Source organism: Candidatus Pelagibacter sp. HIMB1506 (assembly GCF_052047935.1).
Taxonomy (GTDB): Bacteria; Pseudomonadota; Alphaproteobacteria; order Pelagibacterales; family Pelagibacteraceae; genus Pelagibacter.
In genome coordinates this window covers 1,382,157-1,439,827 of record NZ_JBNAIS010000001.1, presented here as the reverse complement: position 1 = coordinate 1,439,827, position 57,671 = coordinate 1,382,157, and the positions used below count along the sequence as shown (strand labels likewise).

65 protein-coding genes and 2 tRNA genes (1 of these 67 only partly in view) are annotated in these 57,671 nt (G+C 28.3%); 20 read left to right on the top strand and 47 right to left on the bottom strand.

The features are described 5' to 3' along the window. Positions 1–129: 129 nt before the first annotated feature. From ACTTA8_RS07720 to dndB, 10 genes are all read right to left on the bottom strand, one after another. Positions 130–804, bottom strand: coding sequence for a hypothetical protein (locus ACTTA8_RS07720; protein WP_440655306.1), 675 nt, complete (start codon positions 802–804; stop codon positions 130–132). Between the two features lie 33 nt (positions 805–837). Next, on the bottom strand, positions 838–1,353 hold the full coding sequence (locus tag ACTTA8_RS07715) for a hypothetical protein (protein WP_440655304.1): 516 nt from the start codon (positions 1,351–1,353) through the stop codon (positions 838–840). Next, positions 1,337–1,885, bottom strand: coding sequence for a hypothetical protein (locus ACTTA8_RS07710; protein WP_440655302.1), 549 nt, complete (start codon positions 1,883–1,885; stop codon positions 1,337–1,339). Before ACTTA8_RS07710 ends, ACTTA8_RS07715 begins: the two co-directional genes overlap by 17 nt. 225 nt (positions 1,886–2,110) lie before the next feature. Continuing rightward, positions 2,111–2,986 carry a hypothetical protein gene (locus ACTTA8_RS07705; RefSeq protein ID WP_440655301.1) on the bottom strand — a complete coding sequence of 292 codons (876 nt, stop codon included), beginning with the start codon at positions 2,984–2,986 and terminating at the stop codon, positions 2,111–2,113. A gap of 18 nt (positions 2,987–3,004) precedes the next feature. Next, complete coding sequence (locus ACTTA8_RS07700; protein WP_440655300.1) at positions 3,005–4,774, bottom strand: DNA sulfur modification protein DndB; 1,770 nt, start codon at positions 4,772–4,774, stop codon at positions 3,005–3,007. Further along, the gene (locus ACTTA8_RS07695; RefSeq protein ID WP_440655299.1) at positions 4,771–5,160 is read right to left on the bottom strand and encodes a GIY-YIG nuclease family protein; all 390 of its coding nucleotides are present in this window, start codon (positions 5,158–5,160) and stop codon (positions 4,771–4,773) included. Before ACTTA8_RS07695 ends, ACTTA8_RS07700 begins: the two co-directional genes overlap by 4 nt. A gap of 334 nt (positions 5,161–5,494) precedes the next feature. Continuing rightward, positions 5,495–5,875, bottom strand: coding sequence for a DNA sulfur modification protein DndE (gene dndE, locus ACTTA8_RS07690; protein ID WP_440655297.1), 381 nt, complete (start codon positions 5,873–5,875; stop codon positions 5,495–5,497). After that, positions 5,875–7,842 carry a DNA sulfur modification protein DndD gene (gene dndD, locus ACTTA8_RS07685; protein WP_440655295.1) on the bottom strand — a complete coding sequence of 656 codons (1,968 nt, stop codon included), beginning with the start codon at positions 7,840–7,842 and terminating at the stop codon, positions 5,875–5,877. The genes dndE and dndD overlap by 1 nt, the downstream gene beginning before the upstream one ends. Next, a complete protein-coding gene (gene dndC, locus ACTTA8_RS07680; protein WP_440655294.1) occupies positions 7,842–9,329 on the bottom strand; it encodes a DNA phosphorothioation system sulfurtransferase DndC in 1,488 nt (495 codons plus the stop codon). The genes dndD and dndC overlap by 1 nt, the downstream gene beginning before the upstream one ends. Beyond that, complete coding sequence (gene dndB / locus ACTTA8_RS07675) at positions 9,319–10,404, bottom strand: DNA sulfur modification protein DndB (protein ID WP_440655293.1); 1,086 nt, start codon at positions 10,402–10,404, stop codon at positions 9,319–9,321. The genes dndC and dndB overlap by 11 nt, the downstream gene beginning before the upstream one ends. Before the next feature lie 81 nt (positions 10,405–10,485). Here dndB and dndA point away from each other — a divergent pair, with 81 nt between their 5' ends. The 4 genes from dndA to ACTTA8_RS07655 are packed head-to-tail and all read left to right on the top strand — an operon-like array spanning position 10,486 to position 13,516. Continuing rightward, on the top strand, positions 10,486–11,619 hold the full coding sequence (dndA, locus tag ACTTA8_RS07670) for a cysteine desulfurase DndA (RefSeq protein ID WP_440655291.1): 1,134 nt from the start codon (positions 10,486–10,488) through the stop codon (positions 11,617–11,619). Then, positions 11,619–12,206 carry a DarT ssDNA thymidine ADP-ribosyltransferase family protein gene (locus tag ACTTA8_RS07665; RefSeq protein WP_440655290.1) on the top strand — a complete coding sequence of 196 codons (588 nt, stop codon included), beginning with the start codon at positions 11,619–11,621 and terminating at the stop codon, positions 12,204–12,206. Before dndA ends, ACTTA8_RS07665 begins: the two co-directional genes overlap by 1 nt. Beyond that, on the top strand, positions 12,199–12,870 hold the full coding sequence (locus ACTTA8_RS07660; RefSeq protein ID WP_440655288.1) for a DarT1-associated NADAR antitoxin family protein: 672 nt from the start codon (positions 12,199–12,201) through the stop codon (positions 12,868–12,870). The genes ACTTA8_RS07665 and ACTTA8_RS07660 overlap by 8 nt, the downstream gene beginning before the upstream one ends. A gap of 40 nt (positions 12,871–12,910) precedes the next feature. Continuing rightward, entirely contained in the window at positions 12,911–13,516 is a 606-nt protein-coding gene (locus ACTTA8_RS07655) for a hypothetical protein (RefSeq protein WP_440655287.1), read from the top strand. A 1-nt stretch (position 13,517) separates the two neighbouring features. Here ACTTA8_RS07655 and ACTTA8_RS07650 read toward each other — a convergent pair whose 3' ends face one another. Further along, entirely contained in the window at positions 13,518–13,700 is a 183-nt protein-coding gene (locus tag ACTTA8_RS07650) for a hypothetical protein (RefSeq protein ID WP_440655286.1), read from the bottom strand. A 39-nt stretch (positions 13,701–13,739) separates the two neighbouring features. Here ACTTA8_RS07650 and ACTTA8_RS07645 point away from each other — a divergent pair, with 39 nt between their 5' ends. Beyond that, on the top strand, positions 13,740–14,192 hold the full coding sequence (locus ACTTA8_RS07645) for a hypothetical protein (protein ID WP_440655285.1): 453 nt from the start codon (positions 13,740–13,742) through the stop codon (positions 14,190–14,192). On the opposite strand, the gene ACTTA8_RS07640 is transcribed toward ACTTA8_RS07645, so the two are convergent. The 21 genes from ACTTA8_RS07640 to ACTTA8_RS07540 all read right to left on the bottom strand — a co-directional run bounded on the left by ACTTA8_RS07640 (position 14,189) and on the right by ACTTA8_RS07540 (position 30,094). Beyond that, positions 14,189–14,566, bottom strand: coding sequence for a hypothetical protein (locus ACTTA8_RS07640; RefSeq protein ID WP_440655283.1), 378 nt, complete (start codon positions 14,564–14,566; stop codon positions 14,189–14,191). The two genes, ACTTA8_RS07645 and ACTTA8_RS07640, sit on opposite strands and share 4 nt — an antisense overlap. Positions 14,567–14,571: 5 nt before the next feature. Beyond that, a complete protein-coding gene (locus tag ACTTA8_RS07635) occupies positions 14,572–14,946 on the bottom strand; it encodes a hypothetical protein (RefSeq protein ID WP_440655282.1) in 375 nt (124 codons plus the stop codon). Between the two features lies 1 nt (position 14,947). Then, the gene (locus tag ACTTA8_RS07630) at positions 14,948–15,481 is read right to left on the bottom strand and encodes a hypothetical protein (RefSeq protein ID WP_440655280.1); all 534 of its coding nucleotides are present in this window, start codon (positions 15,479–15,481) and stop codon (positions 14,948–14,950) included. A 475-nt stretch (positions 15,482–15,956) separates the two neighbouring features. Continuing rightward, entirely contained in the window at positions 15,957–16,124 is a 168-nt protein-coding gene (locus tag ACTTA8_RS07625; RefSeq protein ID WP_440655278.1) for a hypothetical protein, read from the bottom strand. 32 nt (positions 16,125–16,156) lie between these two features. Beyond that, entirely contained in the window at positions 16,157–17,290 is a 1,134-nt protein-coding gene (locus ACTTA8_RS07620; protein WP_440655277.1) for a hypothetical protein, read from the bottom strand. A 5-nt stretch (positions 17,291–17,295) separates the two neighbouring features. Further along, on the bottom strand, positions 17,296–17,817 hold the full coding sequence (locus tag ACTTA8_RS07615) for a hypothetical protein (protein ID WP_440655276.1): 522 nt from the start codon (positions 17,815–17,817) through the stop codon (positions 17,296–17,298). 66 nt (positions 17,818–17,883) lie between these two features. Continuing rightward, positions 17,884–18,138, bottom strand: a complete 255-nt coding sequence (locus ACTTA8_RS07610; RefSeq protein ID WP_440655275.1) for a hypothetical protein — start codon at positions 18,136–18,138, stop codon at positions 17,884–17,886. Positions 18,139–18,218: 80 nt separating this feature from the next. Continuing rightward, entirely contained in the window at positions 18,219–20,990 is a 2,772-nt protein-coding gene (locus tag ACTTA8_RS07605) for a M16 family metallopeptidase (protein WP_440655274.1), read from the bottom strand. Next, on the bottom strand, positions 20,987–21,154 hold the full coding sequence (locus ACTTA8_RS07600; RefSeq protein ID WP_440655272.1) for a hypothetical protein: 168 nt from the start codon (positions 21,152–21,154) through the stop codon (positions 20,987–20,989). Before ACTTA8_RS07600 ends, ACTTA8_RS07605 begins: the two co-directional genes overlap by 4 nt. A gap of 197 nt (positions 21,155–21,351) precedes the next feature. Next, positions 21,352–22,035 (bottom strand): ATP phosphoribosyltransferase, encoded by a 684-nt coding sequence (gene hisG, locus ACTTA8_RS07595; RefSeq protein ID WP_440655270.1) that lies wholly within the window; start codon positions 22,033–22,035, stop codon positions 21,352–21,354. After that, a complete protein-coding gene (locus tag ACTTA8_RS07590) occupies positions 22,032–23,078 on the bottom strand; it encodes an ATP phosphoribosyltransferase regulatory subunit (protein ID WP_440655269.1) in 1,047 nt (348 codons plus the stop codon). Before ACTTA8_RS07590 ends, hisG begins: the two co-directional genes overlap by 4 nt. After that, positions 23,056–24,450: a histidine--tRNA ligase gene (hisS, locus tag ACTTA8_RS07585; protein ID WP_440655268.1), complete on the bottom strand. Its 1,395-nt coding sequence runs from the start codon at positions 24,448–24,450 to the stop codon at positions 23,056–23,058. The genes ACTTA8_RS07590 and hisS overlap by 23 nt, the downstream gene beginning before the upstream one ends. A gap of 318 nt (positions 24,451–24,768) precedes the next feature. Further along, positions 24,769–24,981 carry a cold-shock protein gene (locus ACTTA8_RS07580; protein WP_075505957.1) on the bottom strand — a complete coding sequence of 71 codons (213 nt, stop codon included), beginning with the start codon at positions 24,979–24,981 and terminating at the stop codon, positions 24,769–24,771. A 116-nt stretch (positions 24,982–25,097) separates the two neighbouring features. Further along, positions 25,098–25,172 (bottom strand) — tRNA-Phe (locus tag ACTTA8_RS07575). Positions 25,173–25,177: 5 nt separating this feature from the next. Then, the gene (infA, locus tag ACTTA8_RS07570) at positions 25,178–25,393 is read right to left on the bottom strand and encodes a translation initiation factor IF-1 (protein WP_440647295.1); all 216 of its coding nucleotides are present in this window, start codon (positions 25,391–25,393) and stop codon (positions 25,178–25,180) included. A 2-nt stretch (positions 25,394–25,395) separates the two neighbouring features. Next, positions 25,396–26,682: a histidinol dehydrogenase gene (hisD, locus tag ACTTA8_RS07565; protein ID WP_440655267.1), complete on the bottom strand. Its 1,287-nt coding sequence runs from the start codon at positions 26,680–26,682 to the stop codon at positions 25,396–25,398. 2 nt (positions 26,683–26,684) lie between these two features. Next, positions 26,685–27,077, bottom strand: coding sequence for a DUF2948 family protein (locus ACTTA8_RS07560; RefSeq protein ID WP_440613489.1), 393 nt, complete (start codon positions 27,075–27,077; stop codon positions 26,685–26,687). Continuing rightward, a complete protein-coding gene (murA, locus tag ACTTA8_RS07555; RefSeq protein ID WP_440655265.1) occupies positions 27,074–28,336 on the bottom strand; it encodes a UDP-N-acetylglucosamine 1-carboxyvinyltransferase in 1,263 nt (420 codons plus the stop codon). The genes ACTTA8_RS07560 and murA overlap by 4 nt, the downstream gene beginning before the upstream one ends. 3 nt (positions 28,337–28,339) lie before the next feature. Further along, positions 28,340–28,900 carry a dCTP deaminase gene (gene dcd, locus ACTTA8_RS07550; RefSeq protein WP_075505953.1) on the bottom strand — a complete coding sequence of 187 codons (561 nt, stop codon included), beginning with the start codon at positions 28,898–28,900 and terminating at the stop codon, positions 28,340–28,342. Positions 28,901–28,997: 97 nt separating this feature from the next. Continuing rightward, positions 28,998–29,198, bottom strand: a complete 201-nt coding sequence (locus ACTTA8_RS07545; protein WP_075505952.1) for a hypothetical protein — start codon at positions 29,196–29,198, stop codon at positions 28,998–29,000. 173 nt (positions 29,199–29,371) lie between these two features. Then, complete coding sequence (locus ACTTA8_RS07540) at positions 29,372–30,094, bottom strand: TVP38/TMEM64 family protein (protein ID WP_440655263.1); 723 nt, start codon at positions 30,092–30,094, stop codon at positions 29,372–29,374. 94 nt (positions 30,095–30,188) lie between these two features. Between ACTTA8_RS07540 and rpmH the strand changes: the two genes are divergently transcribed. Genes rpmH through ACTTA8_RS07490 form a run of 10 tightly spaced genes read left to right on the top strand, consistent with a single transcriptional unit; the run spans position 30,189 to position 37,575 of the window. Then, the gene (rpmH, locus tag ACTTA8_RS07535) at positions 30,189–30,329 is read left to right on the top strand and encodes a 50S ribosomal protein L34 (protein WP_023854404.1); all 141 of its coding nucleotides are present in this window, start codon (positions 30,189–30,191) and stop codon (positions 30,327–30,329) included. Positions 30,330–30,333: 4 nt separating this feature from the next. Next, positions 30,334–30,675 (top strand): ribonuclease P protein component, encoded by a 342-nt coding sequence (gene rnpA / locus ACTTA8_RS07530; protein ID WP_440655262.1) that lies wholly within the window; start codon positions 30,334–30,336, stop codon positions 30,673–30,675. After that, on the top strand, positions 30,675–30,923 hold the full coding sequence (yidD, locus tag ACTTA8_RS07525) for a membrane protein insertion efficiency factor YidD (protein ID WP_075505949.1): 249 nt from the start codon (positions 30,675–30,677) through the stop codon (positions 30,921–30,923). The genes rnpA and yidD overlap by 1 nt, the downstream gene beginning before the upstream one ends. A 1-nt stretch (position 30,924) precedes the next feature. After that, the gene (gene yidC, locus ACTTA8_RS07520) at positions 30,925–32,601 is read left to right on the top strand and encodes a membrane protein insertase YidC (RefSeq protein ID WP_075505948.1); all 1,677 of its coding nucleotides are present in this window, start codon (positions 30,925–30,927) and stop codon (positions 32,599–32,601) included. Continuing rightward, positions 32,601–33,467, top strand: coding sequence for an acetylglutamate kinase (gene argB, locus ACTTA8_RS07515; RefSeq protein ID WP_440655260.1), 867 nt, complete (start codon positions 32,601–32,603; stop codon positions 33,465–33,467). The genes yidC and argB overlap by 1 nt, the downstream gene beginning before the upstream one ends. Beyond that, positions 33,464–34,135 carry a pyrimidine 5'-nucleotidase gene (locus ACTTA8_RS07510; protein ID WP_440655259.1) on the top strand — a complete coding sequence of 224 codons (672 nt, stop codon included), beginning with the start codon at positions 33,464–33,466 and terminating at the stop codon, positions 34,133–34,135. The genes argB and ACTTA8_RS07510 overlap by 4 nt, the downstream gene beginning before the upstream one ends. A 4-nt stretch (positions 34,136–34,139) precedes the next feature. After that, positions 34,140–34,967 (top strand): 2,3,4,5-tetrahydropyridine-2,6-dicarboxylate N-succinyltransferase, encoded by an 828-nt coding sequence (dapD, locus tag ACTTA8_RS07505; protein WP_440655258.1) that lies wholly within the window; start codon positions 34,140–34,142, stop codon positions 34,965–34,967. A 1-nt stretch (position 34,968) separates the two neighbouring features. Then, positions 34,969–36,126 carry a succinyl-diaminopimelate desuccinylase gene (dapE, locus tag ACTTA8_RS07500; RefSeq protein ID WP_440655257.1) on the top strand — a complete coding sequence of 386 codons (1,158 nt, stop codon included), beginning with the start codon at positions 34,969–34,971 and terminating at the stop codon, positions 36,124–36,126. Continuing rightward, the gene (locus ACTTA8_RS07495; protein ID WP_440655255.1) at positions 36,123–37,052 is read left to right on the top strand and encodes a histone deacetylase family protein; all 930 of its coding nucleotides are present in this window, start codon (positions 36,123–36,125) and stop codon (positions 37,050–37,052) included. Before dapE ends, ACTTA8_RS07495 begins: the two co-directional genes overlap by 4 nt. 31 nt (positions 37,053–37,083) lie before the next feature. Then, positions 37,084–37,575: an SET domain-containing protein gene (locus ACTTA8_RS07490; protein WP_440655254.1), complete on the top strand. Its 492-nt coding sequence runs from the start codon at positions 37,084–37,086 to the stop codon at positions 37,573–37,575. Here ACTTA8_RS07490 and truA read toward each other — a convergent pair. Genes truA through ACTTA8_RS07465 form a run of 5 tightly spaced genes read right to left on the bottom strand, consistent with a single transcriptional unit; the run spans position 37,555 to position 41,677 of the window. After that, entirely contained in the window at positions 37,555–38,295 is a 741-nt protein-coding gene (truA, locus tag ACTTA8_RS07485; protein WP_440655253.1) for a tRNA pseudouridine(38-40) synthase TruA, read from the bottom strand. The genes ACTTA8_RS07490 and truA overlap by 21 nt on opposite strands. Continuing rightward, positions 38,296–39,216, bottom strand: coding sequence for a methionyl-tRNA formyltransferase (gene fmt, locus ACTTA8_RS07480; RefSeq protein WP_440655251.1), 921 nt, complete (start codon positions 39,214–39,216; stop codon positions 38,296–38,298). Positions 39,217–39,219: 3 nt separating this feature from the next. Continuing rightward, positions 39,220–39,738: a peptide deformylase gene (def, locus tag ACTTA8_RS07475; protein ID WP_440655250.1), complete on the bottom strand. Its 519-nt coding sequence runs from the start codon at positions 39,736–39,738 to the stop codon at positions 39,220–39,222. Between the two features lie 24 nt (positions 39,739–39,762). Next, entirely contained in the window at positions 39,763–41,520 is a 1,758-nt protein-coding gene (locus tag ACTTA8_RS07470; RefSeq protein ID WP_440655249.1) for a hypothetical protein, read from the bottom strand. Beyond that, complete coding sequence (locus tag ACTTA8_RS07465) at positions 41,495–41,677, bottom strand: hypothetical protein (protein WP_075505937.1); 183 nt, start codon at positions 41,675–41,677, stop codon at positions 41,495–41,497. Before ACTTA8_RS07465 ends, ACTTA8_RS07470 begins: the two co-directional genes overlap by 26 nt. 57 nt (positions 41,678–41,734) lie before the next feature. Here ACTTA8_RS07465 and ACTTA8_RS07460 point away from each other — a divergent pair, with 57 nt between their 5' ends. Then, entirely contained in the window at positions 41,735–42,247 is a 513-nt protein-coding gene (locus ACTTA8_RS07460; protein WP_440655247.1) for a shikimate kinase, read from the top strand. Further along, positions 42,234–43,352, top strand: coding sequence for a 3-dehydroquinate synthase (aroB, locus tag ACTTA8_RS07455; protein ID WP_440655246.1), 1,119 nt, complete (start codon positions 42,234–42,236; stop codon positions 43,350–43,352). Before ACTTA8_RS07460 ends, aroB begins: the two co-directional genes overlap by 14 nt. Here aroB and ACTTA8_RS07450 read toward each other — a convergent pair. Then, the gene (locus tag ACTTA8_RS07450) at positions 43,329–43,589 is read right to left on the bottom strand and encodes a BolA family protein (RefSeq protein WP_440655244.1); all 261 of its coding nucleotides are present in this window, start codon (positions 43,587–43,589) and stop codon (positions 43,329–43,331) included. The genes aroB and ACTTA8_RS07450 overlap by 24 nt on opposite strands. Before the next feature lie 17 nt (positions 43,590–43,606). Between ACTTA8_RS07450 and ACTTA8_RS07445 the strand changes: the two genes are divergently transcribed. From ACTTA8_RS07445 to ACTTA8_RS07435, 3 genes are read left to right on the top strand one after another with little or no spacing between them, the layout of a single operon-like run. After that, entirely contained in the window at positions 43,607–44,140 is a 534-nt protein-coding gene (locus tag ACTTA8_RS07445; protein ID WP_428079254.1) for a J domain-containing protein, read from the top strand. Beyond that, positions 44,124–45,098 (top strand): cobaltochelatase subunit CobS, encoded by a 975-nt coding sequence (cobS, locus tag ACTTA8_RS07440; protein ID WP_440655242.1) that lies wholly within the window; start codon positions 44,124–44,126, stop codon positions 45,096–45,098. Before ACTTA8_RS07445 ends, cobS begins: the two co-directional genes overlap by 17 nt. Beyond that, positions 45,099–46,898 (top strand): cobaltochelatase CobT-related protein, encoded by a 1,800-nt coding sequence (locus ACTTA8_RS07435; RefSeq protein WP_440655240.1) that lies wholly within the window; start codon positions 45,099–45,101, stop codon positions 46,896–46,898. It begins immediately after the preceding gene. Here the strand turns inward: ACTTA8_RS07435 and ACTTA8_RS07430 are convergent. The 9 genes from ACTTA8_RS07430 to pheS form a co-directional block, all read right to left on the bottom strand. Next, entirely contained in the window at positions 46,892–48,175 is a 1,284-nt protein-coding gene (locus ACTTA8_RS07430; RefSeq protein ID WP_440655239.1) for an ActS/PrrB/RegB family redox-sensitive histidine kinase, read from the bottom strand. The two genes, ACTTA8_RS07435 and ACTTA8_RS07430, sit on opposite strands and share 7 nt — an antisense overlap. Before the next feature lie 2 nt (positions 48,176–48,177). Beyond that, the gene (locus ACTTA8_RS07425; RefSeq protein ID WP_440655238.1) at positions 48,178–50,241 is read right to left on the bottom strand and encodes a DNA gyrase subunit B; all 2,064 of its coding nucleotides are present in this window, start codon (positions 50,239–50,241) and stop codon (positions 48,178–48,180) included. Between the two features lie 141 nt (positions 50,242–50,382). Beyond that, the gene (locus tag ACTTA8_RS07420; protein WP_440655236.1) at positions 50,383–51,069 is read right to left on the bottom strand and encodes an FkbM family methyltransferase; all 687 of its coding nucleotides are present in this window, start codon (positions 51,067–51,069) and stop codon (positions 50,383–50,385) included. Between the two features lie 23 nt (positions 51,070–51,092). Beyond that, positions 51,093–51,182 (bottom strand) — tRNA-Ser (locus ACTTA8_RS07415). Between the two features lie 7 nt (positions 51,183–51,189). Continuing rightward, positions 51,190–51,993 (bottom strand): glycosyl transferase family 17, encoded by an 804-nt coding sequence (locus tag ACTTA8_RS07410; RefSeq protein ID WP_440655235.1) that lies wholly within the window; start codon positions 51,991–51,993, stop codon positions 51,190–51,192. 1 nt (position 51,994) lies between these two features. Then, positions 51,995–52,684, bottom strand: a complete 690-nt coding sequence (locus tag ACTTA8_RS07405; protein ID WP_440655233.1) for a class I SAM-dependent methyltransferase — start codon at positions 52,682–52,684, stop codon at positions 51,995–51,997. A gap of 4 nt (positions 52,685–52,688) precedes the next feature. Further along, positions 52,689–54,497 carry a translation elongation factor 4 gene (lepA, locus tag ACTTA8_RS07400; protein WP_440655232.1) on the bottom strand — a complete coding sequence of 603 codons (1,809 nt, stop codon included), beginning with the start codon at positions 54,495–54,497 and terminating at the stop codon, positions 52,689–52,691. 5 nt (positions 54,498–54,502) lie between these two features. Continuing rightward, the gene (pheT, locus tag ACTTA8_RS07395; RefSeq protein ID WP_440655231.1) at positions 54,503–56,911 is read right to left on the bottom strand and encodes a phenylalanine--tRNA ligase subunit beta; all 2,409 of its coding nucleotides are present in this window, start codon (positions 56,909–56,911) and stop codon (positions 54,503–54,505) included. Next, a protein-coding gene (pheS, locus tag ACTTA8_RS07390) for a phenylalanine--tRNA ligase subunit alpha (protein WP_440655230.1) crosses the window boundary here: on the bottom strand, positions 56,908–57,671 show its 3' portion. Its footprint extends 304 nt past the window's final position; only the last 764 of its 1,068 coding nucleotides appear in the window; its start codon lies off the right edge, out of view; it ends in the stop codon at positions 56,908–56,910. Before pheS ends, pheT begins: the two co-directional genes overlap by 4 nt.

Genomic DNA, 57,671 nt, shown 5'->3' with positions numbered 1-57,671 from the left:
AAAGTTTTTATCTAAGTTTAAATGAAGTAAGTTTTTTTTAAGAAACTAAACTGTTTGCATCTAAACAAGTAGCTAAAAAATTTAGTATTTATCTTATAAATTAAGAAAAATTTAAAGTCAATAAAAAAATTAATTATTTAATTGCATTTTATAATACTCATCAACTTTTCTCATAAAAATTTCTTGATAATGTTTTAATCTTTCAGAATCAATTACAAATCGTTGAAACATTAAATCTTTAGTACAAACAAGTATCACTCCTTGATTTATATCAGTTCCATAAACTTTATTATGAGCCATCTGATACGCTGAAAGTTGTAAATAGTAATCTGTATTCCATTCATCTTTTCTTAGTTGTGAACTATTTTTAAAATCTATAATTGAATTTTTTCCTTCATAATTACCAATTAAATCAGCAGCACCTGCATAGCGTTCTGGATAATATAATGTTGCTTCAACACCCCAAATTTCATTTATCTTATTTCTTAAACCATTCTCAATAATTTGATCTGCCATCTGTCTTTCTAAAGTATTATCACCTAACAAATCTAAATTTAATTTTCCTAACAAAAATTTCTCGAGAAAATCATGCATTGCTTGACCTCTGCTAGTGGCTTCTTTAGTAATTTTATCTGCAGCAGCAGCACCTAATTTTGTACGCCATCTATTAAGGCTTTCTATTGCCTCTTTTGATTTTGTAGCATTTAGGATTGTAGTTACACTTGGCAGTTTTTCATTATTGATATCATAAAGTCTTTGCCCATTATAATATGCTCTAATTGACTTTGGATAATTAAACTTCATAGTACGTAGCAACGGTTAATATAAGCATTTTTACTAATAATACTTATACTTTTTTTCAATTCTCCATTGCTGTGATGAACCTAATTTATTTTGATTAATTGGCTTATTAGGGTCTACCCAATAAATATATCTCCGTTCTTTCTCGAATGTTTCACGGTTATATCTAAGTCGTTCTTGTTCTTTTCTTTCTTTTTCTTTTTTAATTTTTAATGCTTGTTCCTTTTCTTTTCGTTCGCTAATTTGTTTTTCTAAAGATTGATCAAGTTCTTCCCTACTCATCTTTGACTGAGGGGGTATATAAGAATTTACAGGTGTAATTACTTTTTCCTCTTTAATATACTTTTTAGGCAGTTTTCTATTGATCATTGAGTAATAAATCTCAGGCTTATTTGCTAACAAATAATCTTTATTTTCTCTTAGAAATTCATCGATCTCCTTTTTAATTAACCGCATATAATAATGATGATTTGGCTTTAAAATTCCACGATTAGATCTTCGCCATTTGCTACAGTCCTTTGTGTAATGTTTTCTATCACTTCTCCAATCCATCTTTGCCTCCTCTCATTTTTTGTAAAATTTCTAATAATTTGAAATACTTGTTTAAAAGTTTGTCCTCAATAGTATTAAGCTTTAAAAGAGATGAGCCATTTTTAGAATCTCTTCCAAATGCTAAACCTAATAACCTTTTTGATCGGTCGGGTGAAATAACTACATTTGATATATTTTCCTTATTATCAAATTTATCTGCTATATCTTCTTTGTATTCATTAACTTGATAAGTTAAAATTTCCTGGTTGAACATCCCAGACTCTATTCCAAAGACCCTTCTCAATCGAAACCCAACATCAATAATTTTAAAAACTACTTGTTCTTCTAAAATTCCTTTTGGGTTTAATTTTTTAAGCATCTCATCACGGTAACTCTCAAATGACTTTTGATCTTCACCGACAATTAAATCTTTCGAGGTTAATCCATGTTTAATGTTATTATGTGAAGACCAATACTTACCTCTAACTGTGATAGGTCCCGTTGATTTGAGTGAATTTTTTCTGTTTGCCAATATTTGTTTATAGCTTGCCATAATATTCTCCTTTTAAAAATCCATAGATAAAATCTATGGGGGTTAATGTTTGCTGATTTAAAAGGCTCACCCCGAAGGGCATTATTTAAGGCCGCGCAATAAACGTATTACGAACGAATCTTTAAAAGATTAATTAATTTTAACACAATTCCAACAACAGGATCAACACCACTATTTTAAAAAATTTAAAGCCGAATTATTAAAAAGAGATAAGAAAATAAATATTCAATGAGGATATATCTCATTTGGGATATCAGGTCTTGCATCTAAAGAAAAATATCTGGGGTGTGTTTCTCTTAAATGTTCTTCTGAGGTTGCCATCAGTAAAACGATTTCTTCATTATCTTTACTAATCTTTTCAAGGGTATAATAATTATCTTTAACCAGATTAAAATCAGAAAGTTTTTCAGAAATTGATAAAAGATCATTTTTATTAATATCAAAGCAAATTATATAAAATCCATATTCTTGATTAATATTAACAATATTTGTTTGTAATTTTGATTTATTTTTGTCCTCATATTTTTTTATAATTTGAGTAAAATTGTCTAACCACGTTTTTGTATTTAATAAGGACGCTGATAGGTTTTTGCTTTTATAAATTTCTTTAATTCTTTCTCCATAACTTTCTGACCATGTAGCCCAAATATGTTGGTAGTATGTTCTAATTTGTATTTCAAAAAGATTTTTAATTCCATTTTCAATTTCTCCAAGGTCTACAATAAAATGTATTGCTCTGTAGCCATTTGCTTGAGAAGTATAGTTTCTAGGATTAATTTTATATAAATCACTTATAATTTTAGATACTTTTTCTTGTTCATCAAAACTATGAGTTACTATTCTGTAACCAATTAAATCCCCCATAGTGTTAACATCTGAGGAACTCCTTTGCACTTTTCTAATTATAGTATCAAATCTTTTTAACCTTCCAGAAATACTCAATTTAAGTTCACTTAATTCATTATAAAAAGTGTTTAAATTTTCTAAAAAATGTTTAGATCTTAGATCTCTTAAATATTCTAAAGCTTTCCGATGATCATCATTTGTTGAGCCATTTGCAAGTTCTTTAGTGCTTTTTTTAATAGAAGCTTTGCTAAACATTTGCTCAATAAATAAAATTTATATTCTTGGTGGTAACTTTATAGGATTTCTAACTTTTCCATCGCTAATTTCAATTTTAATTGGTGTGCCATCCCAGTCATAATAAATATCTCTTACTGTTCTGTTAGAAGTTAAAGTTTGTTGTAATTTTTCTTTATTTTCAAAGTCACCGTCTCCAAGAATATAAGTTAGTAACTCACCTGCAAGCTTTACGGAAGGCTCTCTTACTATCATTTTTTCTTTTGAAATTTCGAAAAGCACACCATAAAATATTGATTGAGGTAATGATATGTGTCTTAAACCAACTGACACTTCTGAATTTTTATCTTTTTCATAATCAAAGCCTTCCCCACTTTGCTCAAATTTTTTAAGTCTTTTAATAAATTCGTCTTTGGATAAACTGGGCTGATTTTCATCATCATCTAAAGTACCCACAACAAGATTTTTATATGCATATGATAACGCCATTAATCCTACTGTTGTAAATAAGACATGTCCTTTATCATTATCTATAATTGACCCTTCTTCATCTTTAATAGTGCCTTTCCATTGTTTATTTTGGTAGGAAGGAGATCTGAAATTTTTAGCAGTAGTACCTGGAACTTTTGGTGTTTCAAGATAGCTTTTTATATCACTTAAATTAGAAATCGAATTTATTAAACCTAAAAATAAAGGTATATACATATCCAATTCTTTTTCAACTTTCACACTTCCTTTTCCATACCAAGATGTACCCTTTTCAGTTTTTTGCTCTTTGTCCCTAAAAATAATAGAAACCATTTGTCGTAAATTCACCAACGTTAATAAGAATGCGCTTCCTCTACTTGGTGCAGCTTTAACAGACGTAAATATTTCTTTTTTTCCAAGAAATTCACTTTCCGCTACTGCGTACTTAGCAAACTTAATAAATGGATCTCTATCATCAATAGGTGCAATATCCTGTTTCTTTAGTTTCTCTGATTTATCATTGTAGTCTATAAAATGTGATCGAACTCTACTTATAGAATCGAGAAAAGTTTCACCCTTGTAAACTCCTGGTATAAACTCAACAACTACTTTTTGATTTAAAATATCTTGAACGAAAGAGTCATTATCAAAACCGTATTCTTCCAATCTTATAATTTTTTCCTCATTATTTACTGGCACACCTGAGGAGTTTTTTGCTTTTAAACTTTTATCTGAACTGTTCCACAAATCTACTAGACCATTAAACGCGAGTAGTCTGTGCTGTCCATCTAAAGCATAAACTACATATTCTTCGGATATATCAAGGAAGCCTATATCTCCTTTAGTATCTAATGGGGAAAAAGATATTGAATTTCTCACTGCTTTACCATCTGCGTTATAAAATTTAGCATTTTCTTTCTTCATTGAGTCGGAAGATAAAACAACTGCAGTTATAGGAGGAAATTTTGCGTCATTATCTTCATAAGACAACAGATAATGGACTAAATCTCTTTGTCGTGGATAGTTAATAGGTCTTTGGGTAATTAAATCCTCATTTTTAATATCTCTGTCATCTCGTATTACTGCAACATCTTCTCCAAGTTTATTTTTAATTGTTTTATTTGTAAACCAATCCAATGTATGCGCAAATCTACCAATCGATGCAAATTGTTTAAATGAAACAGCTCCTACATAAGAAGTATATCTTAAATTATCAACCTTGGTTACAAGTAACTTCTCCATATTGGTATTTTTAGCTTCTTCTAAAAGAATTCTTAAAGATTCAGCGAATTGTTTTCTTTGTTCTAATGTTTGTTTAGCGATGTCTAACGGATTGGTCATTTTCTTCTCCTTTTAGTTTTGTTTTTCTTTAAAATGTTAAATGTTGGTTTTAAACTTCTTATGAAGGACGTTTCTATCAACCTTAAGTTCTTCTCAGAAACATCAGTATATTGATAATAAATTTGGGCTTTATTTAAGTTGTTATACAGCCACTTTCTTAAGCCAGGTTTTCTCTCTTTATCTGGTTGGTGTTGTTTTATTCTTGTTTTTATATTTTCAGATATTCCAACATAAACCCACTCCCAATTTTTAGGTAATCCAGCAACCTGGTTTTTATGAACTAATCCAATGGCATAAATGCCTTGCTTGCTTTTTGAATACACATATGCATCCAAAAGCTTAGCGCTGATCCACTTGTTACTGACTAGTTTACTAAATTCATTCATAATAGTTGCGAGTTAAATCATAATATAATATTATTGTCAACAAAAATTCGTACGAAATTTTAAAAATTCGTAAAAAAAATGTTGACTTTAAGAAAAATTAAGCATATTATGCAATTATTCAAGGATTTACAAAGCTTGTTTTTTAGGGTTGTTCTTTCGTTCTCCATCAACCCACTCATTTTTCCAAGATTTGTAAAAAAGCCTAGAATACAAAGACTTAAACACTAACTAAAGGAGGTTTTATGGTCGATGATGTGTGCTGCAAAGGATGTTGTAGCATAAACTTTGAGGCTTAATAAGCTGGCTTACATTGATACTGAGCTTTTTAGGCCTCCTAGTCAATCCTTCCAATTAATAATAACCCAGAAATATCTTTAAGCTTATTTGTATAAATAATATTCACTCCACGATTCACATGAGCATACAGATACTTAGTTAAATTTTTCTTATCTACTTCAACATTATGAGTGACCAAATTATTGATTAAAAGCTGTGTGTATATTGGTTTATTTTTGCCAAATAGGACGTCGTAATCTATTTCTATTCCATCCAATTTCTCTTCTACTTCTCTAGGTAGAGCGGTTTGTTTGATAGATAAACAAAAAGCCCATCTACAAATAATATTCCAATTGGGTATTCCAGTAAGTGTCTTAATTCTTGTTAAAGAATTTTTAACATTGGTTGAGGTTCTTAGTACATCTAGATCAATATCCATTAGAAAAAATAACCCTCCGATAATTTACTACCACTTAATTTCTCATCATATTCAATTTTATACGACCTTGATAAATATGGAGAAATAAATTTGTGATATTTTTTATTAATCTCTTCATCTGTTGACAATAAAATTACTTGTTTAGATGCAGTTGGAAAATATTGTTCTACCAAATTAAATCGATGTTCACTATCTAATCTTCCCAAAGGAGTATCAATAATAGTTGGTGCTGCACTATTGGATGCTTTTGCAAGTCCCCACAAAATAGCTACAGCAAGTAATTGTCTCTCACCTGCTGAAAGATCCTCTGTATTTATCTCGGTATCTTTTTTATCTGAAATTTTTAAATCAAATTCAATTGTATCGATTTTGATTGATTTAATAAAATTTTTCTTACGATGTAAACTTTTAAAACAATTTAAAATTAATTTTTCTAATCTTTTAATATGATAATCTAGTGCTTTTACATGGAAAGAACTTAAAACGTCTTTAACTTTAATTGAGTAATCAATAAATCTCTTATTATCTAAATTATCAATATCTTTTGCTGTTTTTCTTTCATATTCTTTTTTAAGATCAAAATTTAATTTTATTAAAGGACCATTTGATCTTCCACGTTCTTCTCTTAAAAGATTCATTTTAGTAATTAAAGTTTCTTCTTCTTTTTTAAGTTTTTTTGATTTCTCAATTAAAGGTTTAATTTCATCATCACTTGGTATTTTATTTATCAACTGACTAACTTTTTCATATTCTTCATCTAATTTAATTTTTTTAGATGTTAATTTATCTATATCTTTTTTCGTATTTGGAAGATTTTCATTAAGTAAAAAATTTGTTTCAAATGGATTGATACTTTTTAATAAAAATTCAGTCTTTTGGTTATTTGTATCTTTTTTAATTTTTTGTTGATCACTAAATTTTTTAAATTTACTTAAATAATCTTTATCTGAGCAATTTTTTTCAGAAAATTCATTAAATTGATCTACTAACTGATTAATTTTTTCCTGTATAATTGACTGATCTATTGAAGAATTGTGTTCTTTAGATTGTAAATTAATTTCATTTAGTTCTTTTTCTACAATAAGTAATGGTGCTTCACTTGCTGCAACTTTGACTAAATCTTCTTGCAAAGTTTTTCTTTTTTCATCAATTTCTGATTGTTCTTTTTCATATTCTTTTTTCTTATCATAGTAAGCTACTCCTTTTTGAGATAGTTCTATATCTAGTTCTCTCGTCTCATATTTCACCTTAGTTAACTTATCTTCTTCCTTAACAATTTTCTCATCAACAACTTTAATTGCTTTTTCATATTCTTTGATCTTTGCTTCCATTTCCTCAATTACTTTTTTTTCATCATCATCTTTTATTTGAAGAGAAGATCTTTTCTGAAACTCATCAACATCAACATTTAATTGGTCTACTATCTCAAGGCCTAACAGTGAATTAATGGCTTTTTTCAATACTTTTTTTGACTGGTCTAAATCTGCCAATTGTTCAATCTTTTCCCCATCAAAAAAGAATAAAGAAGCAACTCTTGAAGGTAAAATCTGATCAACAAAATTATCCCAATCTTTAGTGATGTCTTCATCAAATTTATCATCAATAAAAACAAAGAACTCCTCTTTCATTTTTTTTCCAACCAACTTCCAGTTCCTTGAGATTTTGAACTTTTGTTTTTTACCTTTATATTTTCTATTAAAGGTTAGTTCTATTTGTGCACCCTCATCAAAGTTTTTTTTATTAATATTTTTAGTTAAGAAGTTTTCATAAGAAAGCTTTTGTGAATAAAAGTAATTTGAAAATTTACCATAAAGGACAAAATCTATTGCTTGTAAAAATGTAGTTTTACCAGAACCATTAAGAGCCCCAATTAATATAACTGGTTTTTTTGATTTTGTACTTAAATCAAAATTTTGCTTTCCACAATAAACACCAAAATTATTGATTAATAAATTTTCAAAGATCATCAATTAGTCTCTAAAGGTAATTGTTTATTTGCTTGATTTTTAATTTTTTTCTTTTGCTTAGCGTATTCAATTGCGTCTGTTTTATCTTTATAAAACGATTTTCTAAAAATATTTTCAAACTCATCAAATAACCCTGTTCGACGATTACTTTTAAAATGCTTACGCTCAACTTCTAAAAGACTTCTTGCGATTTCAAAAATCATTTCATCATCACCACAAGTTTCTTTTAATATTTTCAAAATATCATGGTCAAAAACATGGCTGTCTTCTAAAGGTTCAAAGTTGTATTCTCCTTTAGCTTCTGTCTCACAAACTTTAGGTAAAATATCATCCGTCTCCAATTTATCGTAAAACCATATTTTTCTAATCTGATCTAATTCTTCTTGATTAATAAGTTGAATCTTTTTCAAATCTTTGGGAAGCTGATTGTTACTTCTAATTTTATTTTGTGCTTGTAATAATTTTCTTAACCATTCTTCTCTGCTTGTTTTGGTATAAGGTCCTGGTACTGTTGTTTCTTCATCCTCAGGTCCCATCAATTGTACGTGACCTTTTAGTCTTCTAAAATCTCTTTTATCGTGATCTTTAATAGTTAGATCATTTCTTAATTGCAATAAAGGTTCCATCCATGATTTTTCAGAGTCGTTTTGAACCATAGCTGACATTGATTTATCTTGCTTAACAAGTGTACAAACCCAGCAACCAAATCTACTATCTCCACATGATGGTGTTGAAGTATCTACTACTAAAGGACACTCTCCTCCATCTGTTGCACCTTGGTACATTGATAGAAGATCTTTATTATTTATTCCCCACGGAGAAGGTTCTTGAAGTAAATAAAGCCAAACATCATCATTAGTCCAATCCTTGATAGGTAAATATGAACTGACATTCATAAGGTTTACATGTTTTGAAAAGTTTTCTCTTGTTGCCTCTTTTTCAAAACGAGTAATGGAAATAGCTCTATTAGAACTCTCCGCCTTTCTAGTCCCAATAACCAAAACAGCTTCTCCACTTTCTGATGATATTTTCCTTAAAAAACGGTCACTGGGCCTTATTTTCATACGTTCTGTACACCATCTAAATTTAGTATTAGGCGCTGGATAACCTTTACCAATTAAGTTTACCCAGAATGTCTCTTCAATATTAGGTGTTAATAAATTTGGAAAGATTGGTAGTCCTTTTTCTTTTGCCTTGTTTCTCAATAAATCTAATGAAGTTCGAACCCAAGTGGCAACCACAGGATTTTCAACCAATGTATCTGTAGTAATCACTTGTAATGGTTTAATGGGCTTATTTTCTGATTTAATTTTTTCTAATACTCTCCACATCAATTGCAAACAAGCAGAACTATCTTTTCCGCCTGAATAACCAACGACCCATGGATTATCATCTTCTAAATAAAGTTTAGCAGTCAAATCTACTAATTTTTCAATAGTTGGTTTAAAACCAATTTCATTAAAAAAAGATTTTCTTTTACTTTCCACTTTTTTTCACCTGACTTTCTAATGCTTTTTCTTTTGTATTTAATTTAACACCCAAAGCTTTTTTAATTATATTTGAAGCTAAAATAATGCTGTTGTTATTTTTAACTACTCTACCATTAATAATTACTCGCTGATGCCATTCAGAGTTATTCTTTAACCAATTTATTTTTTTTAAATTCTTTAACTTAGATTTCCAATTGCTTGGAAATTGTGCAATTAGATCTTTACCAGCATGACCTAGTGCTTGTAAGATAATTACGTGTGTGTGAATATAATCTCTTCTAACCTCTGCAGGTGACAAGTTTCCTATTCTAACACCACGCCATTGGTCCATGTTTTCTCCAACAGTTTCCCAAAAAGAACTTACCAAATTGACAGCTTGATCAATTTTTTTATTCTTTTCTAAATCAATTAACGTTTTCGAAGCTGAATAAATTCCTGAAAATGGAAATAGTTTTGAAGATCGTTCAGCAATTGTAGATCGTTCCATTTCTACTACACCCTTAAATACCTCAGTTTCATAAACAACTCTTCTAATAACTTCAGCAATTGGGTCTCTATGATCGTAAAGTTTTGCAATACTTGTTGCTGGTCGAATAGCATGTCGATTCAAATCAGAAAACATTTGTTGTGATTTTTTTAGTCCTTTATCTTTAAAGAATACAACAGCAACAGTATCTTTTGCTAAATCTGGATTTTCAGTTAATGCTTTTTCAATTGCTGCACGACGATGCTGACCATCATTAATCATTAATTTTGCATCACCAGCAATTTCTAGTTCACCTATTTCGCTGTCTTTACCATTTAACTTTAATGGTTTGAAAGTAACATTGCCGTCTATTGATGCAGTAAGTGCAGAAAAAATATAGTTCTTAGGATTATCAACAATGTATCTTGCCATTTCAGGGATCCTTGATTTATTGATATGTCTTTGTGCGCGAAGTTCTGTTGGAATAGTTGCTTCGTTAAATAAAAATAATCTTGGAATAATTGCCATTTCACAAACAACAGTGTAATAATCATCTCCTGATTGTTGCCCTTTGATGGCTGCAAATTTGTGAACATTTAAAGTCATAAAAATCAATAAAATATTAGATTATTTATATATTGTATGTTATTTATTTAACATACAAATATTAAAATTCAACATACTAAAATGAGCATTTATTTAGACTGCAACGCTACCACTCCAATTGAACCTGAGGTTGTAGAGAAGATGAATAATTATTTAACGACAGACTTTGGTAACGAAGGTTCTCATACACACAGCTTTGGTTCTATTGCAAAGAAAGCAGTTCATGAAGCGACAGACCATGTAGTAAGTTTGGTGAATGCATCGAGAAATGAAATAATTTTCACAAGTGGTGCAACAGAATCGAATAACCTGAGTATTTTTGGTCTAAAAGATTATGGTTTAAAAAATAATAAAAAACATATCATCACTTCAGCAATAGAACATAAAGCAGTACTAGAACCAATTCAGGAATTAGAAAAAGTAGGATTTGAAGTTGATATTATAAATGTAGATAAATCTGGAAGAGTAAATCAAAAAGATATCAAAGATAAATTAAGAGAAGATACTCTTCTTATTTCAATTATGGGAGTTAACAATGAGACAGGTGTAATACAACCTATTAATGAAATAATAGAAATTATTAAAGATCATGACTGTTATTTTCATGTTGATGCAGCACAAATGTATGGAAAAGATATTGATACACTTTCGAATAAAAGAATTGATCTAATAAGCATTAGCGGTCATAAAGTGTTTGGTCCTAAAGGAATTGGGGCATTAGTTACTAGATTAAGAAATTTTAATAAGCCACCTTTGCAACCATTATTTTTTGGTGGTGGACAACAAGCAAAGTTAAGACCTGGTACTCTTCCAGTTCATTTAATTGTTGGTTTAGGTGTAGCTGCCAAAATTGCTAAGAAAAATTTAAAAAAAAGACAGGAACAAAATAAAAAAATTTATAATCAAATAATTAAATTAATGAAAAGTTTAAATGGAAATTTAAATGGTGATGAAAAATATTTATTAGGAAATTGTATCAATTTTTCAGTACCAAATGTTGATGCAGAAGCATTTATGTTGACAACTAAAGATCTTATTTCTGTATCAAATGGCAGTGCGTGTACATCATCTACATATGAACCATCTCATGTGATAAAAGCTATGACTGATGATGAAAACAGACTAAAAGGAGCAATCAGAATTTCATGGTGCCATTTAACTAATGAAAAGCTACCAATTGATGATATATTTTCTAGAGTAAAAAATATCATTTAATGGAAAGAAGAGAGAGAATTTTAAATATTTTAGAGACAAGGAAAATTACACAATTAATTCATTTTACAAAAAGACAAAATGTTAATTCTATTCTCAATAATGGATTGTTAAGTCTTGAAGAATTAAAAAAAAGAAATTTAGAATATGTTTATAATGATCCAGAGAGAAGAGACGATTGGAATTATGCAATATCTTTATCGATAACCTATAAAAATTCATTTCTTTTTGAGAGTTTTAAAAGAAGACAAAAATTAAATGATAGTGATTTTGTTGAAATTAAAATAGATCCATCAGTAATCGTTGAAAATGAGTGCATATTTTGTGATACTAATGCAGCAAGTCACACATTTGATCAATATAGACAAAACGATGACGAATTAGCAATTTTAAAAACGTGGTTGGCTTTTGATGGTATGTTCAAAAAAACAGTTAAAAGACACACGCTTAATGAAAGAGGCAAAATTAAAAGATTTAATCAAAAACCAAATGAAACAACTTGTTCTCAGGCTGAAATATGCCTAATTGGGAATATACAGTCAGAAAAATTTATTAACCTGGAAGAATTAAAACAATTACAAAATGGCTAAACGACCTTTTTTTATACCGTCTCAAGATAAAGAAGAACTAGTCACAACAAATTCAGTTGAATTCACATGGTTCTCTGGTTTTGCAAAAAGTCAAAAACAAAAATCTATTTCATCTTTTCATGAAAATATATCTAAAGAATTTAAGTTGGATAAAATATTAGAAATCTCAACTAAATCTGAAAATAAATTAGGAATTCAATTAAGTGCATTCAATTTAATAATTAGTTATAAAAATAAAGAATATTTTTTAGAAAGCTTGTTTCAAGGCAGTAAAATATTTACTGACCAAGGACCAAACGAAGATATTTATGAAATGTCATCGATTGATGCAAAAAAAGATGAAAGAATAAAAAGAAGTGATTTAAAAGAATTTAGTTTTTTTGGTGAAACTTTTTCTTTAGATTTTGATTTTTATTCATGGCTTTATTTCATAGCTTTAAATCAAAACAATAATTTGAAAGCTGAAATCCTGAATTATAAAGCTTTTACTGATATAGAATTTAATCCAGAAAAATCATTAAATTGTCAGGCATATAGTGCAGCTTTATATTCATCAATGGTTCATAATAAAATATTAAATAATAATAAAGAATATAAGCTTGAAGAGCTAAAAAATTTAATACCTTCAAAAAAGTTTAAAAATTATCAACAAAAATTAATATAAATTTCAAACTTTTGCCTATTTTGTGTTATAAGACATTACTGTGAAAAAAATTTTGCATTCACTACCTATTATTTCATCTGCCATACATTCAACTTACTCTAAATCATATACAATTATTTATGATCAATTTAATGAGGCCATCAAGATTCCTCAAAGATGGCTAGACGATATTAAGCATGTTGAATTTAATGAATTACTAGCAAGTTCTATTGGACCACTTGCTTTATTTTTTAATTGGAAAAAAAGACATAAAGAAGAGTTTTCTGAAATAGCATCAGGAGTACTTGCTTCTAGTTTTGTACATGGAGACCCTGTTGGTTCTATTACTTCAATAGTAGTGCTTGCTTATCGATATGATCAATCCTCTAACAAACAAGAGATGCGAAACCTTAGGTGGGGTATCATTAAAGGCGGTGCTTGTGTTAGTGCTTTTGCTTTAACAGTAAAAGCAATGGGTGTTTCTTTACTAAGCTTTTTAGTAGGATTATGTATTGCAGCTGTTGTTAGAAAAACTGTCTCTACACTTAGATTTTTTGAATATTTAAAGTTTGTAAGATCTCTCAAAGTTAAAATACCCAAATTAAAAAAGAAAATATCTAGAAGAGACTTTATATCCTTGAAATTATTTGAGTTTAAAAAAGCCTAAATTAGTAGACCTTTGATACTTGCCTTGCAAATATTGGTTTAATTGAACTTTTGGCTATCAATTCAACTCTACCACTAGCATGATGAAAATATATTACGTACATATGAGTGCCATCTTCATGATTGTGCAATTCTTCACATCTAATTTCAGAAATTTTTTTTAACTTTTCATTAAATTTTTTCATAAATTATAATAACATAGATCTTATCTATTTAATTAACTAATGATCAAAAAAGACTTCAACCGAAATCCTAAAGGTAACAATCAATGGGAACTAAGAACAGATGAAGAGCTTCAAAAAATAATTGATAGCAAACCACGAAATTGGACTAAGAAAGATTTTAGAGGCGAGACAAAATTAAATCAGGTAAAATATTTAACTAGAAAAGAAACTGATAGACCAGGTCTTAAATTTTATCATTCAGGTAAAAGAATAAATATGAAGAACATTTTAAAGCACTCTACTAAAGAGAGTATTCAAGAATTCAAAAAGGGTGAAATAGATATAAGTGTATTAAAAAATAGAGCTTCTACTAAAAAAATAAGAGATGAAATGAGCCAAAAAGAAAAAGAACAATATGATAAAAAAATCTATGCCAATTTAACTGAGGAACAATTAGAAGCTAAAAGAGACAGACAAAAAAAATGGTATTACGAGCAAAAAGATAATAATTAAAATCTAATTTTGCTGCCAAACAAATAATTTAATTCTTTAATTAATTCCTTAAACTTTCTTGGAAAACTCATGTAGCCTGAACAATATTTAGCTTTACCATTTCTATCTCTTAATTTTAATTCCCATCTATACCCGTCTAAGAGTTGTTCTAATTCTGGTTCTTTAACTGGATATTTTTTACTCCAATTCCATACTCCTAATTCATTTATTTTATCCCAAAAAGATAAGATCTTATATTCTTCTAATTTTACAATCTTGTGCGTTCGATTTGAAATTATCTTTCCTTTTGAATTATCTAAAAGTTCTACAGTTTCAGATGGTTCCATTGAAAAACCACTATAATAGATTGTTTCTTTCTTATTTTTAATAATCATAATAATTAATCGATATTTGTTGTTTCTATATCACATTCATAATGAGCTAAAAATTTATCATTTATAAAATCATATTTAGACATAGTAATAATTTGCTCAGTTTCACCAGCATATACTATTCTTTGAAAACCTAATTCATACTCAGGAAATTTAGCAACAAACATGTCGTCTCCAAATACCAATTCCTCTGATGGAATGACCTTAAATTCATTGTGATCTTTATCAAAATAATGAAAGCCTGTTACTTCAAGTTTAAAGTTTAAAGGTTCGTATTGCTTCCCAAGTGCTGATAATAAATTTTTACAGGTAAGATTGAGACCTTGGTCTGCATGAGAAATATTAGGAAATAAAAGGATAAATAACAAAAAAATTCTAAACATTTTAACTCTCCATATCATTTAGTTGTTTACAAAGCTTATGAGCTGCTAAGACAGATGGAACTAACTTATCTAATTTCCAACTGTTTACAGAAATATCAAAATATTTATCTGCTTTAAAATCAATGCCATCAATAATTTTGATTTCATATTTTTTTTCTTCAATATAGAAATTATTTAATACATTGATGTATTCTTTCACTGGATAAGTACCTATCGTAAAAAGTACTCTCCAACCAAGTTTTAAAAATGGAGAAATATGCTCAACTTTTGCTGTTATTTCTTCTCCATTAATTGTTATTGGAATATGTTTTCCTAAAAGCTGTTTAATATCTCCCGGGTCATTGTAGGTGACAAAAGTAAAGTTATTCCATACTTTTTGGCAATCATCTCGGGAATCGATGAAGAAGTTTAAATTATCACCATGGATAACTTCCCCAGAAACTCTTGCATAAGCTAGAGTTTCCAAACTATCTATCGTCCATTCCTCATCTTCAGCATGAGCTTGGGCTTGATATGCAAAGACAATGAAAAACAACAGTAAGTGAGATAAAATAATAAGTAAAACTCTCTTCATGATTTGAGCTCCACTTTGTATCCATTTTTTTCAAATATTTTTATGATCTTATCCCAGACTAAGCTGTTGTGTTCTCCAGGTTTTATTTCAAATTTAAATGATTGTTTGTAGACAGGGTAACAGTTATCGTATGCTATATAGGTATTGACGTGACAATACTTGTGTACACGGTTTATTTCCATGTATTAGAGCTCCTATGGTTAATTGATTTTTTTAAGGTTAACAGTTTATAGTTACTTATGGTTCCAACCCTTTTCTGTTTCGTATTAGAATTACGCAACAAGGGAGATAATAAAAAAAGCGGAACTCTAAAGAAAAGGATTGAAATCCAACGCATGATCCCAATAAATCAATAGTGTATGTTTGAATTTTGCTACAAACTTGTTTTATTTATGAAATGCAAAAAAAATCTATTTAATATTTTAGAATTTAGGTATTAATGTTTATCTCGAGTTTGTTTATTTATATTCTCACCATAGATTTTAATTTTATTTAGCTCTTCTTGTTGAGCCTTTTTCTTCTTTTGATGTGAGTAAAAAATTGGCATTACAATTGATAATCCTACAATAATAATTGCTAATATTATTTGCCAGTTTTCAACCATTTAACTGATCCTCGTAAATTTTAAATTTAATGTTAAGAAACTTGTCTGCATCTTCTTTTTGCTATACCTCCAAGCAATGTTGTTCTACATTTTATCCAAACACCACCACCCCTACAATTTTCATAAATGATATCCCCAACTCTTTGACCTGTACATCTTAATGTAGTTCTATTATTTGTGACTTCATTACTTGTGTTATAGCCACTAAGATTGGTACCATATTTAAGATCAACAATAACATTAAAAATATCATCACCATGTTCGTGTAAAATCCAGGAAACTCCTTTCCAAAATTTATTCCACTTACTATCTTGGTTAATTTTCTCTCCAGATTTTGCTTCATAATTAAATTCTACTTTTATATTTTCTTTTTCTTGAGCTTTAGAAATTAATATATTTTCTTGATTTTTTGCAACATTGTAAGCGTCATTGATTTCCATTACTTCAAATATACATTCTGAGTACTTTTCTGACTCGGCACTAAAACCAATCTCATTACATAATTTTTTTGAATTACTTATTACCTCTGAAAAATTAGCCTTTGCAATATTTCCAGTAACAATTCCTTGTTTATTTGTCTTTAAATCATAGTCTTGTTCCCCACTTAGCTCTTTTAATTTTAGTGATATATTTTTCCTTGTTTCTTCTTTAATTTCATTAAAAATGAAACTTTTATTTTTAAATTGCAAATATCCTGTTGGTGAGGGACCAATCATTGAAAGCTTAAAAACATCCTCAGAAAAAAATTTATTACTAGTTGAAAAATTAATTAGTATTTCATCAATATTTTCTCCACAAAAAAATCTAAAATGATTATGAGAAACACTCATTCGGCTTGTAGAGTCCATAACAAGACCCTGATCTGATTTTACTGCATTAACTTTAAGTTTTCCATTTGTTCTCACTGTCATAGCGCTGCTTCCTTTGGAAATTAAAAGAAAACTATCTTTAGAATATAAACTGCAATTTTTCTGAGATAATTCGTTAATTATATTAAATGAAGGTTGCCACCTACCCTTACCTGAAAACATTGGGAGTTTAATAGAATATATTCCTCCATATTTACTCTCAAAAACTACATCTGTTTTTAAAGGCTTTTTTGAATGAGCATTTGTAACAAACAAAAGAACAAAAATTAAAGATACAAAAAATTTTTTAAAACTCACTTTTTTTACTCTTTAAGTTTTTTTAATGTACATTCTGCAAAACTTTCTGTTCCTTCGACTAATCCATTATCTTTACAATGTTGCTTTGCTAATGAAATTTTGTTTTTTTTAATTGAAAATTCAATACCAGAAGCAAATTTTTTAGCTTCTTCGTAATCAAGAAATATTTTAGCCAATCTTCCATTTCCTTTTGTTTTGATACTTAAAACACCTTTAAAAGGTTTATACCAATCATGTGGTATTGTTACGTTTTCAAAAACATAATATTTTTCTGTTGTTAAATTATGCATTATTTCCATCTTAGTATCTGGGTAATATGCACCTCTAGGCTTAGAATTAAGCATTTCACTGTAAGTAAGTCTGCAAGGATCTTTTTTTGCATTTATAGATCCAGCTTCATAGCAAAAATCTGATTTATTCATTCCAATATAAATTTTGTTTTGCTTATAATTTACGGATTTTGACGATGTTGTTTCACATCCAGACAAAAAAAGGAATGCCGTTAAAATTAATAGATATTTTTTCATAAATAAAAGTACATTTTATCTCTTTATATACGAGAATTGTACAAGAGTTTTATATTTAATTGCTTTTTATTTTGTAACTTTAACTTCTATTTCTTTATCCTTCTTAACAACTTTACCATCAACAGTTGCCAGAGTAATATGAGGTTTTTTAATTCTTTTCATATGGAGAGTAGCATTTTGAATATCAACTGACACATCAACTTCATGCTTATCATCTGTATTTTTTTCAAAGTCTAAAATTACATCATCTAATTCATTCAACTTTGTACTTCGATCTAGTTCGATGCTTATTCCTTTAACCTTGTCTTCAATTTTCTTCATAATTTTGTCTCTTTAATCTATAAGCAATTTATAAGCTAAAAAAGCTAATTCTACTGCTATTATTACTTCCAACATAAAATTTACTCGCTTAAATAATCTGCACTTACAAAATATTGATCATCAAATAGTTGTTTAGCCAATCTTGCTATTTCATTAAGAGTAATGCTATCGACTATTGAATTTAGATAAGTAATCTTTTCAATATTTTGACTATATTTCACTGCATTTAAAATTGAGCTTAACCAAAAACTATTAGTCTTTAAACCGGCATCATAATCTTTTTTCAAAGCAACTTTTTGATCTTTAAAAATTTGAACATCAAATTCTTTATTTTTAATACTATCTATCAATTCATCTATTCTGTTATTGATAGTATCTACATTTTTAGGGTCTCCTGTATAATAGATATAAAAACTAGTAATTTCTTCAGGAATTTTATTGTCTAAATATTTAGATGATGAAATTGAATAGACAAGGTTATCTTCTTCTCTAACTTTATCAAAAAGCATTTTATCTAAGATAGACATCAATAAATACAGTTTAGTTTTGTCTCTATAAGAGTAATTATATTCTTTAAAATAAACTCTAAAGATATTTGCCTTTTTGGCATCCTCTTCTTTATATTCATTATATTCACGCTTTTTTGTGTAACGAATACCATGGTCGATATATGGGTCGTCTCTTTTTAAATCAGATAAGCTACCAATATACTTTTCAATTAATGGTTCTATTGTTTCAAACTCAAAATCACCAACAATTATAAAATCAAAACTTCCTCCATCTTTAAATCTATCTTGATAAAAGTTTTGAACATCTTCTAGGTTAATTTGATTAAACACTTCATCTGTTGGATACATTGTTCTTGGATGGTCTTGATAAAGTTTTTTTCTATAATCTAAATTGGATTGGTGTTGTGGGTTTTCTTTATCGATATTGTATTGATTAATTTTATTCTCTTTAAATCGATCAACATGATATTGCTTTACCCTCAAATCAGTAAAATTTAAATAAAGCATCTTAAACATGTTTTCTAAATTTTGGTTGTTTGATTTTCCACTGACACCTTCTGTACCTTCAGATATATTTGGAAATACATCGACAAAATTTTGTTGAAATAAATTTTCTTTTTCATTGACGGATATTTCACCAAGGTCAGCATAATTTAAAATATCTTCAGCATATTTTGCTGAAGCTAATTTATCCATATCTACAGTAGAATATCCTCCCCAACTAAAGGCTTTCAATTGAATTTCATCTTTTTTAAAATCTGTTTTTTTTAAAAAAACATCAGCACCGTTTTCCAAAGTTATTTTAATAATATTACTTCTTGGAAATCTCTTTCTTTTTATGATCTTTGAACCTTTTAAATCTTCTTTGATAAGTTCAACTTTTTTAATTTCAAATTCATATGGTTCTATTTGTTTTTGACTTACTTTTTGAAATATTTTTTCAATATCTTTTTCCGTTGGTAAATTATTTATAAAATCAGGTGCTCTAATAGATATAATCCTATTTGTTTCTTCAAAATGATTATTGAAATAATCATTTAAATCCTCAGCTGTGATAGAACTTAAAATATTTTCTGAATACTCAATTTCTTTTTGAAGTCCTGAGATCATCTCGTCATAGATAAAATGATCAATATATTCCTTTATAAAATCCTCTGAAGTTCTGGTGTTTTCTTCAATTAATGCTTGTTTTAAATAATCAATTCGTCTTTTCTTAGCGAGCTCTAACTCGCTATCTAAAAACCCATATCTGTTTACTTGTTCTGCAAAAGTAAGGGCATCTTCAATTCCTTGATTTATAGAGTTTTGTCTTAAAGAAGTTGAGAAAAGATAATACATATCTAAATCTGAAATTTGATAATCGTAAACATAAGCACTTTTAAATGCAGATTGGTTAAGTTCTCTTACTTCTTGCATTCTTCGATAAACGATATCACTTACTAAGTAGCCTATTATTGCATGTCTATAATTTGCAATAGTATTAGTTTTTTTGAACTCATCTTTTTTCCATATAGTAAATTGAATATCTTCCTCTAAAGCGTCTTGATAAGTAAAGAATTGGTTTTCCTCAAAATCAGGGATTTTATAATCAGGTACGATTGTTTTCTCAGTATTTTTAAAATCACCAAAATACTTTTGAATAAAGTTTTTTATTTCCTGTGATTGAATGTCACCAACTATAAATAATCCCATTCGTTCAGGTTGGTACCATTTTTTATAATAGCTAATTGCATCCTCATATGTAAAGTTTCTAATAACTTCTATATCGCCAATAGGTCTTCGTTCTAATAATCTTGAATTTTTAAAAATATATTTGCTTATTTGATCATAGTATTTTTGACCACTGCCAATATCGGTTCGATATTCTTCCTCTACTATTTTTCGTTCTCGCTCAAATGCCTCTGGATTTAAGTTTAAATTCTTTGCAATATCAGCTAAAATTTGAATAGCTGTTTCAACATTCTTGATGTCATCAGTTGGAATTTCAAATTTATAAGTAGTTTTAAAAAAAGAAGCATTTGCATTGTAGTGTGATCCTAAGTTTAAACCAATAGAAGATAAATATTCATCAATTGCTTTTTTTGGAAAGTTTTTCGAACCATTAAAAGCCATATGCTCTATTAAGTGAGCTAAACCTTTTTGATGATCCTCCTCCATTATAGAACCCGTCTTTACATAAAGCCTCATCGATACTTTATTTTCAGGAGTGGTATTTTCTCTAATATAATAAGTTAAACCATTTTCTAATTTTCCATAATTAATTGCAGGGTCTAATGGAAAGACATTTTCAGATTTTACTGGAGAAATTAATAAAATTAGAAAAATAAATAATATTCTTATCACCTATTTTTCCTAACTTCTTTTCTCCATAATATAAAGAATAAAAGGATTAAACTTGGCTGTAAAATTACGAAAATAACAATATTAGCAAGTTCATATCCCATGCCAGTAACATCACCAATTACTTCTAAAACATAGACACACCAATTAAAAAACTGATTAATCATTACATTAATTAATAATATTAATTCATGTCATAATTAAGATTATAATATTATTGATAAGTTAATTTATTCAGCTAAGTTTTGTTATGGAATTAATTTTGTTATTTAAAATATTAGTTGGTATTGGATTGTTAGTTGGTCTTTATGCGGTACTAAGAAATTTAGATATAATCAAAATCATTCTTATTTACTGGAAGGACTTAATTTTTAGAAAGTAATTTCAATATTTTCTTTACGCCTTTTTTCTTAATTGATTTCTTGGAATAAAATAAACAAGCAGAAGAACTCAAAATTGTATCAATAACTTTTAGATTATTTTGTTTTAAAGTTTCCCCTGTTGAACTCAAATCCACGATTAAGTCTGCCGTACCTAATTTATTTGCACCCTCAGTAGCCCCCAATGAAGTAATTAATTCATATTGAGTAATCCCTTTAGAATTAAACCATCCATGAGCAAGGTTTTTAAATTTAGTTGCACAACGCATTAATCTTTTCTTTTTTTGATAAAACTCATAAGAGATATCTTCTAAGTCTGTAGGATTTACGCAGTCTAGCCACATATTATCTACAGCAACTACTAAATCAGATTTTCCCCAACTATATTCCTTAGCAAGTGCAATATTTGATTGGATACTTTGCTCACTTTCACGCCATAAATCTTTTCCACTAATACCAATATCTCCAATTCCTTTACCTAACGCTTCAATAATTTCAGTAGCATTCATATAAAGTACACGAATATTTGGATAACCCTTAATAGAACCAATCAATGAACGTTCACTTTCTTGAGTTATTTTCAATTTACTTATCTTAAAAACTTGCTCGGCCTCAGCTTTCATTCGGCCTTTAGATAAAGTTAAAATATTAATTATTTCTTTATTCATAAAATACTTCTGTTAATTGCTGCACCTACAGCATTTAGGTCTTTCTTGTTCCCTAGGTCTTTAATCAAATTATCAAATCTTCCACCTGATAAAAAAACTTCTTTTTTACCATTTGTTTTTACCTCTATATTAAAAGTCATCCCCGTATAATAACTAACAGTTCGGTTTATATTGGTATTAAAAATTACTTTTATATTTTTATTATTGTTTTTATTAATTGGAAAATAATCTGAACTGATAAAAATATTTAAATTATTCTTTTTAAAGAAATCATTTAAAACTTTAGGTGCTTTTTCAATTGGACAAGAAATTTTTAAATAATCTTTAATTATTTTAACACTATTCTTATTTGAAAGATTTCTTGGGTCTTGATAATTTTTTAAATCAAACCTCTCCAAAATTTCTTTTAAAGATCTTCCAGAATACATCTTCAATGGATCTTTTTTTCTTAATCTTTCTGCTTTTGCTTTGTCTTGCTCAACAATTTTGGGATTAATATCTTTATTATTAGATAATTTTTTGAGTAATTGATCAAAATAAACTTCTCTCGAATAGTGCCTTTTAATTTTTTCTCTCCATCTAAGTGGAAGAGAAGTTAATTTGTTTACGAGCACATGAAATATTTCAATATTACTTAAATTCAGTTCACATTTTTTAAACTTTGATTTCTTGAAGATATTGATTGATGTTTTAAGGATTTCATAATCATCTTTTTCTTTAGTATTAGAACCAAATATTTCAAAACCTGTTTGTTTGATAATAGGCGATTTATTATTCTTATTTTGTTTCCGGTAAGCTTCACCACTGTATGACCATTTAGTCTTTTTTTGATCTTTAGTTCCTATAAATTTGATAACACTCGATAAAGTTAAGTCGGGACGTAAGCTCCATTCTACATTTCTTTGATCATAAAAAGAGAATAGATATTGTCTAAAGTTACCTCCAGATCTTTTTAGGATATGTTTAGACTCTATAATATTATCGAGTTCAATATTCTTAAATCCACTTGATTTAAGAATATTAGATAAATTTTCTGACTTCATCGATTAACTTTTCTTTAGGAATTGTTTGATTATTTTGGCCTTTTACACCTTTAAGGTTTTTTATCGTAACTGTGTTCTCTTTAAATTCATTTTCACCACAAATAATTGCAACATTTAAATCACGCTTATTAGCAAGATCAAGTTGCTTACCTAAATTTTTCTTTGTGTCTAAAAATATTTCAGCATTAATATTATTTTCTCTTAGCTGATCTACAATTTCATAATAATTTTTAAGGAATTTTTCATCCATGACACAGACTAAAACAGGTTTTTGATCATTAATTTTAATTTGATCAAGTTGCATTAGAGCAAACAATAATCGATCAACTCCAAAACTTACCCCTGTCCCAGGTTTATCAACTCCTTTAAATCTTGAGATTAGTTTCGCGTAAGCACCTCCGCTACAGATACTGCCAATATCAACTGTTTTACCTTTGTTATTAGTTACTTTAAAATTTAAATTAGTTTCAACGATAAAATCTGAGTAGTACTGGAGACCTCTTACGATTGTAAAGTTAGTTTTGACTTGGCCTAAATTTGAACTATAGCCAATTATTTCAAACACATCCTCTAATTCTTTTATTCCCTCTTGAGATAATGGATTTTTTAAAGTTTCTTTTAATTCTTTTAATTCTTTAACTTTTAAAAAATTTAGAATTTGTGATGCTTGTTCATCTGTTAAATCAGCACCTTTAGTAACCGCACCACTTGTATCTTTTCTCTCTTTTTTAAGAAGGTCTTCAACTCCTTTTAAACCAAATCCAGGCTTATCTAATTTATCTATTGCTCTTATAACTTTTAGCTGTTTATCTTCAGAAATTTTTAAATCATCAATTAAACCTTGTACAATTTTTCTATTACTTACATTAATTGTAAACTGATCTTTTTTTAGACCAATATCTTGAAGAGTATTTGATATTAAGTTGCACAACTCTGCATTAGCCTGTGCAAAGTTTACATTTCCAATAATATCAAAATCTGCTTGAAGAAATTCTCTATATCTACCATTTCCAGGTTTTTCATTTCTAAATACATTTTGAATTGCGTATCTCTTATAAATTGAAGGGAGGTCTTGATTATTTTGAGCTACAAATCTAGCAAGTGGGCTCGAAAGATCATATCTTAAACTAATTCTTTTTTCTCTGTCGTCAAAACTGAAAATATCTGACATAGGGTTCTCCTCGTCATCTGCTAAAAACGATCCAATATTTTCACTGATTTCAAAAGATGGAGTTTCTAAAGGTTCTGCTCCAAATTTTATAAAATTTTTTTCAATCACATTTAAAAGCTGTTTTTTTAACACTAGCTTTTTGCCCCAACGATCTTCAAATCCAGATGGTAGGGAAGGATTGAGTTTATTTTCTTTATTCATTTTGGCCTTCACGGCGTTTTGGTACCTTGGATAGGTTACGCTCCTATGACTTCGGATCCACAAACCGACGTGATACTATTTCACCACCAAGGCATACTTTTTTGTTTTATCTTATTTTGTGTGGATTTGAAAATATAATATAAATAAATAGCCTAATGGCTATGGAAACAGTGTCTATGCGTAATTCTTAAAGTTTTTCTGTATGTAATATTTATATTCATGAGCGGTCTTTTAAACAAAAATAATTGATATGCAAGAAATAAAAAAGGACGTTTATCTATTACAGATAAAACGTCCTTTAAGAATATTTTTATAAATTTAGTCTATTTTCTTTAAATTAACTGCAGAAGGACCTTTAGGGCCGTCTTCTAAAGTGAACTCAAGTTTATCACCTTCATTTAAAAATCTCATACCAGCGGCCTTCACGGCGCTCGCATGTACAAACGCATCTTTTTCTTTATCGTCTCTTTCAATAAACCCGTATCCCTTCTTCCCATTGTACCACTTGATCTTTCCTTGTAATGTACTCATTTTTTTCTTAGTCCTTATGTTGTTAATTTTAATTAAGATTAATTTTTTTTAAAAAATTTTTCAAGATAAATTTAGATTAGTCTAACTAGTATAATTAAGTGGCCACCAAAACGTTGTGGTGGCTGAGGAAGGATTCGCACCTCCGACACAAGCCTTTTCAGGGCTCTGCTCTACTCCTGAGCTACTCAGCCATTTATTATCCTCTAAAGATAATTCTTCCTTTAGTAAGATCATAAGGTGTCATTTCAACTGTAACCGCATCGCCTTGAAGGACACGTATTCGATTTTTTCTCAACTTTCCTGCAGTGTGCGCTGTTACTGTATGACCATTCTCTAATTTTACTCTAAACATAGCGTTCGGCAGTAAATCAATCACTGTGCCTTTAAATTCCAAAAGATCTTGTTTAGACAAATTTATTTTCTCCTTATTCTTTTTATGATTGATTGTGCATGACCATGCAAACCTTCATAATTTGCCAACGTTATAGCTGATGGTCCAAGTTTATCAATCCCCTTTTTTGATAGCGTTATATATGAAATTTTTTTCATAAACTCTGAAACATTCAATCCACTAGAAAACTTACTGGTAGTATTTGTTGGTAAAACATGATTACTTCCAGGTACTCCATAATCAGTCATTGCCATAACTGCATACTTTCCAAGACATACAGACCCTGAATTTTTAATTTTGCCCACAAAATATTTATAATTTTTTACATTTAATTCCAAATGTTCAGGTCCAATTTTATTTATAATTTCAATAATTTTTTTATCTGAATTAGCTTGTATTAAAATTCCATTCATCATTAAGCTTTTGTTAGCAATAGATGATCTTGGTAGTTCTTTTAATTGTTTTAAAACTTCTTTTTTAGTTTCATCCAAAATATTTTTATTTTTTGAAATTAAAATACATTGAGCTAATGGGTCATGTTCTGCTTGCCCAAGAAGATCGCTTGCAATCCATTCTGGATTTGAATTTTTATCAGCTACAATTAAAACTTCTGAGGGTCCAGCTGTCATCGCCTCTATACCAATATCCCCAGAAACTTCTTTTTTTGCAGCCGCTACAAACTGATTGCCTGGGCCTATAACTTTATTTACAGGAGAAATTTTCTTTGTTCCATAAGCAACCGCAGCAATTGCTGAGGGACCACCTATTGAATAAATCTCCTTTATTTTACATTTCTTAGCCGCATAGAGTACAGCAGAGTTTTGCTTTCCCTTATATCCAGGATTTATCATGATAATTCTTTTTACTTTTGCAACAATCGCTGGAATAGCATTCATTAATACACTGGACGGATAAGATGCTGTTGAACCTGGTACATATATTGCAACAGATTCTAGTGGCAAATATTTGTACTCGATTTTGTTTTTATATTTATCAGTGTAAGAAATATTTTGGAACTTTTGTAGAGAATGGAATTTATAAATTCTATCGTATGCATCATCGATAGATTTTTTTACTTTTTTATCTAAAGATTTAATTGAATTATTAATCTGTTTAGCAGTTGGAACAATAATATTGTTTTTATTAAATTTCTTTTCATACTTTAATAGAGCTTTATCTCCATTTTTTTTTACATCATTAATAATACTTAATACAGATACAGAATTTGATTTAAGTTTTTTACTTCTTTTCAGAAGGATTATGCTTAAAGCTTTATCAAAATTTTTCTTACTGCTATCTAAAACCTTCATCTCTAATTTATTTCGCTTTGATCCTCTAATATTGCTTCAATCGTTTCGGCGGTCAAAGCGATATGAGCATTATTACTAAAGAAGAGATTTATTTCATAAACATCGTTATTTTTCAAATAATCTATTCCTACTAATTCTAAAACCAATTCTTGATTTGATTGATCAATATTTTTTGACTTTACCTTATCAACAAAATCAAATCTGCAGATACTATTGACTTTTTTGTCCTCATTTTCATTTTCTACTTTAATACGTTCAATTGATAATAAAAATACTTTATTAGATTCTAGATACTTAATGTCTGAAACTTTTACTTTAGCTCCTGAGCTACAAGCTGAAATCATTTGCAATCCCTCTTTGTCTGTAGCAATAATTTTGGCTAAATATTTGTTCATCTTTTTAATCTTTTTATTTTAACACCAATATTTTTTAATTTATTTTCAATTTTTTCATAACCACGATCTAAATGATAAATCCTGTTAATTACAGATTTCCCTTGTGCAACAGAAGCTGCTAAGACAAGTGCCACTGATGCTCTTAGATCACTAGACATAACTTCTGCACCAATAAATTTCGTATTACCCTCAATATAAGCTTTATTATTTTTAGTCTTAATATTTGCACCTAATCTCTGTAATTCGGCAACATGCATAAATCTGTTTTCGAAAATATTCTCTGTGATTGAGCTTTTTCCTTTTGCTTTACACATTAAGACCATTAATTGCGCCTGTAGATCTGTTGGAATTCCGGGAAACTCTTTTGTTTTGATATTTTTAATAGACTTAATTTTTTCTGGTCCATTAATATGAATTTTATTTTTGCTCACTTTTATTTTGGCACCTGTTTTTTTTAATAAATTAAGTTCTGTGTTTATTATTTTTGGATCTAAATTATTAATTTCTAAAGTTCCTTTAGCTAAAGTTGCTGCTACGCAAAAAGTACCAGCTTCAATTCTATCAGCCATCACTGAATAATTTGTTGAATTTAAAGAACTTACTCCGTTAATAGTACAAGTTCTCCCTTTCCAATTAATTTTTGCACCAGCTGAATTAAGAAAATTAGTAAGGTCTTTTATTTCTGGCTCAACAGCGCAATTTCTTAATACTGTTTTTCCTTTTGCCAAGCATGCAGCAATTATAGAATTTTCAGTTGCACCAACAGTAATTTTTGGAAATCTAATTAACCCTCCTTTAAGTTTGCCAAAAGATTTTGCTAATATGTAACCATCCTTAATTTCATAATTCATCCCAAGTTTTTCTAAAGCTGACAAATGATAATTAACTGGTCTTGCACCAATTAAGCAACCACCGGGTAGTGATGTTTTTGACTTATTATATTTTGCAACTAATGGTCCTAATACTAAAATTGAACCTCTCATTGTTTTAACTAATGAATAACTAGCAAAAGTTTTCATATTTTTATTGTTTGAAATTTTTGCAGTTTTTTTATCTTTAGAAAGTTCAATTTTTGATCCAAGAGATTTAAGTAAATTAAGCATAGTACTAATATCTTTTACTCTTGGAAGGTTATGAAGAGTTACTGGTAAATTGAAAAGTAATGTTGCTGCTAATATTGGCAGTGAAGCATTTTTAGAACCTGATATTGAAACTTTACCCTTGATTTTGCTAGGACCATCAATCAGAAATTTGTCCATAACTTACTTTTTAATTTTAGCAACCTGAATAGTAGTTTGTCCCTGATATTTACCGTTCTTAGATTTATAAGTTGTCTCTGGTTGAGTTTCTGATTTAAAAAATAAAAATTGGGCTATACCTTCATTAGAATAAATTTTTGCTGGATTAGGTGTAGTGTTACTTAACTCTATAACTATATTTCCTTCAAATTCGTTTTCAATAGGAGTTACGTTACAAATTATACCTGTTCTTGCATAAGTACTTTTACCAACACATATACAAAGTACATCTTTTGGAATTCTGAAATATTCTACTGTTTTAGCTAAAACAAATGAGTTTGGAGGAATAATGCAATGTGGTCCTTTTTTCTCAATAAAATTGTCATCTGAAAAATTTTTTGGATCGACTAAGGAATTATTTACATTAGTGAATATTCTATATTCATCAGAGATTCTAACATCATAACCCATACTACTTAATCCATATGATATTTTTCCCTCCGCAACTTGATGATCTAAAAATGGTTCGATCATGTTGTGCTCTTTGCACATCTTCTTAATCCACGAGTCAGGTTGAATAGACATTACTTAGATTTTTTTTTATTTTTTTTTTGAAATAGTTTTCTTTTTTTTAAATTTTTTCTTAAAGCTAAGCTCAAACGCTCATTTTTATCTTTTGAACTCATTCTTTGTTGGGATTAGTCAAAAAATCTAAAGATATTGGTTTATTAGGATCTAATGGTTTTGATGTGGGTTCTTCTTTTTTTGGACCTTCTTTAGCTAAACGTTTAGCTTTTTTTTCTGCAAGCTTTCTTTCTCTTTTAGCTTGCTTCTCCATAAGCTTGTTGCCTTTTGTAGATTTATAATCGTAGTGAATTCCCATAACATTTTTTTTAGTAGATATAGATCATTATAATCAAAAAATTAAGGCAATAATTTGAAAAAAATGCTTTATTATCAATAAATTACTAAATGTATTTTAGCTCCTGTAGTTAAATGGCATAACAAGTCATTGGTAATGACTAGTTCCCTGGTCAGTACAGGGTGGGAGCACCATTAATTTCTGTAAAATTTTTTTCTGAAAATAATTGAAAACACAATTAGTACAAAAAACGCTAAAAGAGGAACATAAATATCTGGGGAAAAGATAATATCCATTATTCCTGGAACTTCTGAATTTTGGTCGATTACTTTTTCAATCCCACTTCCAATTGAAACTGCCAAAAAAATTTGAGGTATTATTCCTAAAAAAGTTGCAAATAGAAAATTTTTTATTCTTACATTAAATAATGTTGGCAATAGACAACTTATTTGCCAAGGAACTCCTCCAATAAATCTGTAAACGAGTAAATAAAAAAATTCAGATTTTTTAAATTTAATTTCAAGATTTTGAAATTTATTAAGAAATTTTTCTCTAATTAAATCTCTTAAAAAATAATTTCCAAATATATATAAAAAAGTTGCACCTACACTTAAACCAGTCACCACAAATAGTGTTCCAATCCATTTGCCAAAAATAAAGCCACCCATTAAAGCTACAGGAGATCCAAAGCCTAGAAAAGGAAATACCCAAAGCACTGTTAGAAACAAGAAAGAAATTGAAACTAAAAATAAATTAGAATTCTTCAACTCAATTAAATAAGATCTGTTATTTCTCAAAAAATCATAAGATGTAATCTCCTGAAGACTGAATTTTGAAAAGAAAAAATATAAAAATAAACTAACAATTAATAAGTAAGATAAACCTATAAATAGTTTAATTTTTTTTGTTTTTTCCATGAATATTGTTATTTTATTCCTAAATCTTCTATTTGCTATTTTTATTATTGCTAATATAAAGGTGCAAAATTTATAAAATTTAATCAATTTATTTATGAAAAGAACATACCAACCTTCAAATAAAAAAAGAGCAAGAAAACACGGCTTTAGATCAAAAATGAAGACTAAAGGTGGAAAGAAACTTTTAGCTAGAAGAAGAGCCAGAGGAAGAAAATCTTTAACTGTATCAGTGTAAATTAATGAAAAGCAAAATTATTGCTCTTTCAAAAAACGAAGAATTTAAAAATTTACTTAAACAAAAAAAGTTTTCAAATAAATACGTGACTATATTTTTTGGTAAACTAATAAATAAAGATAATAAAAAGCTCAATATTAGCTTTGTAACGAAAAAGAAATTGGGGAATGCAGTTAAGAGAAATAAGATTAAAAGAAGATTAAGGAATATTTTAAATGAAGCAGTTAAAAAAATATCAATAAATTTTAACTATTCATTCCTTGTTATCGCTAAGTCATCTATGCTAAATAATGAATACAAATTAATAAAAGAAACTCTTTTTCAGGATTTTGAAAAAATAAAATAATGAATATTTTTACAAATATATTAATTAAAATTATCAAAGGTTATAAATATCTGATTAGCCCTCTATTTGGACATTCTTGTAGATATTTACCTACTTGCTCAGAATACAGTATTGATGCACTTAAAGAATTTGGTCTGTTAAAAGGATCTTTTTTAAGTATTAAAAGAATCTTATCTTGTCACCCAATCAAATTTTTGGGTGGTGGTGAAGGTTTTGATCCTGTTAAAAAAAACACAAAATTAAAATAATATGGATACTAAAAATATAGTAGCGGCAATTTCATTATCAGCAGCAGTTATAGTTTTGTATTCACTATTTTTTGCTCCTCCACCAATTACTAAAGAAAATATGGCTGAAGGAAATAAAGTTGAACAAAACAGCGATACACCTTCACTAGATCAAAAAGAAAATGTTGCTGAAATTTCTAGAGAAGAAGCTTTAAATCAAAGTGAAAGAATTAATTTTGAAAATGAAAGTATTGTTGGTTCTATTTCGCTTAAAGGTGGTGTAATTGATGATCTAACTTTCAAGCAATATAATGTCAGTCTAGACTCACAGGAAAAAGTTACACTTCTTTCACCAAGAAATTCAAAAGATGGTTATTTAATTGAAAGTGGTTTTATTACATCTGATAAAAATGTTGAAATTCCAAATTCAAATTCTATTTGGAAAGTTTCAGGAAATAATAAATTAACAGATCAATCTCCTATAAAAATATCTTGGACAAATGATCAAGGTATTACATTTGAAAAAGAGATTGCCTTAGATGACAAATATTTATTTTCAATTAAACAAAGTGTAATCAATCCTACAGATAAAAAGTATGATTTTTATACTTATGGGCAAATCATTAGAAATGAAATGCCTGATATATCTAACTTCTATATCCTTCATGAAGGATTAGTGGCAACACTTGATGATGAACTTATTGAAGAAGATTACGATGATATACAAGAAAAGAAATTCTCTAGAACAGCTCAAAAAGGATGGTTAGGAATTGGAGATAAATACTGGGTAACTTCGCTAATTCCACCTAGAGAAAAAGAATTTAAAACAACATTTGATTATAAAGACAAGTTCAGAGCAAATTTTGTATCAACAGAACCATTGGAACTTAATGAAAATTCATTAATTGAAGAAACCTTACAAATCATTGTTGCTGCAAAAAGAGTTGATGTAATTGATGGATATGCTGAATCTTTAAACATTGATAAATTTGACTTAACAATTGATTGGGGATTTTTATACTTTATTACCAAGCCATTATTTTTTGGAATAGATTATTTCTTTAAATTACTTGGAAATTACGGCTTAGCTATCATAGCAATTACGATTTGTATAAGATTAGCATTTTTTCCACTTGCAAACTTTTCGTTCAGAAGCATGGCAAAAATGAAAGCCTTACAGCCTGAAATGGCGAGACTGAAAGAGCTACACAAGGACGATAAAATGAAATTGCAACAAGCGATGATGGCTCTATATAAAAAAGAAAAAGTAAACCCAATGTCTGGTTGTTTACCAATACTTGTGCAAATTCCAGTTTTCTTTGCTTTATACAAAGTTTTATTTGTAACGATTGAAATGAGACAAATGCCTTTTTATGGCTGGATACAAGATTTATCTGAGAGAGACCCTACCTCTTTGTTTAATCTATTTGGATTATTGCCTTATGATGTACCATCATTTTTAGTCATTGGAGCATGGCCTGTTGCAATGGGTGTTTCTATGTGGGTTCAGCAAAAATTAAATCCTGCACCAACAGATCCGATGCAAGCAAAAATATTTATGTTCTTTCCATTATTCTTAACAATAATTTTGGCACCTTTCCCAGCAGGGTTGGTAATATATTGGACAGTAAATAATATTTTAACTATGGCACAACAAGTTTTTATAATGAAACGAACCACTGTTAAAACAACAACTTAATGTTGGATATTAAAGAAGAAGAATTAAAAACAATTCTACCACTCGATGGTCCTTCAACTGAAGAAGTAAAAAAATATTTAGAAAAATATAACGATGAATATATTGTTATTAAATGCGGTGGTAGTGTTTTAATTGATCAAAATCTTTTTGATATTTTTATTAAAGATATTTCAACACTAAATAAACTAGGATTTACTCCTATTATTGTTCATGGGGGTGGGAAAAGAATAAGCAATAAACTTAATGAGATAGGTTTAGAAAGTAAATTTATAAAAGGATTAAGGGTAACCGACAAAGAAACTATTAAAGTTGTAGAAGAAGTATTAATTGATTTTAATAAAGAAATTATCAATGCTCTAGTTCAGCAAAATTGCGAAAGTCAGAGTATTAATTCCAAGGAAAATAATATTTTAACAGTTGTACAAGAAAATGAAGAGCTTGGTTTTGTGGGCTCTCCTACAAATGTAGATCAATCAATAATAGATAAAATTATAGCAGATAAAAAAGTGCCTATTATTGCCCCCTTAGGTTTAGATAAAAATGATCAAACTTATAACGTCAATGCAGATACTGCAGCTGGCTTTATTGCTAAAAAAATTAATGCTAGAAGGTTAATTATATTAAGTGACGTGGAAGGTGTTTTGGATAAAAATAAAAATCTAATTCCAGAAATTAATTCAGAATCTATAAAAGACTTAATAGATAATGAAACAATTACTGGTGGCATGATTCCAAAAATAAATAATTGCTTAGATGTTGCTAGTAACGGAGTAAAGGGAGTTGTTATAATAGACGGAAGAAAAAATCATTCTGTTCTATTTGAACTTTTATCAGATGGGGGATCTGGAACTTTAATTAGACAATGAAAAATTTAAGCCATATTAAAAATATTTTATTTGATTGTGATGGTGTTCTTTATAGCGACCTAGAGGCAGTATTTGGTCAAGTAAGCCGAAAAATGACAGTATATATCTCAAGTAAACTAAATGTAGATTTAAAAAAAGCCAAAGAACTTCAGACAAATTACTTTCACAAATATAACACAAGCTTAAATGGTCTAATGATACATCATGAAATTGATCCTAAAGAATTTTTAGATTTTGTTCATGATATTGATTTATCTTTTTTAGAAAAAGATACAGCATTAAGATATGAGTTAGAGAATATAAATTTAAGAAAATTTGTCTTTACTAATGGTAGTTACAACCATGTAAAGCACATCACTAAAACCCTAGGAATTGACGACCAATTTGAAGGCATATTTGATATCGTAGATGCAGAATATCACCCAAAACCAGAAGCTAAAGCTTTCGATTTAATGATAGAAAAATTCAAAATTGATCCAAAAGAAACTTTGTACATTGAAGATATAGCAAAAAACTTATCGATAGGTAAAGAGCGAGGAACAATTACTGCTTGGTTAATTAATGATGAGGAATGGGGCAAAAAAGAATCTAATAAAGAATATATTGATTATAAAATTGAAAATCTTACTTTATTTTTAAAAGAAATAAGGTTATTAAAAAACCAATAAAACTATGAGTATAGAAAACATTATAAATGAAGCTTGGGAAAACAAAGATCAAGTTAATCAAAATTCAGATCAAATATTAAAAGATACTATTAATCAAGTAATAGAAGATCTAGATAGTGGTAAATCTAGAGTTGCTGAAAAAATTGATGGTGAATGGGTAACTCATCAACACCTAAAAAAAGCAATTATGCTAAGTTTTAGAATTCATGGAATGGAAACTTTAGATGGTCCCTACTCAGCTTGGAGAGATAAAGCTCATTTGTTAAAAGGAAAAACAGCCGGATGGTCAAACGCTGATTTTGAAAAAGCAGGTTTTAGAATGGTACCAAATACTGCAATGAGAAGAGGATCATATGTTGCTAAAAACGTTGTTCTAATGCCAAGTTATGTAAATATTGGTGCTTACATAGATGAAGGAACAATGATGGATACATTTAGTCGTGCAGGTAGTTGCTGTCAGATTGGAAAAAATTGTCATATTTCAGCTGGAACTGGTATTGGTGGAGTTTTAGAACCAGCACAAGCACTTCCGACTATTATTGAAGATAATGTTTTTGTAGGTGCTATGTCAGAAGTTGTGGAAGGGGTAATAGTTGGTGAAGGTTCGGTGCTAAGTATGGGTATGTATATTGGCCAATCAACAAAAATCGTTAATAGAAAAACTGGTGAAGTAACTCACGGTAAAATACCTCCATACTCAGTCGTTGTTCCTGGATCATTACCAGACAAAAACAATCCTGCTGCGCCCTCATTGTATTGTGCAGTAATCATCAAACAAGTAGATGAAAAAACAAGATCAAAAACATCAGTAAACGATCTTTTAAGAGATTAAAATGCAAACCATTAATGAATTACAATTAGCCAAAGAGCTAATTCGTTACCCGTCTATAACACCAATAGATGCTGGGGTAATGAAATTCTTAGAAAAAAAATTAAGAAAACTTGGTTTCAAAACTAAAATATTAGAGTTTCAGGAAAAAAACACTAAACCAGTAAAAAATCTTTATGCAAGACTTGGAACCAAAGGTCCAAATTTTTGCTACGCTGGTCACTTAGATGTTGTACCTGCTGGAAACTTAAAAGATTGGACAGTAAATCCTTTTAGACCCTCAATTAAAAAAGGACATTTAATTGGAAGAGGAGCAAATGATATGAAAAGCTCTATTGCAGCTTTTGTTTCTGCTGTCAGCATTTTTATTAAAAATAACAAAAAACTTAATGGCTCTATAAGCTTACTAATTACAGGAGATGAAGAAGGAATTGCTATTAACGGTACAAAAAAAGTTGTCGAATACTTAAAAAAAAGAAAAGAGAAAATTAATTTTTGTTTAGTTGGAGAACCAACTAATCCAAATAAATTGGGAGAAATGATTAAAATTGGTCGAAGGGGAAGTATGACTGGCAGACTTTCAATTATAGGTGTTCAGGGTCATGTTGCTTATCCTCATAGAGCCAACAATCCATCAACTACTCTTGTTCAAATATTAAAAGAATTGACGGAAATTAAATTTGATAAAGGAACAAAAGATTTTCAGCCAACAAACCTAGAAGTTACAAAAATAAATATTGATAATACTGCTGATAACGTAATTCCAGGTTTGGCTAATGCAACTTTTAACATTAGGTTTAATAACAAACATTCATCGAATTCGATTAAAACAAAAATAAATAAAATATTGAAGAAAATTTGTATTAAAAATAAGTCAAATTACAAAATTGAATATAGTGTATCTGGTGAAGCTTTTTTAACTAAACCAAATCAAACCACATATATGATCCAAGATATAATTAAAAAGATTACTAAAATTAAGCCTGAACTCTCAACAACAGGAGGCACATCAGATGCAAGATTTATAAGAAAGATTGCTCCCTGTTTAGAATTTGGTTTGGTTGGAAAAACAATGCACAAAGTAGATGAGGCAGTTTCTTTAGGTGATTTAAAAAAATTAACTTTAATTTATTCAAATATTTTAAAGAATTATTTTAAGTGAAAACAGCTTTAATTACTTCTGATACATACAAAAATCATAATACAGGAGATGGACATCCTGAAAAAATAGATAGAGTTACAGCTGTTATTGATAACTTTAAAAAATTAGATAACAAAAATTTAATATGGAAAAAGCCTTCAAAATTTGAAAAATCAATATTAATAAAAACTCACTCTTCTAAATATATTAATCATATCGATCAATCGTACCCTCAAAATGGATTTAATTTCTTAGATGGAGATACCGTTATCTCTCCTGGTAGCAAAGAAGCAACAAAAGATGCTGTTGGATCAATTATAGCAGCGATTGATGGTGTTGAAAAAAAAGAATTCAAGAATGCATTTTGTGCAGTAAGACCCCCAGGTCATCACGCAGAAAAAGAAAAAGCAATGGGTTTTTGTATTTACAACAATGTTGCAGTTGGAGCTAATTATTTAATTGAGAAATATGGTTATAAAAAAATAGCTATAATTGATTTTGATGTCCATCATGGAAATGGGACACAAGATATTTTTTTCAACAATGAAAAAGTTTTATATATTTCCACTCATCAATTTCCATATTATCCAGGCTCAGGTTCGGAAAAAGAGATTGGAAAATTTAATAATATTTTAAATATTCCACTTGAAGCTGGAACAAGTGCTAGAGAATATTTAAATGCATATGAACTAGTATTAAAAAAATTAGAAGAATTTAAACCAGAATTTCTATTGTTTTCTGCAGGTTTTGATGCTCATATTGATGATCCTTTGGCACAATTAAAACTTAATGCTGAAGATTATTATACAATTACAAAAAGAACTTTAGAAATTTCAAAATCATTTTGTGGAGGTAATGTAGTATCTATACTAGAAGGTGGATATGACTTAAAAGCACTACAAGATAGTACTCAAAGACATGTTGATGCTTTAATAGAATTTAATTGATAATTCCCAATAAAAAACTAAATAAAACTCAATGAAATTATATAAAATTAAAAAATCTGATATCGATAAAAAAGGTAAAGGACTTTATGCTACTAAAGATATCAAAGAAGGTACAAAGATAATCGATTACGTTGGTAAACTAATTACAAAAAAACAAACTGAAGAGTCTGATAAATATGACAATAGTAAACCAATCTATTTATTTACTATCAACAAAAAATATGACCTTGATGGAGATTTTTCATGGAATACTGCAGGATTAATTAATCATTCTTGTGACAATAATTGTGATTATGATGGTAAGGGTCTAAAAATTTGGGTTAAAGCAATTAGAGATATCAAAAAAGGTGAAGAATTTACCTGCGATTATGGTTTTGGTTATGATGAAAATTACAAACAATTTCCCTGTAAGTGTAAGTCAAAAAATTGTTGTGGGTACATTGTAAGAGCAGAATCTAGATGGCGAATAAATAAAAAATTTGCCATGAGTAATAAAAAAAATCTAATAAAAAACTCTAGATAAAAATAATCCTGTAGGTGGTGCTGGAGGAGCACACAGTGACCTTTTTTTAGACATTAGAGCTTTGTCAAATTTTTTTAAATCCCATTTCTTTTCACCTAAATATTTTAAACAACCAACCATAGATCGTACTTGCTGTTGAAGAAAAGATTGAGATTTAAACTGAATTTCTATTTTATCATTTAAAGATTTTAATTTTACAAAATCCATCGTTCTAATTGGACTCTTAGCATTACAACTTGAGGCCCTAAATGTAGAGAAATCTTTAGTACCAACTAATTTTTTTGCCCCTAATTTCATCAAATCTAAATCTAATTTTTTTCTTACATGCCAGACTTGGTTTTTTTCAATTACAGGTGAACTTGTTCTATTTAAAATGACATATTTATAAACTCTCTTTTTTGCAGAAAATCTTGAGTGAAAGTTACTAGTTCTTTTTCTTATTTTAAGGATTGCAATATTTTCATTTTTTAAAAAGTGATTAATTGAGTTAATAAATTTATCTAAGCTCAATAATTTTTTTTTTAAATCAAAATGCGCGGACTGCTCGATAGCATGAACACCAGCATCTGTTCTACCTGATCCAACTATGGTAATATTTTCTTTTAATAACTTTCTAATTTTGTCTTGAAGTATTCCTTGAATGGTTTTGTTTTTTTTTTGAATTTGCCAACCTTTATAATTTGTGCCTAAATATTCTATCAAAAGCTGATATCTAAACATTTATATTTTTGAGCCTTTTTTTATCTGCGAACCTTGAATAAATTCACCAATATTTTGAGATCTTTTCCCTTGCCTCTGAATTTCCTTAATAATTATCGATTGATTATTACCACAAGCAATTTCAAGATTACCACTCAATACTGACCCTGGATTTCCTTGAGCTCTTCCAACTTGAGCTTTCAGAATTTTATATCTTTCTCCATTAAACATAAAAAATGCTCCTGGTGATGGATACAAACCGTTTATCTTACCAATAATTTTTTCAGCATTTTCATCCCAGTTAATTTGACCTTCAGTTTTTTGAATTTTAGATGCATAGGTTGCATTCGAATGATCCTGCTCAATAAAATTTGCTTTACCATCTAAAATATCATCTACGTTATCTAAAATTTTTTCTGCTGCTAAGCTAGAAAGCTTTTCACTAATTTCTAACGCATTCAAATTTTCATTAAGTTGTATTTTATAATTATTACAAACTGGTCCTGTATCTAATTTTTCAGCAATTCTCATTATACTTATTCCAGTCTCCTGATCTAAATTCATAATTGACCTTTGAATTGGTGCGGCACCTCTCCATTTAGGCAGTAAAGATGCATGTATATTTATAAAACCTTTTTTAGTTAGGTTTAGAAATTTTTTAGGTATGATTTGTCCGTAAGCAACAACTATTGCTAAATCAGCATCTAAAGAATTTAAAAAATTATACTCCTCTTCATTATTTATAACTGGCGGCGTTCTATATTCCAAATTTAAAGTTTCAGAAATACCTTGTATTGGAGACTTATTAATTTTTTGTCCTCTTTTTGATTTTTGAGGTGGCTGTGTATAAACATAAGAAATATTATATCCATTTTGATATAAAGATTTTAAAATTGGTACAGCAAACATGGGTGTACCCATAAAAACTAACTTTTTTGACATTTTTTAAACTTCAGCTGTATTTGATTTTAATTTTGAAAGTTTCTTTATGATCATTGATTTTTTTAGTTTTGAGAGATAATCGATGAATAATATCCCTTCCAAATGATCCATTTCATGCTGTATGCATGTTGCAAGTAATCCATCTGCCTTTAGCAACTGTTTCTGTCCATTGTAATCTAAATACTCTACTTCACATTTGCTTGGTCGATCAATTTCAGCAAATTGATTTGGCACAGATAAACACCCTTCTTCATAAGTTGCCTTAAGTGGATCTTTATTTTTTATTACTGGATTTACAAAGTATCTAGGCTCTTTTTTGTTTTCATCTTTGCTTATATCCATCACTATAATTCTTTTTGGAATACCAATCTGAATTGCTGCAAGACCAATACCATTAGCATCATACATTGTATCGAGCATATCATTCATTAATTTTTGCTCTTCACTTCCAACGGCTTCTACAGGTTTTGATACTTGTCGAAGTAATTTGTTTGGTTCTGTAATAATCGTTCTTATCGCCATAAAATTTGTATGTTATTATAATTTTTATACTTTTAAAGGAAGAACTTTTAGCAATAGCTTATTTCTAATTAGGTCAGCATTTATTTGATTTAAGGTATTCGATATAAAATAAAGTCTTTTTTCATCAATATTTTCTATTTTGTCATTACCTATTATCTCAATTAAAGATAATAAAACTGTTCCAACTTCATTTGCTTCTATCAACTCAGCTAAATTTTCGTCTAATTCAAAAGGTTTTTGTGAATACAAACTTTCATACTCGCTTGGTATTTCTACTCCATCTGATTCCAGACTTTCTATAAAAATTATATCTTTAATTGACAAAGTTTCATTACTAAAAATTATTCTATCAAGAAATTTTTTTAAATCTTCTTGTATTTCAGATTTTGAATAATCTCCTCTAAAATAATTTACCCACTTAGATTGATGTAAAATATTATTGTTGTATTGAATTTTTTTGAACTCTGAATTCTGATTTTTTGAATAGTTATTGTAAAAACTTAAATAATCTGAAGGAACATTATTTACATCAATTTCCTTCAAAAAGTTATTAAGCTCTTTATCAAAAGCTAAACCAATTTTGTTATCCTCAAATAACTGCTTCAGCAACTGTAAAAATTTCAATTTTAATTCTGGTTCATTCGTTAAAAGTGCTCTTTGATAAATTAACGCTCTAGCTTCTAACGGAGACAGCAACTTGAAAGTATCAGTTGCACTTAACAATTGATCAATATTAAATTGAAATTTTTTATAATATTCAAATAATTCTTTTTCTGGGAAAATTTTATAATTTGCAGCTTTCTCAATAATTAAGATTTTATCTTGATCATTTATGTCAACATTACTTAGGTCTGGTAGTAAATTTGAATTTGATAGATATTTCCAAATTAATTTAGGCGTATTTTCATTGGGTTCAAATGAAAATTCTGGATTTGTTCTATGAGCTAAATGAAACTCAAACACTGAACTTTCAGAGACTTCTTTGGATGCTTCTTCAATATAACCAAACAGGTAATTCATTTTATTTTCAAAATATTCATCTTGAAAACCTAACTCTTTTTTAAGATCTAGAATTAATTGGGCTTCTTCATTTTTTCCATAATTAACCAAACAATATAAATTTAATTTAGATAAATATTCATCTTCAACTGGTTCTTTAATTTTTGTAAAAAATTCACAGGTCTTTTTTATATCTTGGCCTGATAAATAGTCGTCTAATAAATGTCTGGTTAGTTTGGGATGAGAATTTACAATTTGATTATTAACCAAAAATTCTTCAATGAGTTCTAAATTAGAATTTTTGATTAACCAATCAGATTTAAATTTTAAAAATTCATTTTCAGTAATATTTTGATTGGGATAATGAGCGTTAGTTAATAATGAGACTTCCATAATTTCTAATGCATCATTAGAAAGATTAATTTTCTCTAAACTGTTAAATAAATTTTTTAACTTTTGACCATCAGAATTCGTCCACATATCAATAGTCAAACCGTGTTCTGCGGGATCGTATAATCCTACTATTTTGACTTCTTTTGATATTAAATTTTCATCTAATTCTATCGAGCCAGTATTTTTATCCGACTGCATATCAAAAACACTTATTTGATCATTATTATTTTCACCTTCGGTAATAACTGCTTCCTCAACAGTTTCATTTTCTTTTTTTTCAAGATTCCATATATCAATTGGATTATCTTCTGCTTGAATAGGATTCAAAATAATTAGATAGCTTAAAAAAATAAAAAAGAATTTTTTATTTAACAATTTTAAAATTTTCATTAGGAATAATTTTTTCAATTTCCTTTTTAGGAGCAGGAAAATCAATTGAATTGAGAATTAAAACAACGCCAAGAACAATTACTAGTCCAAAAATAGATTTAACAACTAGTCCGATTATACTTTTTTTACCTGAACTTGTATTTTTGTTGAATTGCATATAACTTTAGTTAATTTCAAATTAAGACATATTTGTGTTTTTTCAATATTTAAACTTATGAAATCAAAAAAAAATCTAGTTTTTCTAGGTATGATGGGATCTGGTAAGAGTTCTATAGGCTCTTTAGTAGCAAAAAAATTTAAATTAAATTTTGTAGATGTAGATAAAGAAATAGAGAAAAATTTAAATACAACAATTCGAAAAATATTTGAAACAAAAGGAGAAGAATATTTTAGAAAAATTGAGGAAAAAACTACACTTAAAAAGTTAAAACTTAGTTCTACAGTTGTCTCTCTTGGGGGAGGTGCTTTTGCAAATAAAAATATTAGAAATGAAATTTTAAAAAATCATTATTCATTTTGGTTAAATTGGAATGAAAAAATTTTAGTTGAAAGAATTAAAAATAGCAAAAAAAGACCTTTAACAATTAATGCTACAGATAATGATTTAATTGATTTAATTAAAAAACGAACTAACATTTATTCTAAAGCCTTATATGAAATCAAATGTGATAATCTTACAAAAAATGAAATAGTAAGCAAAATTAAAGAAATTTATGAAACCAATTAAATTAAAAATTGAAACAAAAACTCAAAAATATCCAATAATAATTGGATCAAATTTAATTACCAACCTATCAAAAATAATTAAGAATAATTCCTTAACATTTAATCAATGTCTTCTTGTAGTTGATAAAAATGTACCAAAAAAATTTATCACTAAAATAAAAAATTCATTAAAAAAAAAGAAAATACATATATGTTTTTTTAATGCCAGCGAGGCCAATAAAAACTTTAATATTATTAATAAGATCTTAGAAATTTTATTAAATAAAAACTTTTCTAGAGATGACTGTATAATATCAATAGGTGGGGGCATTACAGGTGATGTAAGTGGTTTTGCATCTAGTATTTTTAAAAGAGGTATGAAATTTATAAATATACCAACAACACTGTTATCCCAAGTTGACTCTTCAATTGGTGGTAAAACTGGCATAAATTCACATTATGGAAAAAACCTAATTGGTAGTTTTTATCAACCGAACCTAGTTATATCAGATGTTGATTTTCTTAAATCGTTGCCAAAAAGAGAGATTGTTTGTGGATATGGTGAAATTTTAAAACATTCTCTGATAAGAGATAAAAATTTCTTTAAATTTTTAAATAAGAATGTGAATAAAATTACCAAACTGAGCTCTCCATTTATTGAAAAAGCAATTTATGAAAGCTGTAAAATTAAAAAAAATGTAGTTGAAAAAGACGAGAAAGAAAAAAATTTAAGAAAAGTTTTAAATTTCGGACATACATTTGGCCACGCTTACGAAGCAAGCTTAAATTACAATAAGAAATTAAATCACGGTGAAGCAGTAATTCTAGGGATAAGGACAGCATTAAGTTTTAGTTTAAATTTAAAAATACTTAAAAAAAGTGATTACAACCTAATATTAAATCATATCAATAATCTAAATCTATCAATATCTGTTAATAAATTTTTTAAAAAAAAAGATATAAATAAAATATTATTTTTCATGACAAAGGATAAAAAAAATAAATCTCAAAAAATTAATTTAGTACTTTTAAAAAAAATTGGATCTCCACAAATTAATATTGAATATCCAAAACAAAGACTGAAAAAATTTTTTAATGATTACTTAAGATATTTGAATTTGAATTGAGTGAATAGTTTCTTTCAACTCTTTATCTAATACTTTATAAATTTTTTTATTGCTTTCAATTCTGTTCATATTTTTTAACTCATCAGAAACTATACTTAATTTTAAATGATATTTGCCTTCCTGATTTCCTTTGTGATTTTTATGAAGAAAAGATTTATCTTCTATATCTATACTTTGAATATTTATTTGTTCTGATAATTTTTTTTTTATAATTGCAATTAATTCATTTATATCCATATAGTAAATATTATATCATGAAAAATATTTGTGACTGGAATAATTGTAATGAAATTGGTGAATACAGAGCGCCAATTGAGAAGGATAATAGCAGGAAATATAGAATGCTTTGTCTGGAACATGTTAAAGAATTTAACAAAAACTGGAATTATTTTTCTGGGATGAGTGATAATCAAGTAATCAATTTTTTAAAGTCAGATATGACTTGGCATAAACCCACTCAAAATTTTAGTTCTTCAGATAATTTTTTTAAAGTCCTATGGAACACAACTTTAAAAGATGAATTTGATAAAGATAAATTCAATGGAGACTATAATCATATGCGTCAATTTAAATTTGATCATAAAGATATTAAAGCATTTGGAATATTGGGAATATCTGTGGGTTTAAAGTGGCAAAAAATACAAGAAAAATTCAAAGTGCTTGTTAAAAAATTTCACCCTGATATGAATGCCGGAAATAAAAAATACGAGGAAAAATTAAAACTGATAACTTTAGCTTACACACAGCTAAAAAACACTTATAGGGAAAAAATTGACTCCAAATCTTAACATCCAACCTGACATAAAAGTTTCTTTAAAACAATCTTTCGGAATAGATTCCGAAATGGAAGTGGATGCCTTTTCAAGAAGAAGTGAATATGTGCCTGAAATAGATAAAAATTACAAATTTGATAGAGATACTACACTTGCAATCATTTCAGGATTTGCATTCAATAAAAGAGTATTGGTACAAGGATATCATGGTACTGGAAAATCAACACACATAGAGCAAATAGCTGCTAGATTAAACTGGCCTTGTATTCGAGTAAATTTAGACAGTCACGTAAGTAGAATAGATTTAATAGGTAAGGATGCAATTGTCCTTAAAGATGGAAAACAAGTAACACAGTTTAATGAGGGTATTCTTCCATGGTCAATTCAAAATCCAGTTGCTTTAGTATTTGATGAGTATGACGCTGGAAGACCCGATGTTATGTTCGTTATTCAAAGAGTGTTGGAGGCTGAAGGAAATTTCACACTACTAGATAAAAACAAAGTAATTAGTCAAAATAAGTATTTCAGGTTATTTGCTACATCTAATACCGTTGGGCTTGGTGATACTACTGGACTTTATCACGGGACACAGCAGATTAACCAAGGTCAAATGGATAGATGGAATATTGTAACAACATTAAACTATCTAAGCCTAGATAGAGAAATGGATATAGTTTTAGCAAAGAATAAAAATTTAAATAATGCTAAGGGAAAAGAAAAAGTTGCTAATATGATTAAAGTAGCATCCTTAACTAGAAAAGGGTTTATTGCTGGAGATATATCAACTGTAATGAGTCCAAGAACAGTTCTTCATTGGGCTGAAAATTCTGAAATTTTTAAGGATACCGGATATGCATTTAGAGTAACCTTTTTAAATAAGTGCGATGATATTGAGAAAAATACAATCGCGGAATATTATCAAAGATGTTTTGGTGTAGAATTGCCTGAGTCTTTGATCAATATTCAAATTTAAATGAGCAATAAAGAAACAAATTTAAAAGAAAAATTTAGAATTGCTTTATCTTCAACAGCAAAAGTAATCTCAGACGATATTGATATAAACAACAAATCTTCTGAAGATAAAAAAACGAAAGATATTTCATCTTTTGAAATAAATGATCTAACTAGTCCAAGTGATTTTATAAAATTAAGGGCTGAAACAGACTCTACAGCACTTAAAAAAAGGTTTTCTAATGAAAAAATTTATAGAAAAAATTTGCCTTCTAACACTTCTTCTAGATCTTTATATAATATAGCTGAAAAGATTAGATATGAGGCCCTTGGGGGCAAAATGTTGAAAGGAATTCAAAAAAATTTTTCTGAAAACTATTCACAAATAATTAATCGTAAAAGAAAAGATCAGCTTAAAACAAAAGAAGACGTTCCTGTTGCTGAAGCATTTGAGCTATATATGCTTAAAAATTTTCATAATATAGACCTAAATCCTTTAACATCTAGAATGCTTAATTTCTGGGAAAAAGATTTTGAGCAATCAATTAAGCAACATAAAGAGTTTTTATTAAATAATTTAGAAAATCAAAATACATACAGCTCTAAATTTTCTGAAATATTAGAAGAAATGGATATTTTTCAAAGCGATGAAGAAGACCAAGAAGAGGAAGAAAATCAAGATCAAGGTCAAGATAATCCCTCAAATGATGACCAAAATAAAGACAATGAAGATAGCAAAGATGAAAATGATGAACAGCAAACTGAGGCTTCTGTTGATGCTGATTATAGTATAGACGAGTTTAATTTGGATGAGCAGTTGTCTGATGTTGAGTCTGATGAACAAAACTCTGAGCAGGTAATTCAAAAAAAAATTGATAATGTAAATCTTGATTACAAAATATTTACAACACAATATGATGAGGTTGTTAAAGCTGAAAATCTAGAAAATGCAGATGAGGCTACAAAACTAAGAAAAAATTTAGATCAACAATTAATTGGTTTCCAAGATGTAATTACTAAATTAGCTAATAAACTTCAAAGACAATTACTAGCAAAACAAAATAGAGCTTGGGAATTTGATTTAGAAGAAGGCTTGCTTGATAGTTCAAAGTTACCAAGAATAATAATGGATCCATATAACTCTTTGTCATTTAAAAAAGAAAAGGATTTAGATTTTAAAGATACAGTTGTAACTTTACTTATTGATAATTCTGGTTCTATGAGAGGAAGACCAATAACGATTGCTGCTATTTGTGCAGATATTTTGTCAAGGACACTCGAAAGGTGTTCAGTCAAAGTAGAGATTTTAGGATTTACTACAAAAAACTGGAAAGGTGGACAGAGTAGAGAATTTTGGACTAAAAATTCAAAACCAAAAACACCTGGGAGACTTAACGATCTAAGACATATAATTTATAAAGGTGCGGATACACATTGGAGACAAGCAAAAAATAATTTAGGCCTGATGTTAAAAGAGGGCTTGTTAAAAGAAAATATTGATGGCGAAGCTATATCTTGGGCATACAACCGGATTAAAAAGAGAAAAGAAGAAAGAAAAATTTTAATGGTAATTTCTGATGGAGCACCAGTTGACGACTCTACACTTTCAGTAAATTCAGGAGACTTTTTAGAAAAACATTTAAAGAAAATGGTCAAATTTATTGAGAATAAATCTGATATTGAAATTTTAGCGATTGGTATTGGCCATGATGTTTCAAGATATTATGATAGAGCTATAAAAATTACTGATGTAAATGAATTAGGTGATGTGATGATATCTCAACTAAGCTCTTTGTTCGAAACAAAGAAAAAATTTCATTGAATATTAAATAAATCTTTATTCCTCCATTTAATTATTACTTCTGCGCCAGATCTTGTTTTAGAGTTTCTACATATTACAGAAGCAAAATTTTTTTCTAACAGTGTTTTTCCTATAAATAAACCTAAACCAAGTCCTGTTTTTGATTTATCTTGAGGGTTATTTGATTTTAAATATGGTTCTCCAATTTTTGACAAAATATCTTTTGGATAACCCGGACCATCATCCTCAATACTTATTTCAGTAAATTCACTATCACTCTTTAAATTTATGAAAATATTTTCATTAGAAAATTTATTAGCATTACCAAGGAAATTTCTTAGTCCATAGACAATTTCTATGGATTTAACTATTTTTTTTGAATTAGAGTCTTGATCAAAATTAAAGATAAAGTTTTTTGTACTTATTTCTTTAAATGAATTTAAAATTTCATTTAAATAATCTCTAATTGAAATATCCTTATCAATAAATTCATCCTCTTCATCTGGATTTAATGTTAATTTTTTTAATATTTCATTACACCTTTCAACCTGACTCGATAATAAATTGATATCTTTTTCTACATCTTTGTTACCCTCAAATTGTTTTAGTAATTCTTGAGTAATTATTTTTATGGTTGAAAGTGGTGTTCCTAATGAATGAGCAGCTGCTGCTGCTTGACCACCTAAAGACAATAGTTCATGTTCTTTGGCCATTACTTCCTCCATTTTCGTGAGAGCCTCTTTTCTTAACCTAGATTGAGTTCCAAATGTCATTGCAAAATAATTTAAAAAAACAAGGGCAACAATCAAAGCAATCGGAATAGAGTAATAATAATAAGGGCTTACATGAAAATGATCACCAAGTGGCGAAGGTAATTCTGTTGAATAAAAAATTAAAAATATAATTGAGAAAGCTGTTAACAATACAAGCAAAGTATTTGTTCTAAAGCTTAAATTAGAGGATGAAAATACACTCGGAATAATTATAAAAATAACAAATGGATTAAGAATTCCTCCTGTCAAGTAAAGTAAAATAGCTAATTGCAAAATATCAATAACTAAAAAAATGAAAGCTGATCTGTCTGATAATTGAGTTTTTTTATAAATAAAAATTAAGTAAAAATTACTTATTATGCCAACAAATATAACTAGATTAGAAGTTATAAAATCAAATTTAAAATTTAATATAAAGTGTACAAAATTAACTGCGATTAACTGTCCAATTATTCCAATCCATCTTAAAGTAATATAAGTAGATTTTTTGAATGAATGGTGTTTTGAAGTTTCAAAAAACTTCATTTTTAAATATCAAGATTTTTTACATTAATAGCATTTGAGACTATGAAATCTTTTCTTAACGCAACATCACTTCCCATTAGTGTATGTATAAGACTTTGATCTTTTTTAAGATCCTTAGAGTACTGCACTTGAAGCAAGTTTCTAGTTTCAGGGTCTAAAGTTGTATTCCACAACTCTTCTGGATTCATTTCACCAAGACCCTTGAATCTTTGTATATTCATTTTTGATTTTTCTAAATCTAAGGCATTTAAGTAGTCTTTTGAGCCTCTTTTCAATTTTTTTAATTCCTTGTTATTATTTACGATATAATCCTCTAATTCTTTTTCATCTTTAATATAAATCCCTTTTGAACCTTTATTAATTTTAAACAATGGTGGTTGAGCTAAATAAACGTGACCATTTTCAATTAATTTATTAAATGGTTTGTTATTAAAAAAAGTTAACAACAATGCTCTTATGTGAGAACCATCAACATCGGCATCGGTCATTATAATTATTTTACCATATCTTAAATCTTTTAAATCTATTTCCTGAGATTTAGGATCAAGTCCGAGTGCATTAATTAATGTTACTATCTCATTTGAAGATATCATCTTTGCAAGAGCTTTTGTTCTTAGATCAGAACCATTGCCATTGCCATTGCCATTTTTTTTTATATTTATATCCTCAACGTAAGTGTTTAAAATTTTACCTCTTAGAGGCAAAACTGCTTGATTTGCTCTATTTCTTCCTTGTTTAGCGGAACCACCTGCTGAGTCTCCCTCAACTATAAACAATTCTGTACCCTCTTGTTTTCCTATCTGACAATCGGCTAATTTTCCCGGTAATCCACTTAACTCAAGAGCTCCTTTTCTTCTTACATTTTCTCTAGCTTTTCTTGCAACATCTCTAGCCATAGCTGCTTGAATTACTTTAGCCAAAACTATTTTGGAAATTGATGGATTTTGATCAAACCAAATTGATAATTTTTCATTTACCAAAGTTTCAACAATCATTCTTACCTCAGACGAAACTAACTTATCTTTGGTTTGTGAAGAAAACTTAGGATCAGGGATTTTAGTTGAAAGCACACACGTTAAGCCTTCTTTAATATCATCTCCTGAAATAGCTAATTTATTTTTTTTTAATAAATTATTTTCATTTGCATATTTATTTACGACTCTTGTAAGAGCACTTCTAAAACCTAATAAATGTGTTCCACCATCTTTTTGATAAATATTATTTGTGTATGGAAATATATCTTCTGCATAACCAGCATTCCATTTTAATGAACACTCTATTTCAATATTATTCTTTTTGCCTTCAATATAAATTGGTTTTCGAAATAAATCATTACCATTTTTATTTTTTAGTTTTTCTCTTTTCTCATCTAAAAAGTCTACAAACTCTAAAACACCACCATCAAATTTAAATTCAGATGTCTTTTCTTTTTTTTGACTAGCGTCAGTAAAAATTATTTTTATACCTTTATTTAAGAAAGCTAACTCTCTCATCCTTTTAATTAAAATATTTGCACTAAATTTAATTGATGAGAATATATCTTTCGAGGGTAAGAATGTTATTTGAGTTCCTGTATTTTTAGATTTTCCAACTACTTTAAGAGGAGATTTTGCTTCACCATTTTTAAATTCAATAAAGTGTTTTTTTCCATCTCTGTTTATTTCTAATTTTAGTTTTTCTGACAATGCATTAACAACTGAAACACCAACGCCGTGTAGTCCACCGGAAACTTTATATGAGTCATGATCAAACTTACCACCTGCATGAAGTTGAGTCATAATTACTTCGGCTGCAGATTTTTTTTCCCCTTTATGCATGTCAACAGGGATACCTCTTCCATCATCATTTACAGTAACTGTTCCATCAGAATTAATTTTTACATTAATATTTTTACAATGACCTGCTAATGCCTCGTCTATAGAATTATCTACAACCTCATAAACCATATGATGTAAACCTGTGCCATCATCGGTATCACCTATATACATACCAGGTCTTTTTCTAACCGCCTCAAGACCTTTTAAAACTTTAATTGAATCTGCTTTATATGTATTTTTGTTTGTCATATTTAAATTTTGGAAAAGAAAAATTATACCATTTTTTAACAAAAAATGTTCATTTATAATTATTAGTTATTATACAAAAGCTCAAATAAACGTTTAATATCAATACTTTTAAGCATTTATATACAAATTTTTATAAAAAAATTATAATTTCTCTTTACGCCTAAAAAAATAACTTGGTCCCATTTTTTTAACAAAAACATAGTTGCATTTATTTAAATATTTTTTTAAAGAAATAAATTTATTACCATTTAAAATTTCAATGCAGATTAATTTTGGTTCATAGAAATTTAATTTTATTGATTTTAAAACTTTTATATCAAATCCTTCAACATCTATATTTAAAAAATCAAACTTATTTTTAACAATTTTGTTAATTTTTTTAGATTTAATATAATAAGAATTTTTTTTGATACTTTTTAAATTCAATTTCTTGGAACGATTTAAAGAAATTGTATTAAGTGGACTAAAAATATTTTCAATACTTACTTTAACATTTTCTTCTTTATCACTTATTGCAGCACATATATTTCTATCATTAGGTCTTACAATGTTAAATAAATCTATAGAAGTTTGGTTCAAGTCAATATTTGTACCTTTCCAACCCATTTTATATAAAAGATAAGTATTACTATATTTTATTGGATTAAAAGCACCAACATCTAAATAAATACCTTTTTTTTGTTTTTCAAAAAATTTAGTAATAAAGCTATCTTCACCACATTGTGAATATGTTTTCTTTTTAAGAAAAAATTTTTCCAACCAAATGACTCGAAAATATAAATAAGGTTTGTAAAAAAAACTTTTTCTAGTAATAAATTTTTTTATCATTATTTTTGTTTAGTATTCATATTTGGCGGAGAGAATGGGATTCGAACCCATGAAAGAATTTCTTCTTTACACGCTTTCCAAGCGTGCGCCTTCAACCACTCGGCCACCTCTCCAAAAAATTTAATCAATGTAATCTCGAAAAATTTGTAAATTATCTAAAATATATTTTGGATAATCACTATTTATATTTTTCACCTCATATTCATGTCCACGGTTAAATAGATCAATTTTTTTTCTGATCTTTTCTTCTATAACTTTAACAGATGAATAGATATCACTTGAATATTCACTATGAGCGAAGGTTTTTAGTTTTAAGGATATATTTTCAGGTGACATTAAATTATTAAAGTGCCATCCTCCATTTTCTATTAATTGAATATTTTTTTCTTTATCAAGTCTAAAAAAACTATATTTTAAATTTTTTCTAACTACTTTCTGTCTTATATAGTCAATTGATTTAAGATTTTTTTTTCTACAAACTCTTGTACCTTCCCATGGACTTTCGTATTTGTTAAAAATATTTATCTTGTAACAAAAACAATCTTGTAAAAATATTCCATACTTATTTTGTAAGTTAAAATTTTCTAGTATTTTTGGATTAGGAATTTCATCTGGATCTGAAAACATTATATAATCTTCATCTTTAGCTAGTTTCAATCCATTAAAAATAAATTCTCTTTGTTTAGCTTGATTTTCCCACAAATCTTTACTTTCAAACTTATCTTCAAGAACCAAGTAAATAATTTTAGATTTATATTTTTGATTTAGAAGTTTGAAATTTAAGTCTTTTTTATGTCCCCTATGATCATAAACTGACTCACAGACAACAAAATAATCAACAAAATTGTTTAAAATTTCAAATCTTATATTTGTTATAAAATTTTCATTAAAAAAAGTAATACAATCAAAAATTTTACTTCCCATTTCAAATTATTTTTAAAAATTCCTCATATGTTATGGTTCTCATAATTTTATTATAATTCTCATAAAAGAATTTATATTTTAAATTTTTGAACGAGTTATTTTTTAAATCTAACTTATTAGTATTTGGATTATTTTTGATTACTCCTAAACCTTGATCTGCTAAAACTGTATAAGTATCAACATGCTCCCAGGTTCTAGTTTCAACAATAGCTTTCCATACATCTCCATTCCATGTATATCTTGTTCTAGGTACCCTTTGATGATTAATGGATGGTGGCAAACAATCATGTAAAATTATCATTCCATCTCTATTTAAAATTTTGATTGAATTAACAATATCTCTCTTGACTTGATCGTATTCATGTAATCCATCTATAAAAATACAATCAAAACTTTTTTTATTTTCCCTAAAAAAATCATCACTAAATCCTCTATAATTTCCTCCACTAACGGGATCAACTCCAATTTTTTCTATATTAATTTTATCAAACACTTCATTTTTATGGCAACCAATCTCTAAATAATTTTTATAATTTTTTTTTTCAATAATATATTTAATTAGATCAATTCTATTTCTTTTATCAAAATCAAAATTAATTTTTTTTGAGAATTTTTCACTTAATAATAAATGATAGATTTTATTCAAAAAAAAATTTATATTTCTATTTTGTTCAAGCTTATTAATTAACATTACCTTATTTTTCTTTACTTATTTTTAATACACCAATAAAGGCCTCTTGGGGTATCTCCACTCTTCCAAACTGTTTTGATCTAGCTTTACCTTTTTTCTGTTTTTCTAAAAGTTTTCTTTTTCTATCCGTAGCACCACCACCATGAATTTTTGTTAAAACATCTTTTTTAAACCCTTTGATAGTTTCTCTAGCTATAATTTTTCCTCCAATTGCAGCTTGGACAGGAATCATAAAATTATGTCTTGGAATAAGGTCTTTAAGTTTTTCACAAACTTCTCTTCCGGTTTTTTGTGCAAAATCTTTATGAATCATCATAGCTAAAGCATCAACAGGTTCAGCATTGACTAAAATACCAAGTTTTACTAGATCACCTTCTCTATGCTCAATTATTTCATAATCAAAACTTGCATATCCACTTGTCATTGACTTAAGTCTATCGTTGAAATCAAACACAACTTCGTTTAAGGGAAGTTCATAATTTACTACTGCTCTACTTCCAGAATAACTAAGATTGGTTTGTACTCCTCTTTTGTCTTGACACATTTTAATTATTGAACCTAAGTACTGATCTGGAGTAATAATGGTTGCCTTAATCCAAGGTTCTTCAATATATTTTATTAATGTAGGATCAGGTAAGCTTGATGGATTTTGTAAATCCATCTTATCACCATTGTTCAAATGAACTTTATAAACTACCCCAGGGGTTGTTGTTAATAAATTAACATCAAATTCTCTTTCAAGTCGCTCTGTTACAATTTCTAAATGAAGCAAACCTAAAAACCCACATCTAAAACCTAACCCTAAAGCTGAAGATGACTCTGGTTCAAAAGAGAAGCTTGCATCATTTAATTGTAACTTTGCTAAACCATCTTTTAATTTTTGAAACTCTGAACTATCTACAGGAAACAATCCACAAAATACTACAGGTTTACTAGGTTTAAAACCTGGTAAAGCTTCCTTTAATGGTTTTGTTGCATCACAAATTGTATCTCCAACTTTTGTCTCTGATAACACTTTTATACCTGTTGTGATAAATCCTATTTCTCCTGTTTTTAATTCAGTGATATCAACTGGCTTTGGTGTAAAAACACCTACTTTTTCAACAATATATTCTTGATTTGAAGACATCATTTTGATCTTCATGTGTTTTGAAAGTTTCCCATCTATAACTCTAACTAATATGACAACACCTAAATAAGTATCGTACCAACTATCAACTAGTAAACATTTTAAATCTGATGAACTTTCACCTTTTGGTGCTGGTAAAGTCGTTATAATTTGCTCTAAAATATCTCCTATTCCTTCACCAGTTTTTCCTGAACATGGAATAGCATTCTGTGTGTCTATTCCAATAACTTCCTCAATTTGCTTTTTTGTTCTTTCTAAATCAGAAGCTGGTAAATCTACTTTATTTAATACTGGGACAATTTCATGATTTGTATCTAATGCTTGGTAAACATTTGCTAAAGTTTGAGCCTCAACTCCTTGTGTACTATCAACAATCAAAATTGAACCTTCACAAGCATATAAAGATCTGCTTACCTCATAGCTAAAGTCTACATGGCCTGGAGTATCTATAATGTTTAAAATATATTCTTTTCCATCTTTAGCTTTATAATTTAGCTTTACTGTTTGAGCTTTAATAGTGATACCTCTCTCTCGTTCAATATCCATTGAGTCTAAAACTTGAGCTTTCATCTCTCTTTCAGTCAGACCACCACAACTATGAATTATTCTATCTGCAATAGTAGATTTTCCATGATCAATGTGTGCGATGATTGCAAAATTTCTTATATTATCGATTGAACTCATTGGCTTTAGGATCGAATTTTAGCGCCAGTTTTATTTTCGACTGTTTCTATAATTGACTTATTTATTTGATCTAAATCCGCTTCTTTAAGAGTTTTTTCTTGTGATTGAATTGTAACACTGATCGCAATTGATTTTTGGTTTTCAGGAATATTATCGCCCTCATAAACATCAAAAACTTTAATGTTAGAAATCAAATTTTTATCAACATTTGATACAACATTTACCAAATCTTGAACTTTAATTTTCTTATCAACTATAAAAGCAAAATCCCTTTCTGACTTTTGATAATCTGAAACAGAATATTTTGTTTTTTGATCTTTTAATGATTTTTTTGGTAATTTTAAATTTTCAAGAAATATTTCAAAACCTACTAAAGACTCGGTTTTCATATCTATTTGCTTAATAATATTTGGATGAATTTCACCAAAGTATGCAGCCACACTTTCTTTACCTCTGTTCAAAAATAATCTTCCTGATTTACCTGGATGATAATAATCAGGTGTTTCATCATCAATAAAAAATTTTTCTGCATCGTAACCTGCTTCAACTAAAGTTTGGACTACATCTTTTTTAATATCAAAAACATCGACATTTCTCTCTTTTTCTAACCAAGAAAGACGAGATTTTTTTCCAGCAGATAAACCACAGACTACTATATTTTGTTCACCAGGTTGTTTTCCAAAAAATATTGGTCCTATTTCAAAAATAGATAAATCTTTAAATCCTCTATCTATATTTTTGCTCATATACATAATTAAATTTGAAAATATTGAATTTCTTAAAACTCCTAATTCTGAACTTATAGGGTTCACAATTTTTAATTCATCATTTTGTCCTTTAAAATGATCATTATATTTTGCATCTGTGAAAGACCAAGTAATTGCCTCCAAATAACCTTTTGAAGCAACAGATCTTTGAAGGAAATGAAACAATTTTTGAGTTTGCGTTAAAGTGGATTTTTTTCTCACTTTGATAGGTTCTTCTATCTTTATTTTATCATAACCAACTATTCTTACCAATTCCTCAACAACATCTATTTCCTGAGTAATATCTGGTCTCCAGGATGGGATACTTAGTTTAAAAACTTTTTTATCTTTTTTACATGTAAAACCTAAGTTATCCAAAATTTTTAACATATCTTTTGTTAAAATTTTAAAACCTGTAACTTTTTCAAACGAATTTGGATCAAATTTAATTATTTGATTTTTAAATGTACTAATTTTTTGGATATCAATCTTACTAATTTCACCACCACAAATTTCTTTAATTAAAAAAGCTGCTTTATTTAAACCTTCTTCAATTGATAATTGGTCTATTCCTCTTTCAAATCTAAATTTTGCATCTGTATCAATATTTAATCTTTTTGCTGTTCTTCTAATTGATCTTGGATCAAAATAAGCGGACTCAATTAAAACATTTTGTGTATCCATTTCTGTTCCAGATCTTGTACCTCCGATGATACCACCAAGTCCTAACACACCTTTATAATCACTAATTACACACATATCATCTTCAAGTTTATAGGTTTTGTTATCTAAAGCTGTGAACTCTTCACCAGATTTTGAGTTTCTAACAATTATACCTTTTTCAATTTTATCAGCATCATATGCGTGTAATGGCCGATTAATATCTATCATTACATAATTTGTAATATCAACAATTGCTGAAATAGGTTTTTGACCTATAGAAATTAATTTATCCTTTAACCACTTTGGACTTTCGGTATTTTTTACATTTGTTACCAAACAGCTTCCAAAAGAAAAACATCCTTGGTTTTTTTCGTTTTTAATTTTTACTTTAATTGTTTGTGATTTTTTCGATTTTATTTTTTGTTCTTTAATCTGTTTTAATTTACCAAAGCCTGAAGCTACTAAATCTCTAGCTATTCCTCTAACGCCAAGACAGTCTGGTCTGTTGGGTGTGATTGATAAATCAATCAAATTAGAACTAGATTGAGTAAAAAAACTTTTTCCAATACTATTGTTGTATTTCGAAGATGAAAGCTCAGTAATTCCATCACTTTCTTCAGACAAATTGAGTTCTGATTCAGAACAAAGCATACCATAAGATGTAACATCTCTAATTTTTGCTATGACTAATTTAGTTTTATTTTTTGGAATAACCGCACCAGGAGGAGCATAAACAGTAATTAAACCTTCTCTAGCATTTGGTGCACCACATACGACCTTCTTAATCTCTTTTTCACCTACATCAACATCACAAACTTTTAAACGGTCTGCATTAGGATGTTTTTCAGTTTTTAAAATTTTTGCTACTTTGAATAAATCTAAACCTTCAGATAAATTTTCAACACTTTCAACTTCAAGTCCTATATCAGTTAATTTCTCAAGTAACTTTTCTTCCTTGGCACTTACAGATAAATGATCTTTTAACCAATCAAATGTTATCTTCATCGACTTAGACCTCTATAATTTGTGGGAACATCAAGAGGATCAAATCCAAAATGATTTAACCATCTGTAATCACAGTCAAAAAAAGCTCTTAAATCATTAATGCCATATTTTAGCATAGCTAACCTGTCTATACCTATGCCAAATGCATATCCTTGGTATTTAGCAGGATCAACTTTAACATTTTTTAAAACATTTGGATGAACCATTCCACATCCTAAAATTTCAAGCCACTGATCCCCTTCTCCTATAACAATTTTACCATCTTTAATTTCGTAACCAATATCTACTTCTGCAGATGGTTCTGTAAAAGGAAAATGACTTGGTCTAAATCTCATTTTGATTTTTTCCACTTCAAAGAACTCTTTAATAAAATAATTTAAACATCCCTTTAAATGACCCATGTTAATATCTTTATCTATATGAAGGCCCTCAACCTGATGGAACATTGGCGCATGTGTTTGATCACTATCTGATCTATATGTTCTACCTGGAGCAATAATTTTAAACGGTGGCTTGTCTTTTAACATAGTTCTAATTTGAACTGGTGAAGTATGCGTTCTTAATAGAACTTCCTTATTTTCGTCTAAATAAAAAGTATCGTGCATATCACGAGCTGGATGATTATCTGGAGTATTTAGTGCAGTAAAATTATTATATTCGTTTTCTACATCTGGTCCTTCTTCAACACTAAAACCTATTTCTGAAAATATAGATGAAATTTCATCTATCGTTTGAGATACAGGATGAATTTTTCCTCTAA

Excerpts from the sequence above, each read along its gene's own strand:
- rpmH (WP_023854404.1), top strand. The coding sequence starts at position 30,189 with ATGAAAAGAACATACCAACCTTCAAATAAAAAAAGAGCAAGAAAACAC.
- ACTTA8_RS07460 (WP_440655247.1), top strand. The coding sequence starts at position 41,735 with ATGAAATCAAAAAAAAATCTAGTTTTTCTAGGTATGATGGGATCTGGT.
- ACTTA8_RS07625 (WP_440655278.1), bottom strand. The coding sequence starts at position 16,124 with ATGGTTGAAAACTGGCAAATAATATTAGCAATTATTATTGTAGGATTA.
- ACTTA8_RS07650 (WP_440655286.1), bottom strand. The coding sequence starts at position 13,700 with ATGAAAAAATTTAATGAAAAGTTAAAAAAAATTTCTGAAATTAGATGT.
- dcd (WP_075505953.1), bottom strand. The coding sequence starts at position 28,900 with ATGTCTATTCAACCTGACTCGTGGATTAAGAAGATGTGCAAAGAGCAC.
- ACTTA8_RS07660 (WP_440655288.1), top strand. The coding sequence starts at position 12,199 with ATGGCTAAACGACCTTTTTTTATACCGTCTCAAGATAAAGAAGAACTA.
- dndB (WP_440655293.1), bottom strand. The coding sequence starts at position 10,404 with ATGACTTTAAATGTTCACAAATTTGCAGCCATCAAAGGGCAACAATCA.
- dapD (WP_440655258.1), top strand. The coding sequence starts at position 34,140 with ATGAGTATAGAAAACATTATAAATGAAGCTTGGGAAAACAAAGATCAA.
- ACTTA8_RS07695 (WP_440655299.1), bottom strand. The coding sequence starts at position 5,160 with ATGAATGAATTTAGTAAACTAGTCAGTAACAAGTGGATCAGCGCTAAG.
- hisG (WP_440655270.1), bottom strand. The coding sequence starts at position 22,035 with ATGAATAAAGAAATAATTAATATTTTAACTTTATCTAAAGGCCGAATG.
- ACTTA8_RS07445 (WP_428079254.1), top strand. The coding sequence starts at position 43,607 with ATGAAAAATATTTGTGACTGGAATAATTGTAATGAAATTGGTGAATAC.
- ACTTA8_RS07700 (WP_440655300.1), bottom strand. The coding sequence starts at position 4,774 with ATGACCAATCCGTTAGACATCGCTAAACAAACATTAGAACAAAGAAAA.
- ACTTA8_RS07640 (WP_440655283.1), bottom strand. The coding sequence starts at position 14,566 with ATGATTATTAAAAATAAGAAAGAAACAATCTATTATAGTGGTTTTTCA.
- ACTTA8_RS07705 (WP_440655301.1), bottom strand. The coding sequence starts at position 2,986 with ATGTTTAGCAAAGCTTCTATTAAAAAAAGCACTAAAGAACTTGCAAAT.
- ACTTA8_RS07715 (WP_440655304.1), bottom strand. The coding sequence starts at position 1,353 with ATGGATTGGAGAAGTGATAGAAAACATTACACAAAGGACTGTAGCAAA.
- ACTTA8_RS07615 (WP_440655276.1), bottom strand. The coding sequence starts at position 17,817 with ATGAAAAAATATCTATTAATTTTAACGGCATTCCTTTTTTTGTCTGGA.
- dndA (WP_440655291.1), top strand. The coding sequence starts at position 10,486 with ATGAGCATTTATTTAGACTGCAACGCTACCACTCCAATTGAACCTGAG.
- ACTTA8_RS07600 (WP_440655272.1), bottom strand. The coding sequence starts at position 21,154 with ATGATTAATCAGTTTTTTAATTGGTGTGTCTATGTTTTAGAAGTAATT.
- ACTTA8_RS07590 (WP_440655269.1), bottom strand. The coding sequence starts at position 23,078 with ATGAAGTCAGAAAATTTATCTAATATTCTTAAATCAAGTGGATTTAAG.
- yidC (WP_075505948.1), top strand. The coding sequence starts at position 30,925 with ATGGATACTAAAAATATAGTAGCGGCAATTTCATTATCAGCAGCAGTT.
- ACTTA8_RS07510 (WP_440655259.1), top strand. The coding sequence starts at position 33,464 with ATGAAAAATTTAAGCCATATTAAAAATATTTTATTTGATTGTGATGGT.
- ACTTA8_RS07430 (WP_440655239.1), bottom strand. The coding sequence starts at position 48,175 with ATGAAGTTTTTTGAAACTTCAAAACACCATTCATTCAAAAAATCTACT.
- pheT (WP_440655231.1), bottom strand. The coding sequence starts at position 56,911 with ATGAAGATAACATTTGATTGGTTAAAAGATCATTTATCTGTAAGTGCC.
- dapE (WP_440655257.1), top strand. The coding sequence starts at position 34,969 with ATGCAAACCATTAATGAATTACAATTAGCCAAAGAGCTAATTCGTTAC.
- def (WP_440655250.1), bottom strand. The coding sequence starts at position 39,738 with ATGGCGATAAGAACGATTATTACAGAACCAAACAAATTACTTCGACAA.
- ACTTA8_RS07720 (WP_440655306.1), bottom strand. The coding sequence starts at position 804 with ATGAAGTTTAATTATCCAAAGTCAATTAGAGCATATTATAATGGGCAA.
- truA (WP_440655253.1), bottom strand. The coding sequence starts at position 38,295 with ATGTTTAGATATCAGCTTTTGATAGAATATTTAGGCACAAATTATAAA.
- ACTTA8_RS07470 (WP_440655249.1), bottom strand. The coding sequence starts at position 41,520 with ATGAAAATTTTAAAATTGTTAAATAAAAAATTCTTTTTTATTTTTTTA.
- ACTTA8_RS07425 (WP_440655238.1), bottom strand. The coding sequence starts at position 50,241 with ATGACAAACAAAAATACATATAAAGCAGATTCAATTAAAGTTTTAAAA.
- ACTTA8_RS07420 (WP_440655236.1), bottom strand. The coding sequence starts at position 51,069 with ATGATAAAAAAATTTATTACTAGAAAAAGTTTTTTTTACAAACCTTAT.
- rnpA (WP_440655262.1), top strand. The coding sequence starts at position 30,334 with ATGAAAAGCAAAATTATTGCTCTTTCAAAAAACGAAGAATTTAAAAAT.
- ACTTA8_RS07635 (WP_440655282.1), bottom strand. The coding sequence starts at position 14,946 with ATGTTTAGAATTTTTTTGTTATTTATCCTTTTATTTCCTAATATTTCT.
- ACTTA8_RS07465 (WP_075505937.1), bottom strand. The coding sequence starts at position 41,677 with ATGCAATTCAACAAAAATACAAGTTCAGGTAAAAAAAGTATAATCGGA.
- ACTTA8_RS07645 (WP_440655285.1), top strand. The coding sequence starts at position 13,740 with ATGATCAAAAAAGACTTCAACCGAAATCCTAAAGGTAACAATCAATGG.
- yidD (WP_075505949.1), top strand. The coding sequence starts at position 30,675 with ATGAATATTTTTACAAATATATTAATTAAAATTATCAAAGGTTATAAA.
- ACTTA8_RS07450 (WP_440655244.1), bottom strand. The coding sequence starts at position 43,589 with ATGGATATAAATGAATTAATTGCAATTATAAAAAAAAAATTATCAGAA.
- ACTTA8_RS07665 (WP_440655290.1), top strand. The coding sequence starts at position 11,619 with ATGGAAAGAAGAGAGAGAATTTTAAATATTTTAGAGACAAGGAAAATT.
- ACTTA8_RS07580 (WP_075505957.1), bottom strand. The coding sequence starts at position 24,981 with ATGAGTACATTACAAGGAAAGATCAAGTGGTACAATGGGAAGAAGGGA.
- ACTTA8_RS07410 (WP_440655235.1), bottom strand. The coding sequence starts at position 51,993 with ATGGGAAGTAAAATTTTTGATTGTATTACTTTTTTTAATGAAAATTTT.
- murA (WP_440655265.1), bottom strand. The coding sequence starts at position 28,336 with ATGGACAAATTTCTGATTGATGGTCCTAGCAAAATCAAGGGTAAAGTT.
- ACTTA8_RS07405 (WP_440655233.1), bottom strand. The coding sequence starts at position 52,684 with ATGTTAATTAATAAGCTTGAACAAAATAGAAATATAAATTTTTTTTTG.
- aroB (WP_440655246.1), top strand. The coding sequence starts at position 42,234 with ATGAAACCAATTAAATTAAAAATTGAAACAAAAACTCAAAAATATCCA.
- ACTTA8_RS07610 (WP_440655275.1), bottom strand. The coding sequence starts at position 18,138 with ATGAAGAAAATTGAAGACAAGGTTAAAGGAATAAGCATCGAACTAGAT.
- ACTTA8_RS07545 (WP_075505952.1), bottom strand. The coding sequence starts at position 29,198 with ATGGGAATTCACTACGATTATAAATCTACAAAAGGCAACAAGCTTATG.
- argB (WP_440655260.1), top strand. The coding sequence starts at position 32,601 with ATGTTGGATATTAAAGAAGAAGAATTAAAAACAATTCTACCACTCGAT.
- hisS (WP_440655268.1), bottom strand. The coding sequence starts at position 24,450 with ATGAATAAAGAAAATAAACTCAATCCTTCCCTACCATCTGGATTTGAA.
- ACTTA8_RS07560 (WP_440613489.1), bottom strand. The coding sequence starts at position 27,077 with ATGAACAAATATTTAGCCAAAATTATTGCTACAGACAAAGAGGGATTG.
- fmt (WP_440655251.1), bottom strand. The coding sequence starts at position 39,216 with ATGTCAAAAAAGTTAGTTTTTATGGGTACACCCATGTTTGCTGTACCA.
- lepA (WP_440655232.1), bottom strand. The coding sequence starts at position 54,497 with ATGAGTTCAATCGATAATATAAGAAATTTTGCAATCATCGCACACATT.
- ACTTA8_RS07540 (WP_440655263.1), bottom strand. The coding sequence starts at position 30,094 with ATGGAAAAAACAAAAAAAATTAAACTATTTATAGGTTTATCTTACTTA.
- ACTTA8_RS07435 (WP_440655240.1), top strand. The coding sequence starts at position 45,099 with ATGAGCAATAAAGAAACAAATTTAAAAGAAAAATTTAGAATTGCTTTA.
- ACTTA8_RS07710 (WP_440655302.1), bottom strand. The coding sequence starts at position 1,885 with ATGGCAAGCTATAAACAAATATTGGCAAACAGAAAAAATTCACTCAAA.
- hisD (WP_440655267.1), bottom strand. The coding sequence starts at position 26,682 with ATGAAGGTTTTAGATAGCAGTAAGAAAAATTTTGATAAAGCTTTAAGC.
- ACTTA8_RS07490 (WP_440655254.1), top strand. The coding sequence starts at position 37,084 with ATGAAATTATATAAAATTAAAAAATCTGATATCGATAAAAAAGGTAAA.
- dndE (WP_440655297.1), bottom strand. The coding sequence starts at position 5,875 with ATGGATATTGATCTAGATGTACTAAGAACCTCAACCAATGTTAAAAAT.
- dndD (WP_440655295.1), bottom strand. The coding sequence starts at position 7,842 with ATGATCTTTGAAAATTTATTAATCAATAATTTTGGTGTTTATTGTGGA.